At 33.9% G+C, this 57,671-nt stretch carries 52 protein-coding genes and 2 tRNA genes (2 of these 54 running past the window's edge); 38 read left to right on the forward strand and 16 right to left on the reverse strand.

The window, feature by feature from the left end; genetic code table 11:
* On the forward strand, positions 1–1,462 hold the 3' portion of the coding sequence (glyS, locus tag H5T45_00330; GenBank protein ID MBC7128167.1) for a glycine--tRNA ligase. 131 nt of this gene lie to the left of the window's left edge; only the last 1,462 of its 1,593 coding nucleotides appear in the window; the start codon falls outside the window, past its left edge; the stop codon is at positions 1,460–1,462.
* On the opposite strand, the gene H5T45_00335 is transcribed toward glyS, so the two are convergent.
* On the reverse strand, positions 1,455–3,056 hold the full coding sequence (locus tag H5T45_00335; GenBank protein ID MBC7128168.1) for an AMP-binding protein: 1,602 nt from the start codon (positions 3,054–3,056) through the stop codon (positions 1,455–1,457). The genes glyS and H5T45_00335 overlap by 8 nt on opposite strands.
* A gap of 119 nt (positions 3,057–3,175) precedes the next feature.
* On the opposite strand from H5T45_00335, the gene H5T45_00340 reads away from it, so the two are divergent.
* From H5T45_00340 to H5T45_00380, 9 genes are read left to right on the forward strand one after another with little or no spacing between them, the layout of a single operon-like run.
* On the forward strand, positions 3,176–4,198 hold the full coding sequence (locus tag H5T45_00340) for a hydroxymethylglutaryl-CoA synthase (protein ID MBC7128169.1): 1,023 nt from the start codon (positions 3,176–3,178) through the stop codon (positions 4,196–4,198).
* A complete protein-coding gene (locus tag H5T45_00345) occupies positions 4,195–5,361 on the forward strand; it encodes a thiolase domain-containing protein (protein ID MBC7128170.1) in 1,167 nt (388 codons plus the stop codon). The genes H5T45_00340 and H5T45_00345 overlap by 4 nt, the downstream gene beginning before the upstream one ends.
* The gene (locus H5T45_00350) at positions 5,361–5,762 is read left to right on the forward strand and encodes a Zn-ribbon domain-containing OB-fold protein (protein MBC7128171.1); all 402 of its coding nucleotides are present in this window, start codon (positions 5,361–5,363) and stop codon (positions 5,760–5,762) included. Before H5T45_00345 ends, H5T45_00350 begins: the two co-directional genes overlap by 1 nt.
* On the forward strand, positions 5,734–6,486 hold the full coding sequence (locus H5T45_00355) for a DUF432 domain-containing protein (protein ID MBC7128172.1): 753 nt from the start codon (positions 5,734–5,736) through the stop codon (positions 6,484–6,486). The genes H5T45_00350 and H5T45_00355 overlap by 29 nt, the downstream gene beginning before the upstream one ends.
* Positions 6,483–7,283, forward strand: a complete 801-nt coding sequence (locus H5T45_00360) for a mechanosensitive ion channel family protein (GenBank protein MBC7128173.1) — start codon at positions 6,483–6,485, stop codon at positions 7,281–7,283. The genes H5T45_00355 and H5T45_00360 overlap by 4 nt, the downstream gene beginning before the upstream one ends.
* Complete coding sequence (locus H5T45_00365) at positions 7,268–7,657, forward strand: DUF488 domain-containing protein (protein ID MBC7128174.1); 390 nt, start codon at positions 7,268–7,270, stop codon at positions 7,655–7,657. The genes H5T45_00360 and H5T45_00365 overlap by 16 nt, the downstream gene beginning before the upstream one ends.
* The gene (locus H5T45_00370) at positions 7,591–8,250 is read left to right on the forward strand and encodes a 5-formyltetrahydrofolate cyclo-ligase (GenBank protein ID MBC7128175.1); all 660 of its coding nucleotides are present in this window, start codon (positions 7,591–7,593) and stop codon (positions 8,248–8,250) included. Before H5T45_00365 ends, H5T45_00370 begins: the two co-directional genes overlap by 67 nt.
* 48 nt (positions 8,251–8,298) lie before the next feature.
* Positions 8,299–8,520 carry a hypothetical protein gene (locus tag H5T45_00375; protein MBC7128176.1) on the forward strand — a complete coding sequence of 74 codons (222 nt, stop codon included), beginning with the start codon at positions 8,299–8,301 and terminating at the stop codon, positions 8,518–8,520.
* Positions 8,507–9,109, forward strand: coding sequence for a small multi-drug export protein (locus H5T45_00380; protein MBC7128177.1), 603 nt, complete (start codon positions 8,507–8,509; stop codon positions 9,107–9,109). Before H5T45_00375 ends, H5T45_00380 begins: the two co-directional genes overlap by 14 nt.
* Here the strand turns inward: H5T45_00380 and H5T45_00385 are convergent.
* Positions 9,089–10,027, reverse strand: coding sequence for an NAD-dependent epimerase/dehydratase family protein (locus H5T45_00385; GenBank protein ID MBC7128178.1), 939 nt, complete (start codon positions 10,025–10,027; stop codon positions 9,089–9,091). The genes H5T45_00380 and H5T45_00385 overlap by 21 nt on opposite strands.
* 93 nt (positions 10,028–10,120) lie before the next feature.
* Between H5T45_00385 and H5T45_00390 the strand changes: the two genes are divergently transcribed.
* Positions 10,121–11,197 (forward strand): DUF373 family protein, encoded by a 1,077-nt coding sequence (locus H5T45_00390; GenBank protein MBC7128179.1) that lies wholly within the window; start codon positions 10,121–10,123, stop codon positions 11,195–11,197.
* Positions 11,184–12,668 (forward strand): site-2 protease family protein, encoded by a 1,485-nt coding sequence (locus H5T45_00395; GenBank protein ID MBC7128180.1) that lies wholly within the window; start codon positions 11,184–11,186, stop codon positions 12,666–12,668. Before H5T45_00390 ends, H5T45_00395 begins: the two co-directional genes overlap by 14 nt.
* On the opposite strand, the gene H5T45_00400 is transcribed toward H5T45_00395, so the two are convergent.
* A complete protein-coding gene (locus tag H5T45_00400) occupies positions 12,649–16,494 on the reverse strand; it encodes a hypothetical protein (protein MBC7128181.1) in 3,846 nt (1,281 codons plus the stop codon). The genes H5T45_00395 and H5T45_00400 overlap by 20 nt on opposite strands.
* A gap of 131 nt (positions 16,495–16,625) precedes the next feature.
* Here H5T45_00400 and H5T45_00405 point away from each other — a divergent pair, with 131 nt between their 5' ends.
* From H5T45_00405 to H5T45_00425, 5 genes are read left to right on the forward strand one after another with little or no spacing between them, the layout of a single operon-like run.
* The gene (locus H5T45_00405) at positions 16,626–19,328 is read left to right on the forward strand and encodes a type IV pilin (protein ID MBC7128182.1); all 2,703 of its coding nucleotides are present in this window, start codon (positions 16,626–16,628) and stop codon (positions 19,326–19,328) included.
* 1 nt (position 19,329) lies between these two features.
* Positions 19,330–23,937 (forward strand): PKD domain-containing protein, encoded by a 4,608-nt coding sequence (locus H5T45_00410; protein MBC7128183.1) that lies wholly within the window; start codon positions 19,330–19,332, stop codon positions 23,935–23,937.
* On the forward strand, positions 23,934–26,408 hold the full coding sequence (locus tag H5T45_00415; protein MBC7128184.1) for a PKD domain-containing protein: 2,475 nt from the start codon (positions 23,934–23,936) through the stop codon (positions 26,406–26,408). Before H5T45_00410 ends, H5T45_00415 begins: the two co-directional genes overlap by 4 nt.
* The gene (locus H5T45_00420) at positions 26,405–29,359 is read left to right on the forward strand and encodes a tandem-95 repeat protein (protein MBC7128185.1); all 2,955 of its coding nucleotides are present in this window, start codon (positions 26,405–26,407) and stop codon (positions 29,357–29,359) included. Before H5T45_00415 ends, H5T45_00420 begins: the two co-directional genes overlap by 4 nt.
* A 20-nt stretch (positions 29,360–29,379) precedes the next feature.
* The gene (locus H5T45_00425; protein MBC7128186.1) at positions 29,380–30,567 is read left to right on the forward strand and encodes a hypothetical protein; all 1,188 of its coding nucleotides are present in this window, start codon (positions 29,380–29,382) and stop codon (positions 30,565–30,567) included.
* Here the strand turns inward: H5T45_00425 and lonB are convergent, their stop codons facing one another.
* Positions 30,568–32,454, reverse strand: coding sequence for an ATP-dependent protease LonB (gene lonB, locus H5T45_00430; protein ID MBC7128187.1), 1,887 nt, complete (start codon positions 32,452–32,454; stop codon positions 30,568–30,570).
* 33 nt (positions 32,455–32,487) lie between these two features.
* Positions 32,488–32,673, reverse strand: a complete 186-nt coding sequence (locus tag H5T45_00435; protein ID MBC7128188.1) for a cold shock domain-containing protein — start codon at positions 32,671–32,673, stop codon at positions 32,488–32,490.
* Positions 32,674–32,873: 200 nt separating this feature from the next.
* Here H5T45_00435 and H5T45_00440 point away from each other — a divergent pair, with 200 nt between their 5' ends.
* Complete coding sequence (locus H5T45_00440; protein ID MBC7128189.1) at positions 32,874–34,130, forward strand: hypothetical protein; 1,257 nt, start codon at positions 32,874–32,876, stop codon at positions 34,128–34,130.
* Here the strand turns inward: H5T45_00440 and H5T45_00445 are convergent.
* Positions 34,081–35,301 carry a tRNA (N(6)-L-threonylcarbamoyladenosine(37)-C(2))-methylthiotransferase gene (locus H5T45_00445; protein ID MBC7128190.1) on the reverse strand — a complete coding sequence of 407 codons (1,221 nt, stop codon included), beginning with the start codon at positions 35,299–35,301 and terminating at the stop codon, positions 34,081–34,083. The two genes, H5T45_00440 and H5T45_00445, sit on opposite strands and share 50 nt — an antisense overlap.
* 78 nt (positions 35,302–35,379) lie before the next feature.
* Between H5T45_00445 and H5T45_00450 the strand changes: the two genes are divergently transcribed.
* The 8 genes from H5T45_00450 to H5T45_00485 are packed head-to-tail and all read left to right on the forward strand — an operon-like array spanning position 35,380 to position 41,249.
* Positions 35,380–36,579, forward strand: a complete 1,200-nt coding sequence (locus H5T45_00450; protein ID MBC7128191.1) for an exodeoxyribonuclease VII large subunit — start codon at positions 35,380–35,382, stop codon at positions 36,577–36,579.
* On the forward strand, positions 36,534–36,740 hold the full coding sequence (gene xseB / locus H5T45_00455; GenBank protein MBC7128192.1) for an exodeoxyribonuclease VII small subunit: 207 nt from the start codon (positions 36,534–36,536) through the stop codon (positions 36,738–36,740). The genes H5T45_00450 and xseB overlap by 46 nt, the downstream gene beginning before the upstream one ends.
* Positions 36,677–37,618 carry an archaeosortase A gene (gene artA, locus H5T45_00460; GenBank protein ID MBC7128193.1) on the forward strand — a complete coding sequence of 314 codons (942 nt, stop codon included), beginning with the start codon at positions 36,677–36,679 and terminating at the stop codon, positions 37,616–37,618. The genes xseB and artA overlap by 64 nt, the downstream gene beginning before the upstream one ends.
* A complete protein-coding gene (locus H5T45_00465; GenBank protein ID MBC7128194.1) occupies positions 37,615–38,214 on the forward strand; it encodes a phosphatidylserine decarboxylase in 600 nt (199 codons plus the stop codon). The genes artA and H5T45_00465 overlap by 4 nt, the downstream gene beginning before the upstream one ends.
* 9 nt (positions 38,215–38,223) lie before the next feature.
* Entirely contained in the window at positions 38,224–39,288 is a 1,065-nt protein-coding gene (locus tag H5T45_00470) for an ADP-forming succinate--CoA ligase subunit beta (protein MBC7128195.1), read from the forward strand.
* Positions 39,289–40,161, forward strand: coding sequence for a succinate--CoA ligase subunit alpha (sucD, locus tag H5T45_00475; GenBank protein ID MBC7128196.1), 873 nt, complete (start codon positions 39,289–39,291; stop codon positions 40,159–40,161).
* Entirely contained in the window at positions 40,142–40,636 is a 495-nt protein-coding gene (locus H5T45_00480) for a gamma carbonic anhydrase family protein (GenBank protein ID MBC7128197.1), read from the forward strand. Before sucD ends, H5T45_00480 begins: the two co-directional genes overlap by 20 nt.
* Entirely contained in the window at positions 40,629–41,249 is a 621-nt protein-coding gene (locus tag H5T45_00485) for a hypothetical protein (protein MBC7128198.1), read from the forward strand. The genes H5T45_00480 and H5T45_00485 overlap by 8 nt, the downstream gene beginning before the upstream one ends.
* A gap of 20 nt (positions 41,250–41,269) precedes the next feature.
* Here the strand turns inward: H5T45_00485 and H5T45_00490 are convergent.
* The 3 genes from H5T45_00490 to H5T45_00500 all read right to left on the reverse strand — a co-directional run bounded on the left by H5T45_00490 (position 41,270) and on the right by H5T45_00500 (position 43,127).
* A tRNA-Gly gene (locus tag H5T45_00490) sits at positions 41,270–41,341 on the reverse strand.
* Between the two features lie 39 nt (positions 41,342–41,380).
* Positions 41,381–41,453: transfer RNA gene (locus H5T45_00495), tRNA-Pro, on the reverse strand.
* A 33-nt stretch (positions 41,454–41,486) separates the two neighbouring features.
* On the reverse strand, positions 41,487–43,127 hold the full coding sequence (locus H5T45_00500; GenBank protein ID MBC7128199.1) for a phosphoadenosine phosphosulfate reductase family protein: 1,641 nt from the start codon (positions 43,125–43,127) through the stop codon (positions 41,487–41,489).
* Between the two features lie 201 nt (positions 43,128–43,328).
* On the opposite strand from H5T45_00500, the gene mvk reads away from it, so the two are divergent.
* The 6 genes from mvk to H5T45_00530 all read left to right on the forward strand — a co-directional run bounded on the left by mvk (position 43,329) and on the right by H5T45_00530 (position 47,143).
* Entirely contained in the window at positions 43,329–44,258 is a 930-nt protein-coding gene (gene mvk, locus H5T45_00505) for a mevalonate kinase (protein ID MBC7128200.1), read from the forward strand.
* Positions 44,259–44,300: 42 nt separating this feature from the next.
* The gene (locus tag H5T45_00510; GenBank protein ID MBC7128201.1) at positions 44,301–45,572 is read left to right on the forward strand and encodes a glutamine synthetase; all 1,272 of its coding nucleotides are present in this window, start codon (positions 44,301–44,303) and stop codon (positions 45,570–45,572) included.
* 70 nt (positions 45,573–45,642) lie between these two features.
* Positions 45,643–45,948, forward strand: coding sequence for a hypothetical protein (locus tag H5T45_00515; protein ID MBC7128202.1), 306 nt, complete (start codon positions 45,643–45,645; stop codon positions 45,946–45,948).
* The gene (locus H5T45_00520; protein ID MBC7128203.1) at positions 45,875–46,249 is read left to right on the forward strand and encodes a transposase; all 375 of its coding nucleotides are present in this window, start codon (positions 45,875–45,877) and stop codon (positions 46,247–46,249) included. Before H5T45_00515 ends, H5T45_00520 begins: the two co-directional genes overlap by 74 nt.
* Before the next feature lie 3 nt (positions 46,250–46,252).
* Positions 46,253–46,402, forward strand: coding sequence for a hypothetical protein (locus H5T45_00525; GenBank protein MBC7128204.1), 150 nt, complete (start codon positions 46,253–46,255; stop codon positions 46,400–46,402).
* 294 nt (positions 46,403–46,696) lie between these two features.
* Positions 46,697–47,143 (forward strand): hypothetical protein, encoded by a 447-nt coding sequence (locus tag H5T45_00530; GenBank protein MBC7128205.1) that lies wholly within the window; start codon positions 46,697–46,699, stop codon positions 47,141–47,143.
* Here H5T45_00530 and H5T45_00535 read toward each other — a convergent pair.
* On the reverse strand, positions 47,031–49,070 hold the full coding sequence (locus tag H5T45_00535) for a PKD domain-containing protein (protein MBC7128206.1): 2,040 nt from the start codon (positions 49,068–49,070) through the stop codon (positions 47,031–47,033). The two genes, H5T45_00530 and H5T45_00535, sit on opposite strands and share 113 nt — an antisense overlap.
* 137 nt (positions 49,071–49,207) lie before the next feature.
* On the opposite strand from H5T45_00535, the gene H5T45_00540 reads away from it, so the two are divergent.
* On the forward strand, positions 49,208–49,441 hold the full coding sequence (locus tag H5T45_00540; protein MBC7128207.1) for a hypothetical protein: 234 nt from the start codon (positions 49,208–49,210) through the stop codon (positions 49,439–49,441).
* Between the two features lie 352 nt (positions 49,442–49,793).
* Here H5T45_00540 and H5T45_00545 read toward each other — a convergent pair whose 3' ends face one another.
* Positions 49,794–50,336, reverse strand: coding sequence for a hypothetical protein (locus H5T45_00545; GenBank protein ID MBC7128208.1), 543 nt, complete (start codon positions 50,334–50,336; stop codon positions 49,794–49,796).
* 186 nt (positions 50,337–50,522) lie between these two features.
* Here H5T45_00545 and H5T45_00550 point away from each other — a divergent pair, with 186 nt between their 5' ends.
* Positions 50,523–51,290: a glycosyl hydrolase gene (locus H5T45_00550; protein MBC7128209.1), complete on the forward strand. Its 768-nt coding sequence runs from the start codon at positions 50,523–50,525 to the stop codon at positions 51,288–51,290.
* Here H5T45_00550 and H5T45_00555 read toward each other — a convergent pair whose 3' ends face one another.
* Entirely contained in the window at positions 51,291–52,160 is an 870-nt protein-coding gene (locus H5T45_00555) for a site-specific DNA-methyltransferase (protein MBC7128210.1), read from the reverse strand.
* Positions 52,153–52,335, reverse strand: a complete 183-nt coding sequence (locus tag H5T45_00560) for an AbrB/MazE/SpoVT family DNA-binding domain-containing protein (GenBank protein ID MBC7128211.1) — start codon at positions 52,333–52,335, stop codon at positions 52,153–52,155. The genes H5T45_00555 and H5T45_00560 overlap by 8 nt, the downstream gene beginning before the upstream one ends.
* Positions 52,336–52,563: 228 nt before the next feature.
* Between H5T45_00560 and H5T45_00565 the strand changes: the two genes are divergently transcribed.
* Together H5T45_00565 and H5T45_00570 are read left to right on the forward strand one after the other, a co-directional pair.
* Positions 52,564–52,872, forward strand: a complete 309-nt coding sequence (locus H5T45_00565; GenBank protein ID MBC7128212.1) for a winged helix-turn-helix transcriptional regulator — start codon at positions 52,564–52,566, stop codon at positions 52,870–52,872.
* Positions 52,873–52,891: 19 nt separating this feature from the next.
* Positions 52,892–53,836, forward strand: a complete 945-nt coding sequence (locus tag H5T45_00570; GenBank protein ID MBC7128213.1) for a hypothetical protein — start codon at positions 52,892–52,894, stop codon at positions 53,834–53,836.
* Here the strand turns inward: H5T45_00570 and tcmP are convergent.
* Positions 53,831–54,745, reverse strand: a complete 915-nt coding sequence (tcmP, locus tag H5T45_00575) for a three-Cys-motif partner protein TcmP (GenBank protein MBC7128214.1) — start codon at positions 54,743–54,745, stop codon at positions 53,831–53,833. The genes H5T45_00570 and tcmP overlap by 6 nt on opposite strands.
* Before the next feature lie 9 nt (positions 54,746–54,754).
* Positions 54,755–54,949 (reverse strand): hypothetical protein, encoded by a 195-nt coding sequence (locus H5T45_00580; protein ID MBC7128215.1) that lies wholly within the window; start codon positions 54,947–54,949, stop codon positions 54,755–54,757.
* Between the two features lie 158 nt (positions 54,950–55,107).
* On the opposite strand from H5T45_00580, the gene H5T45_00585 reads away from it, so the two are divergent.
* Together H5T45_00585 and H5T45_00590 are read left to right on the forward strand one after the other, a co-directional pair.
* The gene (locus H5T45_00585; protein MBC7128216.1) at positions 55,108–56,691 is read left to right on the forward strand and encodes a transposase; all 1,584 of its coding nucleotides are present in this window, start codon (positions 55,108–55,110) and stop codon (positions 56,689–56,691) included.
* A gap of 245 nt (positions 56,692–56,936) precedes the next feature.
* Complete coding sequence (locus tag H5T45_00590; protein MBC7128217.1) at positions 56,937–57,311, forward strand: response regulator; 375 nt, start codon at positions 56,937–56,939, stop codon at positions 57,309–57,311.
* 2 nt (positions 57,312–57,313) lie between these two features.
* Here H5T45_00590 and H5T45_00595 read toward each other — a convergent pair whose 3' ends face one another.
* Positions 57,314–57,671 carry the 3' portion of a hypothetical protein gene (locus H5T45_00595; protein MBC7128218.1) on the reverse strand. Its footprint extends 26 nt past the window's final position, so the window shows 358 of its 384 coding nt (coding positions 27–384); the start codon falls outside the window, past its right edge; its stop codon occupies positions 57,314–57,316.

The raw sequence follows: 57,671 nt of genomic DNA on the forward strand, positions 1-57,671 counted from the left end.
CATAGAGAATGAATGGAGAAATTTTTATGTTATTAATGAAGGATTTTATGAGATATCCACACCAGTTATAACTCCTTTTGCAGTTCTGAAGGCATCTGGTCATGTTGATGAATTCATAGATGAAATAGGATATTGCAAAAAATGTGAATTAAGTTTTAAGGTTGAAGAGTTAAAAAATGGAGCATGCCCTGTTTGTGGGGGAGATGTTACAAGAAGCGAGGTAAATCTGATGTTTGAGACTGGTATAGGAAGAAAAAAAGAAAAAGCATTTTTGAGGCCAGAGACTGCACAGGGAATATTTGTTGATTTTCCTTTCCTTTATGAATTTTCAAGAAAGAAAATACCATTTGGAATTGTTCAAATCGGGAAAGGATTCAGAAATGAAGTTTCTCCAAGGCAGGGAATGATAAGGTTAAGAGAGTTTTCGATGGCTGAAGCTGAAATATTTTTTGATGGAGAAAATAAAAAACATGAGAGATTTAAAGAAATTGAGAACGAAGAACTGAATGTATTCTATGAAGGAAAGGAAGAGAGAATAAAACTCATAGATGCAATTGGAAAAATATTTGGAAATGAGGCAATTGCATATTATCTTGCATTAACAAAAAGATTTTTGATAAAAGTTGGGATAGATGAAAAAAAAATTCGTTTCAGAAAACATGCAAAAGATGAACTTGCCCATTATGCAAACGAATGCTGGGATGCGGAGATTTATTCCAGCAGGTTTGGATGGGTTGAATGCGTAGGTATTGCAGACCGTTGCACTTATGATTTAGAAGCCCACATGAAGGCAACAGGTGTGGATATGAACGCAATAGAAACATTTGATAAGCCAATAAAAATAAGGAAAAAGATAGTAAAGCTAAAAATGGATAAACTGGGGAAAAAATTTAAAGATAAAGCAAAAATTATTAAGGAAAAATTGGATGGGACTGAATTAAAAGAAAATTTATTTATTGAGATAGATGGAGAAAAATATGAAATAGGCGAGGAATTTTATGAGATAGTTGAAAAAGAGGAAAATGTATATTTAAGAAAATTTCTGCCACATGTAATAGAACCATCATATGGAATAGATAGAATTTTTTATTTTATAATGGAGCATAACTACATAGAAAAGGAAAAAGGGGGAGAAAAATATGTGATTCTATCACTTCCACATAATATTGCTCCTATAAAAGCGGGTGTTTTTCCTCTTGTTGCCAAGGATAATCTGCCGGAAATTGCAAGAGAAATTGAAAAAGAGCTGAGAAGAAATAAAATAATGTCTTTTTATGATGAAAGTGGAAGTATAGGAAGAAGATATGCAAGAATGGATGAAATTGGAACACCTTTCTGTATTACTGTTGATTATCAAACAAAAGATGATGATACAGTAACCATAAGATTTAGAGATACTTCAGAGCAAATAAGAATAAAAAAAGATGAAATAGTTAAATGGATAGAAGGAAGAATTAGATAAATCCTTTTCTTTTCTTTTCAAGCTCTCTTAATTCCGCTCTCTTTATCTTACCGCTTATTGTTTTTGGCAGATTTTCAACAAACTCTATTTCTCGGGGATATTTATATGGAGCAGTATTCTGTTTGACAAATTCCTGCAGTTCATTAACAAGTTTTTCGCTTGGCTCATATCCCTTTGCAAGAACAACAAATGCCTTAACAATATTCCCTCTTATTTTGTCTGGAGATGCAACAACAGCCGCTTCCAGAACCGCTGGATGCTTTACAAGAGCATCTTCTACTTCAAAAGGTCCTATCCTATAGCCAGATGATTTTATTACATCATCAGCCCTTCCCTCAAACCATATATAGCCATCTTCATCTTTTCTTGCAAGGTCACCTGTAAGATAGAAGCCATTTACAGCAATCTCTTCAATTCTCTTGCCATTCCAGTATCCAACCATAAGCCCGGGATGATTTATTGGCACAGCAATCTGGCCTGTCTGCCCCGCCGGCAAAATATTTCCGTTTTCATCAACTATTTCAATTCCGGCGCCAGGCATTGGCTTGCCCATTGAGCCAGGCTTCACCTTTATGCCATCGTAGTTGCATACAAGCCCTGTTGTTTCTGTTTGCCCGTAGCCATCATAGATAAGAAGGCCATATGCTTTTTTGAATCTATCAATTACTTCTCTATTCAATGCTTCTCCTGCGCTTAAAAACTTTTTCATATCCTTTAAATCATAGCTTTCTAAATCTTCCTGTGCGAAAAGCCTGTATTCTGTTGGTGTTGAACAAAATCTATTGATGCGATACTTTTCCATCAATTCAAGATATTTTTTTGCATTAAATCTGCCATTGTATATCAGCTGTGATGCTCCTATTGCAAGAGCAACTCCTATCGGAGACCAGAACCATTTTGCCCATCCAGGGCTTGTAGTTGCCCATAACAGCTCATTTGGTTTTGCGTTCCACCAGTAAACAGCATTTGTTTTTGCCATGCAGTAAATCCATGCATGATTATGCATTACTCCTTTTGGCTCACCTGTAGTGCCCGAAGTATAGTTTATTGTCATTATATCGCTTGATTTTATCCTTCCATATTCAAAGTTCCTCGATTCTTTCCTTATTTCTTTATAGCTTATCCATCCATCTTTTTCTCCATCAACTATGATATAATTCTCCACATTTATTTGATTTCTTACTTCATCAACAAAATTTGTTGAATTGCGATGAGCAATTATTGTTTTTGCCTCGCTATTGCTTGCTCTATATTCAATATCTTTTGCACGAAGCATATCAGGACATGGAATTACTATTGCCCCCGCTTTAAAGCTTCCTATTTGAGCGACAAAAACCTCAGGCAGGCGGGGCATTATTATGAGTATTCTATCCCCTTTTTTCATACCCAAACCCTTTAAAAAGTTTGCAAATCTGTTTGATTCATCTCTTAATTCCCAATAAGTCATTTTTTCTCTGTTCCCGCTCTCATCTTCATAATATATTGCTACTTTGCCCCTTTCCTTAGCTGTTTTATCAACGACCTCACATATTGAATAATATTCTGGCAGATCCCAATTAAAATTTTTTATCCATTCTTCGTATTTATCCTTCATGTTTTCTGAAATGTTTTTGATGTTATTAATAATTTCGCTAAAGCAAATTGATAAAAAATTCTATTTTCTTACTATTTCAAATCCGACATTTTTATATATGCAAAAATTATGTTGCAGTAATGAGCTATATAGTGAGTTATGGGGCTTATGTTCCAAAATATAGAATAAAGGTTGAAGAAATAGCTCGCGTATGGGGAAGAGATGCAAAAGCGATTTCATCTGGCTTATATATTTTTGAAAAATCTGTTCCTGCAATAGATGAAGATACTGCAACAATATCTGTTGAGGCAGCGAGAAAAGCGGTTAAAGCTGGCAGGATAAATCCAAAAGAGATAGGGGCAATTTATGTGGGCTCTGAAAGTCATCCGTATGCAGTGAAGCCAACAGCAACAATAGTGGCTGAGGCAATAGAAGCAACCCCATGCCTGACAGCAGCTGACTATGAATTCGCCTGCAAGGCGGGCACCGCCGGCATGCAGAATTGCATCGCTCTGGTAAAATCAGGAATGATAAAATATGGCATGGCGATAGGGGCGGATGTGGCGCAGGCCGCGCCTGGCGATGCTCTTGAATATACTGCTGCTGCTGGGGGGGCTGCATTTATTATAGGGAATGATGGAATAGCGAAAATAAATTGCACTCTTTCCTTCACCACCGATACACCTGATTTCTGGAGAAGGGAAGGGGAGGCTTATCCAGGGCATGGAGAGCGATTTACGGGTGAGCCAGCTTATTTCCGCCATGTTACAAATGCGGCTAAAATGCTGATGGAAAAAATGGGAACAAAGGCTAGTGATTACACTTATGCGGTTTTTCATCAGCCAAACGGAAAATTTCCAACGAGGGTTGCAAAAATTCTTGGTTTTGAAAAGAAGCAGATAGAGCAGGGATTGCTATGCCCTCATATCGGCAATACATATTCCGGCTCGACAATGCTTGGACTTGCTTCAATTTTAGATGTCGCGAAAAGTGGAGATAGAATATTTGCGGTTTCATATGGCTCAGGGGCTGGCTCGGATGCATTCGATATAACTGTTACTGATAAAATTGAGGGTTATGAGAGATGCAATTTAAGGAAAATGATAGAAAATAAGAAATATGTTGATTATTCAACCTATATGAAATTTAGAGGTGAAATATGAGAGATGTGGCAGTTATAGGAGTTGGCATGACTGAATTTGGTGAGCTATGGGAAAAATCCTTCCGTGAGCTTGTTGGTGAGGCAGGAATAAAGGCAATTGAAGATGCTGGAATAGAAGGAGAAAAGATAAATGCCCTATATTTGGGAGGAATGTCAGCGGGTCGCTTTGTGGGACAGGAACATATAGCAAGTATTGCAATAGAAGTGGCTGGCTTACAGGATTTGCATATTCCCTCAACAAGGGTTGAAGCCGCATGCGCATCTGGAGGGGTTGCAATGCATCAGGCATATATGGCGGTGGCAAGCGGGATGTATGATATAGTCGTGGTAGGTGGAGCGGAAAAAATGACAGATGTGGTTGGGGGAGAAGCGACGGATATACTTGCATCTGCAGCAGATAGGGAATGGGAGGCATTTCTTGGTCTGACATTTCCTGGTTTATATGCTCTTATGGCAAGATATCACATGCACAAATATGGCACAACTCAGGAACAGCTTGCGATGGTAGCAGTGAAGAATCATTATAATGGAAGTTTGAATCCAAAAGCCCAGTTCAGGAACAGAATAACGGTTGAGGATGTTCTCAATTCACAGATTGTTGCGGACCCTCTTCACCTTCTTGATTGCAGTCCAATAAGCGATGGCTCAGCTGCGGTAGTGCTTGCTCCTCTTGAATTTGCCAAAAAGCACTGCGAAAAGCCAGTTAAAATTTCTGCGAGCGTGCAGGCAAATGATGCAATTTCATTGCATCGCAGGAAGGTTTTTGATGGCATACCAGCAGCCCAATATGCGGCAAGAAAAGCTTATAAGATGGCAGGAATTGAGCCAAAGGATATTGATATTGCAGAAGTTCATGATTGTTTTACAATCGCTGAAATTATGGCAATTGAAGATTTGGGATTTTTTGAAAAGGGTAAAGGAGGAAAAGCAACTGAAGAGGGCTTAACATCTCTTGATGGAGAAATTCCAGTAAATACCTCGGGAGGGCTCAAAGCGAAAGGTCATCCTGTTGGAGCAACTGGGGTTGCCCAAATAATTGAAATTGTTCAACAGCTAAGAGGTGAGGCGGGGCAAAGGCAGGTAAAGGATGCAAAAATAGGGCTAACACATAATATAGGAGGTTCAGGTGGAACAGCGGTTGTGCATATTCTGGAGGTGATATGATGGGAGTTGCTCGCTACTGGCGTGAGATACCTGCGAGATACAATCTTGTAGGGAGCAAATGCAATGTATGCGGAGAAATATTTTTCCCTCCAATTAAAATTTGCCCGAATTGTAGGAGGAAATCGATTGGAAAAATTGAAGATTATAAGTTGAAAGGCACTGGAATCGTTGAAAGTTTTACAATCATAAAAAATGCTCCCCCAGAATTTGAAAAGAATGTTCCTTACGCAATTGCCATTATAAAAATGGAGGAGGATTGCTATGTAACCGGTGAAATAGTTGATTGTGAGCTCGATGAAATCCAAATAGGAATGAAAGTTGAGGTTTGCTTCAGGCGCATCCAGCAGGATGGCAGTGCAGGAGCAATATATTATGGCTACAAGTTCAGGAAAGCAGATTAATATGTTCGGAGTATATGGATTAAATTTGAAAATTGAGGAAGGGGATATAAAAATAGAGTTAGCTGGTGATGGAAAAGAGAAAAATTATTTCAGAAAAGTTGGAGATGAATCTGTTGAGAAAAAAATTTATGCAGATAGAGGGGAAATTATTGTTTCTCCAGTTCCTCCTGTAAATCTGCCAGTTAATGTTTCAAATCATCTAATGATAGAGTTTGATAAAAGCATTTTTATTGAGCCTGGAGTGGAGCAAAAAATATTTATTAAATTTCCTCTTGAGATAGGTGTTTTTCTATCAGATGAAAAGGATGTTGAGCCATTTGATATTTTTACAAAGACAAAATTAAAATATACACTCTATGGGCGCCCTGAAGATGGGTTTGTATGCAGGTGGTGGAAAAGTGAGGTATATGAAAAAATTCCTAGCATTGAGAAATTATATGAAGGGGTTATTGAGCTGAAAATTAAGAACAATTATAATGAATGGACTGAAATAAATAAAATTGTTTTTAACACAATTAACATGAAAATTTTCTATAAGGATTATGCATATTGTTCTGCAAATCTTGAAATAGTTAAGAAGAGTATTGGAAAAACATATTTTAATGAAAAAATTGAAGGAATGAAGGGGGCAGTAGATTTATATCTTGCAAAGAGTAGAAAACTTGGAATTTCTCTTGTAAAAGAAATTGAAAAAGAATTTTTCATGGAGCGTGGTTTTAAATGACAATATGGGATATCCTTAAATATAAAATAGCAGGAATTGAGATTGAAGCGATATTGAAATTTATAGGAGCAATTCTTATTATAGTAATAGTAGCAAAAGTTGTCAGAATAAATATAAGGAGAGGACTAAAGGATAAACTACCCGATGCAACTGTTAAAAATTTTGAAAAATTTGCATATTATATCATAATAATAATTGGTTTTGTTGCATCTCTTTCAATTATAGGTATTTCTTTATCTGGCCTGCTTGTGGCTGGAGGAATTCTTGGTATAGTAATTGGTTTTGCCAGCCAGACAGTTGTTTCAAATCTTTTAAGCGGTATATTTCTTGTAATTGAAAGACCAATTGGGATAGGAGATGCAGTAAGAATAGAAGATGTTGATGGAATTGTTGAGGAGATAAAGATTCTATCAACAACAATAAGGACATGGGATGGGATATATGCCCGCTTTCCAAATGAAAAAGTTTTTACATCAAAGATATACAACTATTATAGTAGCCCTGTAAGGAGATTTGAGTATAAAATAGGGATAAGATATAGTGATGACGCAAACAAGGCAATAGATATAATAAAAAGAGTGCTTGAAGAGCATCCTTTTGTTCTTAAACAACCAGAGCCAATTGTTTTTGTTGATGAACTTGGTGAGAGTAGCGTAAATTTATCAGTTAGAATATGGGCTCCTTCCGCTGTGTGGTTTTCTGTAAAAACTGAAATGCTATGGAAAATAAAAGTTGCTCTTGAGAAAGAAGGAATTCAGATACCATTCCCACAGCGTGTGATATGGATGGCAAAATAATTTTTTCAATAGGTTATTCAAACAGAAGCAAGGAAGAATTCCTTGACTTACTGAAAGAATACAAAATTGAAGCAATTGCTGATGTAAGACGCTTCCCTACTTCAAAAATTGAAATTTATAAGAAGGAAAATTTAAAAAGAATTCTTGATAAAATTGAATACTTCCATTTTGAAAATCTCGGAGGCTTGAGATATGACTATGCTAACTGGATGGAAAGTGAGGAATGGAAAAAGGATTATGAAAAACTAAAAGAAATAGCGGAAGCAAAAAGAACCGCAATTCTTTGCGCCGAAAAGAAGCCAGCTGCGTGTCACAGAAGGCATATATTGAAAAAGATGGAGGAGGAAGGATGGGAAGTTATAAATATAATATAGAAAAGCAAAAAATCAGGGAAGAAATATGGAAGAAAATGGAAGAAATGAAAATAGCAATATTTCCGTATGCATATGGAAGAATACCAAATTTTACTGGAAGTGATATAGCTGGAAATAAAGTAACAATACTTGAAGAATGGAAAAAAGCTAAAATTGTATTTTCAAATCCAGATTTTGCACAGCAAAAAGTTAGAGAAAATGCTTTAAGAGCGGATAAAATTTTGATAATGGCTTCTCCAAAATTAAAGCATGGTTTTATAAGAGTTGATCCATCTATAGTTAAGGATAAGGAAAGGTTTGCAAGCACAATTTCTGGAGCATTTATTTATGGAAAAATAATTGACGAGCTTATAAAACCTGATTTAATAATCACTGGATGTGTGGCGGTTGATGAAGAAAATTTTATTCGCCTTGGAAAAGGAGGAGGATATGGAGATAGAGAAATAAAAATGATTGAAGAAAAATTTGGTAAAGTTCCAGTGATAACAACAGTTCATGATATTCAGGTTGTTAAAAATATTCCTTTCGATGAAAATGATGCAAGAGTTGATATAGTAGTTACTCCAACAAGAATAATAAGAAGGAAAATATGAAATAAAAATTTATCAAAATATTTTTATCCTCCGATATATAAAGGTATGATGAACTATTTGCTATTGCTTCTTACCGCCCTGCTTGCATTTACATGGGGTATGCTGTTTGCATTCTGGCTTATATTTGCAAGAACAGCAAGCAAGCTATCTTATTTAATAGAGGAGATAAGCAAGGGAGAATTAAAACTTGAAGAGGTTTATCAATTGATAAAAAATGTTATAGATAAAGCATATGAAGAAATAAAGAAAGGTAAAAATGAAAATCTTTGATGCAATAAATGAGATTTATAAACAAATTCAGAAGACAAGACATAGCTTGAGTCATCTTTATAAAGTTCTTATATTCATAACTCCTTTTCTTACAATAGCATTTTATTTTGTATTCGTTTTTGATTATCTGCCAAGCGAAATTGATGCAAAATATGCAGGGCTTGTTGTTGCTTATCTTTTTCCTCCTCTTGGAAAAGAATCAATTATTCCTTTAATGCTTTTTAGTGATATTCCAGCGTGGATAACAGGCAGCACAATAATAATAATGGATATAATTTCATCTGCAATAATTGCATATAACTGGTGGTTTGCAGAACTTATAATTTATCATATTCCCTATCTGGATAAGGGTTATGACAAACTGAAAAAGAAATCAGAAAACTTTAGCAAAAGAAAACTTGTTACAGTTGCCATGATAATTTTTATGGCTGTTCCTTTTCAGGGAACTGGAGGAATAAGCACAACAATACTATCCCGCCTTCTTGGCTTCAAAGCAAAAAAAACAGTTGCAATTGTTGCTCTTGGCTCATCAATAACAACATCTCTCATGATAATGGCTTATCTCGGGCTATTTAATTTCATTTATTAGCCACTTTGCCGCAAGTTGCACCGCCTCCTTGCTCGAGTATTTTGGCTTCCAACCAGTTCGCATTATTTTTGAGATATCAAGTGTCATGAATTTTACATCTCCTTTCCAACCTCTCCCGTCAATTCCTCCTGTGAAATAATATTCTGGCTTTACATTCATTTCCTCACTTATTATATCAGCTATTTCCTTTACTTCTATGCTATCAAGAGAGCCGATATTATATATTTCTACTTTACCCTTCCATCTTTCAATTGTATGAAAAATTGCATCTATGCAATCATCTATATAAAGATATGATTTTCTCTGTTTTCCATCTCCAAGTATTTCAAGTTTTTCTCTGTTGGCTTGCAATTTTTTTATAAAATCATATATAACTCCATGTGTTGATCTACCTCCAACAACATTTGCAAATCTGTAAATTATTGTTTGCATGTCAAAAGTATGGCAATATGAGCAAATCATTGCTTCACAAGCAAGCTTTGTTGCTCCATAGATAGAAATTGGAATAAGGGGAGAATAATCCTCTGGAGTTGGTATTTTTTCAGCATCTCCATATACAGCTGAGGAGGATGTAAATATTATTTTTTTAACTCCTTCCTTCCTCATTCCTTCGAGCAAATTATATGTTGCAATAACATTATTTTCAAATATCGATTTTGTATTTTTTTCTCCCGCCCTTACATCTGGATTTGCTGCAAGATGAAAAACAATTTCACAATCTTTAACTGCATTAATTGCAACTCTTTTACTTAGTAGATCTCCCTTTATAAGCTCTATTTCTTTAATGTTTTTCTCAATAAATTCAATTTTTCCGGATGAAAAGTTATCAACGCATCTTACTTCATATCCTCTCTCAAGCAAATGCTCAACAAGGTGACTTCCTATAAATCCTGCTCCACCTGTAACCAGAACTTTCATAAGAGAAAATAAAATCATTTAAAAATATTTTTCTTTAACAAAATTGCAAACAATATGGAAAAAGTTATTTATTAGTAAATCAATTTTACTCAGATGAAAACACTGGTTCTTTGCATAGACAGGGACAACGACTTCGGTGAGAAGGCGGGCATAGCATCGCCAATAATAGGCAGGAAAGCAAATCTGGAAGCAGCCCAGAAATTAGCTCTTAAAGACCCTGAGGATACAGATTCAAACTGCCTTTTTTCTGCCATCTCAACCTGTGAAAGCATAGAGAATGCAGAAATTGCAACAATATGCGGTGATAAAAGGGTGGGTGTTGTATCAGATTCAATTCTTGCAAAGCAGCTGGACGAAGTTCTGGAAAAAATAAAGCCTGATAAGGTAATTCTTGTTACAGATGGTGCAGAAGATGAATATATAATTCCTATAATAAGCTCCAGAGTAAAAATAGATTCCTTAAAGAGGGTTGTTGTTAAACAGAGCCAAACTATAGAAGGGACATATTATTTAATCACAAAACTAATGAAGGAGGAGAAATTGCAGAAGAAAATTATGCTACCTATTGCCATAATCCTGCTTATCTGGGGATTTGCAATAATATTTGGCTCATTCTCTCTCGGCTTATCCTCTATTTTTATTGTTCTTGGGGCATACCTGCTTGTGAGGGTTTTACATATTGAAGAACCTATTGTAAGAGCTTTTAAGGAATTTGTTTTGGGCTTAAAAATAGGGAGAATGACTGTTTTTTCTACAATACTCTCTTTTTTTATAATAATTCTTGCTTTTGTATCAGAAGTAGAGTTGCTTAAAAATGCTAATTTAAAAACTTTAGAATATGTTATAAAATTTTTAAATGATACAATATGGTGGATCATAATAGCAATTCTAAATATTGCTTTGGGAAGGTTCATAGATGTTTATTTTAAAGAGAGGAGAGTTTTATGGAGCTATTCAATAGTCCCCTTCTCACTTGTAGCATTTGGTTTAATTTTTTCTGCCTCACTTACAATTCTTCTTGAAATAATAAGAGAGAAATCAATACACTCAATATTCAGTGAATATGTTCTATCAGTTCCATTTCTTGCAAAAATTACAGGTGGAATACTCGTTGCTTTTATCGGAAGCGTATTATATCACATACTTGAGGATATCTATGGAAAAGAATGAAATATTTTTCTATATTTTTATCATATTTGCACTATGGTTTATTCTCATTTATTCGTTAAAAAAAATTGGTAAAAAATACGGGCTTGAGGCATCCTTCCCACTGCTGATATGGAAAACTGAAAAGGGTAAAAATTTAATTGACAGAATATCAAAAAAAGTTGACTGGAAATATTATGGAAATTTATCAATTTTAATCTGTTTTTTAGCGATGATAGCAACAACCTATCTTATTTTAAGGAATGCAATTCTTTCTTTTATCATCCCGCCAGCCATGGCGCCCTCCCCGAGGCTCATGCTTGGGATACCGGGGGTAAATCCAATTATACCTGTTGGATATGGAGTGACGGCTCTTGCAATTGCAATAATAATACATGAATTTTCTCATGGGATACTTGCAAGATATGGGGGGCTGAAAATAAAGTCACTTGGGCTCATTTTCCTTATTTTCCCCATAGGAGCATTTGTTGAGCCGGATGAAGAGAGGTTGAAAAGAGTTAAAAAAATAAAGAGAAGCAGAGTTTTTGCTTCAGGACCAGCCTCAAATATAATTGTTGCAATAATATGTATATTATTGCTTTCATTTTTATCAATGAATATTATTGCTAAGGAGGAGGGAGTAATTATAAATTATTCTGCATTTGGAATGGAAAGGGGCAATATAATAAGCAATATAGACGGAAGAAAAATAAGTAGCTTGAAAGATTTTTATGAGATAGAAAGGGAAATGATACCTGGAAATGAATATTTAATTTCTGATAAAAAAGTAGTTTTTGGAGCATATGTAACAAATGTTGAAAAAAATTATCCAGCTGAAAGATATGGAATTGCTGAAGGAAGTATTTTATATGAAATTAACGGGACTAAAATAAGGAACTGGAGTGATTTTCAAATGGTAATGAATGATACAAAAGCATACCAGCAAATAGAAATAAAATATTTTTTAAATGGCTTCAGAAATGTAACTTTACCTCTTGAAAATAAATATAATTACACCAGAAAAAATGAAGACAATGGAAAAGGATTTTTAGGAATTTCAGTTGCAGGACTTGATGATATAGTTATTGAGCCCGAGTATTATAAAAATCTTTTAAATCCTCTTTCCAAAAACAACTTTAATTCTTACATGGATAAATTTCTTGCCTTTTTGACATTTCCATTTGCTGGTTTATCTCCTTTTCCAAAAGATTTGGCAAATGCATTTTCCTGCTCTTCAATTTTCTGGGTATCATATAATTTAATTTACTGGATTTTCTGGCTAAATTTTGCTCTTGGAACATTTAATTCTCTTCCTTTGCTACCCCTGGATGGTGGCTATATATTTAAAGATGGTATCTCCTTTTTATTTTCAAAAAGCAGAAAGGGGGAAAAAATTTCTTCCATAGCATCAAAATCTGTATCAATAATAATATTGTTCATGATATTATCCATTATTTTTATCCCTTATCTCCGTCTTATTTTTTCCTCTTTATAAAGATAAATAGTGTGCAAACCACTATGAATAGCAATAATGGAGGAATAAACCATACAGTATCTGTTTTAACTTTCTCTTCCTTTGCCTCTTTATAAGGAATAAGTAAATTAGTTACTTTATTGTAGCAGTAATCTATCTCCCCGTCTCCGTCTCTATCAAAAACATAATCAGGCATTCCATCCCCATCCACATCTATCTCTTTTGTCTGATATGTTTCATTCTTATCCTTATTCCAGTAGATGTATGTTCCTTCGCTTTCTATCCATATTAGATAGCCATTTAAATTTTCATCACTAACATTTACTGTCTGGCTTGCATTCTTTGGATTTCCTCCAATTGCAATTTCTATTTCATCTGGAATATCATCAAAATCATAGTCATAGGGAATTTCGAAATAATATGTTTCAGAGTTTGCAGTGTTTGAATTTGCAGACTTATCAACTGCTTTTATAAAGAATGAATATCTACTGCTTTTATTAAATGAATTTTCATAGTAATATATTTTACCCGTACCCTTTATCATCGCGTATTCTTTCCCATCTATAACAACAAAAACATCCTTAACTCCACTTTCATCATCAACATAAGCGGAGATATTTATTTTCTCCCCCACTACCTGCCTTGCGCCAGGCGGGCTTATGGTAACGCCAGTTATGTTTGGCGGGTTTGTTTCTATTCCTTCATAAATTATCCTGAACCCGCTTTTATTGCTTTCCACATAATTTTGCTCAATTGAAGTGTCAAAGGCCATTATGAAGAATTCGTAAAATCCAATTTCATTGAACATGAGGTTTGCATAATATATATCTGTGCAACCAAACCTTTTCATTATATATTCATTTTCCCCAAGAACAACATATGCTTTATCAATTGATGTTTCATTGTCGTATATTCTTGCGGATATATTCACATATTTTCCGATTCCCTGCATATCTGGTTCATTTCTTATTCCTTCTATTAATGGAGGTGTAAAATCATCTATCTCACCAATTTTTATATCCTTTATAACATAATTGTTTTCAAGATTTACTTCCCCCTCACATATTACTTCTATCAGTATGTTATATTTTCCTTTCTCCATCTTGCAAGGTATAACAACTCTTTCCCATTTTTTCTTTTCTATGAATTTTTCTACTGTTGAATTTTGAATTAAAACGAATTTATCATCTACTGTCTTTTTTGAATATAAAGATATTTTTGCTGTTGCATTTTTATATCCAACATTATGAACAATTATTGAAATATTGAATGTTGAATTTTCTTCAGGATTTGACGGCTCAAAAAGAACATCATCCATATTTATCCCTAAATCAGGCATTGGTTCAACAATTAGATAGGTATGCCACCAGTTATTGCTCATATCCTTTTCAACAATTTCTCCTTTCTCATTTATCCTTGCAATTACTTCCCATCTCCCATTGTATTCTTCCATCCCATAACTTGCAGTCCATTCAAAATTTATTTCTTTTATTTCATTTATCTTTAATCCATTTATTGATTTAACAAACTTATAGGAGGTATTTCCCTGATATATAAGTAAAGAAACATTTATTGGAGCACTTTCATTTATATCTTTTATACCGTTATTTTTTGCATAGACAGCAAAATCTAATTTTTCTCCTTCCTTACAATTCTGCTGGCAATCAATTTTTGTTATAGTTAAATCAGGAGCGGTATCAACATCAATAAAAACAGTATTTTCTATTCTGTAATCCGAGCCATCTACCATTATTATATCCGCCCTCCATTTCCCTGGATTATCAACAAACCTGTAAAAATTTTCTATATTCCATATTTTCCTGTCTATAGATGGCATGAATGAATAGCCAAGGTCATCAATATACACCGTATTTTCCGCCTCCTCAGCTTTTGCAACAATTTTTATTTCTATCGCGCTCACGGAGCCGCCGCTCTGACGCCATTCATTTATTTTTTCCTTCGGTATATCATATCTATGCCATCTCTTGTCAGCTGTTAGTGTAGTCATTGGAATTTCAATTGATTTTGGAGAAGAGCCTGATATATAAAGAGTATAGATAAGGGAGCTTTTTGAGTTATATTTATCAATCCTATACCAGAAATAAAGAGAGGGAATGTTTGAAAGCGGTATTTCATAGGTAATGTTTTGCTTCAAACCACATGAATCATTTGAATTAACTTTTCTATTCTGAAATTCCCATTTTCCTATATAGTTATTCAATTTTAGTTCAATTGCTCTTGCTCCAGAATTTGCAATGTTGCTTAATTTTGAACTTGCAGTCCATTCGTTATTTGAAAATAAAGCGGTTGAGTCATCTTTTTCAAAACTCGGGTCACTTATTGGCATTGAATATGATACAATTTTTCCTTCCGGAGAATAAAGAATTGCAACAACTTCATTTAATTCAGCATTGCTTTCTATTTCTATTTTGTTTATTGTGTCATTTCCCGCTACACCTATAATATAATTTTCTTTCATCTCTTTTAGTTTTCCACTCCAGCCATGAGAGTTATTTGAAAATAAATTATATTCCAGATTTTGAGTTTCTATCCAGCAGGCATCTATATAACACAGAATTTCATGCTCTTTTGTATCAAATATTGTTGATGGAACATCTATTATAAAGGAGATGGTTGCATAATTTTTCCCCTTTAAATAAGCCGTAATATTTTTTGTTATTTCCTTCCATCCCCCAGTTGAATAGCCACTTTCAATGCTCTGTCCATCTATTGTTATTTTCCACATTGCATCTATATCTGATGAAAAATAAATTTTTGAATGAAGGGTATAATAGCCCAAGCCTTCATCTGGAATTTTAAAATCCTGATATAGTTTTGCATAACTTGCTGTCCATAAATAGCCCGCTCCATAAATTCCTTTTGCATATATCCTATAGCAGTTATCCTTTTCAACAGGGTCAGTATAGTAGCTCATATTCCATTTAATTGTCCCCTCGCTTGTATTTTTCCATGAGGTTTGCCCTTCAAATTCACAATTTTTTATTCCAGAATATATTTTTCCAAAATCTCCTTCCTTAACTCCATTTTCAACAGTGTCCCAGTATATATAATAGAATCTTCTTTCATGTGGCCTTGCCTCTCCTTCCATAACCCATATTATTGTTAGATTTGCATTTTTATACGCATCATAGTCATTTCCAAGAACAATTTCACTTCCAACAACATTTTTGACAACCCATGTATTATTTTTCAATTCATATTCAACAACTCTAACAGAATCAGGATAAAAATTTCTTTTGGCAAAGCTCCCCGCCTGCAGTTCATATATTTTATCCATAAGTGATGTAAAGTTGATATTGCAGAAAACCACCTTATTTTCAAAAGGATAGTTTTCTCTTTCCCCAATCATTGAAACAATAAGCGGAACTCTATAATGCCACCCGCCGTCCCACCATTCCGCCTGCTCTGGCATGGGCGGGAATTGTGGATAGGATGGCTGGGCAACCTCAACTTGGAGGGTTAGGATGTTGTTATCTTCGCTGAGTTCATCTATTGTCCCTGTATAGTCAACAAATATGTATAGAGTATGCTCCCCTCTTTCTGCAAACCAGTATAATGTTTTTTCTTTTTCCTCGCTTGCGTTAATCAAAGGTATTGTTACTTCATCTACTTTGTTTGTTGAATTATCCACAAAAAGAGCAAGGGCAATATTTTCCGCTTTCTCATTGCCTTTATTTCCAACTGTAACATTTATTCTAAGCTGGTCACCTTCATATATTTTATCTGGAGAGTAGCGATATCTTACTATATAAAGGTCTGGTTTTCCTTGTGCATTTATAATCGGCAACGCTAACAGCATAACAACAATAAAGGCTTTTATTTTCATTTTCACATTCCCTTATTAAAAAATGAATTATATAATTTATGGTTCTTGGGAAGGAAAAAGTTAAATAACAAAATATTTATATATTTGAAGACATTATATTGTTAGCAAAAAGTTAGCAAAATGGTGGAAAAATGAAAAAAGCAAAAATATTTGGGTTTGGGAATAGTGGGGTATCGGAAGTAGTTGGAACTATATTGCTTCTTGCAATCGCAATAAGCACATTCTCAGTTGTTGCAGTATATGTATTTTCAATAAATCAGCCAGAAAATACTCCAAATGTAACTCTCGTTGGATATGTAAATGAAATAGAGCATGTGGTAATAGAGCATAAGGGAGGAAAAAGCCTTGAATTGCAAAATTTGAGAATAGTTGTATGGAAAGGAGAAAAAAATAGCTCATCATTTTCTTTTGATGAGAACGAAGAAATGGGAGAAAATGCAAAATTTTTCAAGATTAATTCAAACCATAGATGGGAAATAGGGGAATATGTTGATATAAATGCTACCGCAGTGTTTGGAAATATAACATACTGGCAGATAAGTGCAGTTATAGTTGATAAGGAAAGCAATTCAATAATTTTTTCTGGAGTACTTCAACCAGGAGTAACAGATTATATAGTAAAGTCGGATGATGATCTGGAAAATGCCGCGGACTTTTCCTGGACGCCAAATCCAGCTTGCATCTATACTTATGTAAGATTTATTGATCAATCAAAATATTCACAATACATAATTTCATGGAATTGGGACTTAGGAGATGGGAATACAAGTAATGAACAAAATCCAACACATACTTATTCGAATCCATCAACATATAGAGTTACTCTGAATATAACATATCCTTCTTCAATAGTAGCTCCTGGAGTAAAAAATTGGGATACTTGTAGCAAAGATGTTTATGTATCGGATGTTCCTATAATAAATTATAGTCCAGGAATAGCAACAACTGGCGACCCATATACTTTTTCAGTAGAGGTAATTGATTCAGATGGTGTTTCAGCAGTATATGTTGAATACTGGTTTAACGGTGGCGCGCATACAAATGGAAGTATGGAGAAAAATGGAGATGTGTGGGAATATACAATAGATGTCCCGCTAAATAGTTTAGCTCCACTTTATTATATTATTTCCGCGGAGGATACTTATCATTTCTGGAACAATACTGGAACTTTAACAACTGAAGTAAAAGATAATGACCCACCAGAAATAGTTGATTATTCTCCTTCAAGCGGAACAACAGGCGATCCATATACATTTTTAGTAAATGTTACGGACAATATAGATAGCGGAGGCAGTATAGCAGTTTGGATAAACTGGGTTCATGGTTCAAAGGAGGGAAACAACTCCGCTAATTACATAGGCAATAACAATTACACCTTGACAATAAACTTAGACAATAACTCAATAAATAACATGCTCTACATCATTTGTGCTATAGATTCTTCTGGAAATGCAAATTCCACAAACCAGAAGAGTGTAACAGTTTCAGATAATGACCCCCCTATAATCACAGATTACAGCTCTCAATGGGCATTCTGGAATGATGATTATATTTTTAATGCTTCGGTAGTTGATAATATAGCGGTTGCTAATGTATATGTAACTTACTGGATAGATAATGGCTCACAAACAAATAACTCAATGAGTTTAACAGGAAACTATTACACATATACCTATCATATCACTGCAAGCGGAACTACTTTATACTACAAATTTTCTGCAAAAGATACATCTAATAATTGGGCAGAAACAGCAATTTTCAGCAGAACATTATATTGGGGACATGTATATAATGTAGATCAAGGCGAATGGTATAATGAAATATATGATGCAACAAAAGAGGCGAATCCAGGAGATACTATTTATGTATATCCAGGCACATATTATACACACGGAGGTGGTAATCAGGATATTGTTATAAATAAAAATGGTGTGGAACTAATAGGAGGAAGCTCACCTGATACCATAATATTGGTTAGCCAGCAGGACGGAATAACTGTTACTGCATCAAATGTTCTTATAAAAAATATTACCATGATTAAAAATTCAAATTCTCCACAAGGGAAAGAATTCAAAAAAGGAATTTATCTTAATGGAGCAAGTAATGTAACAATCGAAAATTGTAATATATCAGAAGCTGCCCAATCTGCTATTTATGTTACCGCAAGCCACGATATCCTTATAAATAACTGCACCCTATATAAGAACTTACAGCATGGGGTTTACATAGGCGGTGGCTCATATAATGTAAATGTTTCATCTACCCACATATATCAAAATTCAGAAAATGGAATTTTAATAGAGCAATCGAACAGCAATATTGTATATAACAACCAAATACATAATAACAGTAAAGGGGTGTATCTCTACAGAGCGCTTTATAATAACATAACTCAAAACAATATTTACTGGAATGATATAGGAATATCCCTACAGGGAACAAATCAGGAAAAAACCAAACTAAACATTATATATTCAAATACAATTCATCACAACCAGGATGGCATCTATTTTGTAGAATACTCAACAAATAATAATATTACTTATAATACAATTCATAATAACACTCGCCTCTCTTCCATAGGATATGGAATTCGAATAGTGTTTGCAACCAACAAAGAAAATAACCAAAATTATATTTATAAAAATAATCTAATAAACAATCAAGTAAATGGTTATGATGAATGTAACAATTACTGGGATAATGGAAGCTTTGGAAATTACTGGAGTGATTATACAGGAAGCGATGGAAATGGTGACGGAATAGGCGATACTCCTTATTCAATTCCTGGAGGAAACAATAAAGATAATTATCCTCTCATGAATCCGATATAATATGAGAAAGATAATAAAAAATAAATTTCTTTCATATGTTGTTACTGCGTTGTTACTGATTGTATCATTCCCAATAATTGGGACTATATATGGAAAAGCAGGTATAATCTATGTTGGAAACGGTGGTTTCACTAGTATTCAGCAAGCAATAAATTATGCTGGGAATGGAGACACAATATTTGTTTATTCTGGAATATATTACGAAAATATTTTCATAAATAAAAATATAAAACTGCTTGGAGAAAACAAGGATGATGTAATAATATATGGAAATGGGTTTGGGGATGTAATACATATTGAAGATTGTTCTGTGGAAATAAAAAATTTTACAATAATTAATAGTGGCGTGAATGAAGGAGATGCTGGAATAGAAATAAAATCAGCAAATAATTGTTACATTGGCGAAGTAGAGATAAAAAATAGCTATTACGGTGTTTATATAATTTCATCTGGGAATGTATTTATTCAAAAATCCTCGATAACAAACAACTATTACGGGATATATAGTATGTTTTCTTATAATATTACTATTTCCGAAAATGAAATATTTTACAACTACAGGGATGGAATTTACGCACAGGTTGTTGAAAATGGACAAATAATCCTTAATAAAATATCCGGCAATCTAAAAAATGGTTTATATCTAAGAGCCTCTAACAGCATCAATATAAAAGGTAATAATATATCTTCTTCTGAAAATGGTATTTGGCTTATTTTATCAGACGAAAATAGCTTGGAGAATAATGTTATTGCAGGAAATGATATTGGATTGAAAATTGATGGTAGCAGTAACAACACTATATTCCTAAACAACTTTTTTTCAAATTCTATTTTCAATGCCAGAGATGATTCATCAAATTTCTATGATAATGGAAGTGCAGGAAATTACTGGAGTGATTATACGGGAAGCGATGGAAATGGTGATGGAATAGGCGATACTCCTTATGCTATCCCGCCGGGAAATAATAGAGATTACCACCCTCTTATGAACCCCACCATTACGGATACAATTCCTCCAAGAATTGAAAGTATTAATATCCACCCTGTGGTGCAGGAATTAAATGGATACACCAATATAACTTCCATTGTTACAGATAATTTGGGGGTTGGGGATGTAAAGATAAATATAACTTTTCCAGATAGTACATCATTAGTTGCTGACATGAACCAAATCTTTGGTAGTGTTTATTTTTATGTGGTTAATTGCCCTATATATGGAAATTATAGCTTTTTCATCATTGCAAATGATTTATTTAATAATACAAACTCTTCTTTACTTTATAATTTTTCTGTTTCTCTTCCACAGGAGTTACCTAAAATATCAAATGTAAATGCCTTACCAAGCATACAGGAGTATCCAAAAACAGTAAATATATCTTGTTATGTGAATGATAATGTAGGCGTTGGAGATGTAAAAACAATAATAAAAAGAGATGATTTTTTAGTAGGAAATTATACAATGGAAAAAATAAGCACAGATGAGAATGGAAATGGTTTATACTGCTATTATTTTACTCCTCCATACATTTCTAACTATTCCTACTACATATGGGTTGAAGACATAAATTCAAACAAAAATAATTCATCCTATTACACTTTTTCAGTAGTTGATACAACCCCTCCTCAGATAAAAAATATTTCAATTTCTCCCGAAATAAAATTTGTAGGAGGGTATGTAAATATTTCATGCGAAATATACGATAATTATGCTGTAAATAATTCATTTGTTGAACTACATTTTCCTACTGGAGTAGTATCCAATATATCTATGAGTAAAATAAACAACACATTTTTTATAAATCAATCTTTAGTTATAAATGGAACATATGAATTTAAAATTTTAACAAGCGATTTTTGTAATAATTTTAACAATTCTTCAATTTATGAATTTTTTGTAACATTTCCCCCTATTGCAAACTTCACCTATGAGCCATTAAATCCAACAGATTTGGATATAATAACATTTAATGCTTCTTCAAGCTATGATTTGGATGGCTCCATTGTTAATTATACATGGCAATTTGGAGACGGAAGCATTGCTTATGGTGAGATTGCGGAGCATATCTATAGCAATGATGGAAATTACATAGTTAAGCTTACAGTATATGACAACGATGGAGCATACTCAAGCATTGAAAAAAATATTACTGTTTCAAATATAATTCCCTTTGCAAATTTCACATTTCAGCCAGAAAATCCGATAGTTGGCGAGGAAGTCAGTTTTTATGATTTATCAAGCGATGCGGATGGGAGCATAAAAATATGGGAATGGGATTTTGGGGATGGAACAAATTTATCTGGTGGAAAGGAAGAGCATAAAAATCCAAAGCATGTATATAGGAGAAATGGTATTTTCAATATAACTCTCACTGTTTATGATGATGACTACGCAAAAAATACAACAAGCAAGCAGATAGAAGTCATAGATATATACCCTCCTTCAATAGAAAATTTATCTGTCCATCCAAATCCTCAGGAAATAGGAAATGAAGTAAATATTTCATGTGACATTTTTGACGATGTTGAGGTCAGCGAAGCAAGAATAATCATAACCATGCCAAATGGAAGCCAAATAAATGAAAGCATGCTACTCGCGGAAAAATATTACTACAAAATTCAGTGCAATCAGGAGGGAAATCACACCTTCTTCATTTTTGCAAAGGACACGAGCAACAACTCCAACATCTCGCAAGCCCTTAACTTCACCATAATTGTGCCGCCTGAGCCGCCCCGCATAGAGAATGTGAGGTTGCAAAGTGTGCAGCAGTATGGCCTGCCGTTGAATATCTCATGCTATGTTTATGATAATATTGCGGTAAAGGAAACGAGGATAGTTTTTTCAGATGGCAATTTTTCAATGAGTGGAATTGTTGATGAGAAAGGAAACGGCATCTATTATTACAATTCAACATTTGATATGGGTTTGCATGCATTTTATATATATGCAGAAGATATAAATGGCTTCTTTAATATATCTACAAATTATTCATTTGAGATTATCGATACTCTGCTTCCGGAAATAAAAAATCTGATTTTTGAGGAAATCTGCCAGCCAGAAGAAGTTAATATATCATGCAATGTTTTTGATAATAGAGGAATAAAGGAAGTAAAGATAAATATAAGTGGAATTGAAAAAATTATGAATGGATACGGAAATCTATTTTATATAAATGAAAATCTATCAAGCGGAAACTATAGTTTTTACATAATTGCTGAAGATTTATCAAATAATAAAAATTCAACTTCCTATTACTCTTTCATTGTTACATATTTTCCAGTTGCAAATGATGATCATGCAATAACTGATGAAGACACTTCGATTTATATAGATATAACATCAAATGACTATGATATAGATGGAAGCATAAATGAAAGCAGTGTAACAATAACCCAGAATCCGTTTCATGGAAGCGTAAATGTTTATTCAAATGGAACAATTAAATATACTCCAGATGAAGATTATTACGGCATAGATTCATTCAAATATAAGGTAAAGGATAATAGCAATGCTTGGAGCAATGAAGCATGGGTAAATATTACAATAAACAGCATAAATGATGTTCCTGTTGCAGATTTTGAATGGGAACCACTGAATCCAAAAATTAATGATACAGTCTATTTCTTTGATTTAAGTTATGATTTGGATGGCTTCATTGTTAATTATACATGGGAATTTGGAGACGGAAACATAAGTTATGAAAAAAATTCAACTCATAGATATAATAGCGGAGGAAATTACATTGTGGTTTTAACTATAAAGGATAATGAAGGGAAGAATTCAACAATTTCGAAAGAAATTTACATAAGTGAAGAAATTTTGATTGCAAACTTTACAATATTGAATGAAAATCCTTGTTCAAAAGAAGAAATAAGTTTTTTTGATTTATCATATGGTGCAACTTCATGGCTATGGGATTTTGGAGATGGAAGCATAAGTTATGAAAAGAATCCAAAGCATGTTTATCAGATAGGAAGTTATTATAATGTAACCCTTACTATTTTTAATGGAAGCAGAAACGCAAGCATATCAAAAATCATACAGGTAGGAACAAAAATAGAAATAGTAAAAAACGAGAAAAATGTTGTTAATTATCTACCATGGTTTGGGAATGAAAAAAAAGCATCTGAAATTGCTGAAATTATAGGAGGTGAGATAATGCCAAATGGAAGTGTTATAAGCAAATGGAATGTAAGCAAGGGAGCATTTGATAGCTATATAGTTGGTATATCCCCTCCTTCTTATGATTTTATGGTTTATCCCTATGATGTAATTGTGCTGAGAGTTGCAGAAAGTGGATATTTTATAGAGGATGCATTTCCTGTAACAAGCAGAATTGTCAATGTTACAAAAAATGAAAATAATGTGGTAAATCATTTTTCATGGAGTGCTTTTTATTCTGTAAATGCTTCTCAAATTGCTGAAATTATAGGAAGTGAGATAATGCCAGATGGAAGCGTGATAAGCAAATGGAATGTAAGCAAGGGAGCATTTGATAGCTATATAGTTGGTATATCTCCTCCTTCTTATGATTTTATGGTTTATCCTGGAGATACAATTGTTTTAAGAGTCGCAATAAGTGGTGAATTTTTGATTGAGGTGATAAAATGAAGAAAATAGGAAGTATAATTGTGTGTGTGTTGCTGGCGATGGCGAGCATAAGCAGCGTTGGACTGGACCAGCCATTTCCAGTGTATGGGTATATAAAGGATTCTAAGGGAAATGCTGTTTCCTGGGCACAGGTAATTGTCAGAGATATAACGAGGGGTACACAGATAATTGTGAGCACAAATGAATATGGTTTTTATCAGGCGGAGCTCAGCAGCCTGGCGGAATGCCAGAATGGAGATGTTATAGAGATATACTGCTCTTATAACAATGAGGATAACAATAGAAGCTTTGTGCTTGATTTATCTCTTGCTTCAAAAAATGTTAGTTTCTCTCTTGTTGGCATACCATATGCAAAAACATTGAATGCAGAAAATATAACAAGTGGCTCCGCAAAATTAAATGGAGAGTTAATTTATCTAAATGATACTTCATGCCAAGTGTGGTTTGAATATGGGGAAACATTATCTTATGGATATTCGACATCAAAGATTACATATTATGGGCAAGCAAATTTTTCAGCAACAGTAAGCGGGCTTAAAGCTGATACAACCTATCATTTTAGGGTTGTTGCCAAAAACAGCAGAAAAACATTTTATGGAAACGATGTTACATTTAGGACATCTCCATCCCTGCCAGAAGTAACAACAAATGATGCAACAGATATTTCGTATAATTCAGCGACTTTAAATGGTTATTTGAACAAGGTAGGGGCGAGCAGTTGCGAAGTATGGTTTGTTTATGATAATGCTTCACATGATAAAATAGAGGATTACAGATATAATACTTCGCATATAATAAAGACATCTCCTTCCTCATTTTCTTCAACAATATCAAATCTTGAAGTAAATAAAACATATTATTTCAGGGCGATTGCCAAAAATAGCGAAGGAACTGTATTTGGAGAGGAAAAAAATTTTACAACAAGGGTTATTTTGCCATCTGTTTCAACAATTTCTGCTGAAAATATAACAAGCAACTCAGCATATCTTAAAGGGGAGTTAGAGGATAGAGGGGGAGATGAATATTGCCAAATATGGTTTGAATATGGAGAAAGCACTTCCTATGGATTTGCTACAAGCATTTTATCTATAAATAAAGATGAAGAATTTTTGATTAAGGTTGAAAATTTAACTCCAGGAAAAACATATCATTTCAGGGCTGTTGCAAGAAATAGCAAAGGAACTTCTTATGGAAGTGATAAAACATTCAAGACAAATTCTACAAAAGCAAGCATTGAAACTTCAATTTCAAATTATGCCATAATACTTACTGCAAATCTGGTTGATACAGGGGGCGAAATATGCTATGTTTGCTTTGAATATTGGAAGGAAGGAAATGAAACAATTTATAGAACAGAAGAAAAGGCACTCAACTCACCAGGAATTTTTAATGAAACCATCTCTGGCCTGGAAAGCAACACAAGATATTATTATAGGGCTGTTGTGAGGAATAGCCAGGGCACATCCTACGGCACAAACTTGTCTTTCACAACGAGCTCGGCGCCGCCAGCGCCCTCATTGGCGGGAGAAGATGCGCTTCCTTCTTTCAATAATGCAACGTTTCAATGCAATGTTTCTCTTGGAGCAAATGATTTCTGTTATCTATGGTTTGAGGTTTGGGACGGTGAAAAAATCTCATCTGAAGTTATGATTGTTGAGGAAAATTGCTCCTTAAATTATACGATTGAAGGGCTTGAAAGTGGAAGGGAATATAATTATAGGGCTGTTGCTGTTGGTTCAAACGGTGGAATAGCATATGGAGAAATTAAAAATTTTTTAACGCTTGAAAAAGAAAATCATCAGCCATATGTGAGTATTCTTTATCCAGAAAATAATTCGCTTGTAGATACCAACATTTCTTTAATGGCGGAAGTATATGATGAAGACAATGATTTGCTTATCGTAAAATTCCATATAAATGATGAAATTTTTATTTTAAATTCAAGAAATGGAGTTGTGAGCATCAACTTGTCTCTTGATTACGGAAAAAATTATTCATGGTTTGTAGAAGTTAGCGATGGGAAAATAAACGCTTCCTCGCCAATCCTTGTCTTTAGAACAAAAAGCGATATTTATGCGGATTTTATAACCTCTTTCATTTTAGAAAAAGAGTTGGCTTATTTCTACGATAATTCATCTGGTGAAATAGTTTCATGGCTATGGGATTTTGGAGATGGAAATGTGAGTTATGAAAGAAATGCAACACATGTATATGAAAAAGCAGGAGTTTATACTGTAAATCTAACAGTAAATGATTTATATGGAAAAAGCTCATCTAAGGAAAGGGAAATAAATGTTTTTTCAAGAGGAGATGCAAACATGGATGGAAAAATAAATGCTCTTGATATAACAAAAATAGAAAGAATAATTGCAGGAATTGATGAGGAAACAATTACGGCGGATTTGGACGGCAATGGAAAAATAAATGCGGAAGATTTAAATGAATTGATAAATAAGATACTGGGAATATGAAAAAATTAGTTATTCTTGCACTGCTTTTTATTCCAATTATTGCAAGAGGAGATGTCTTTATAGATGCTCCATCAGTTGTTTTAGTTGAAAATAACTTTTACTTATATGTAAATGTTGAAAATGTTGAAATGTTTAATTCAGCAGATTATTCAATTTTTTACAATTCGTCAATTTTTGCAGTTGAAGCAGTAGAGAACGGAAATATAAATGGGAGTGAGATAAACTGCAATTATTCAATAAAGGATGGGGAATGCAAAATTGTAAGCGACGCTTCTCTTAATCCTTTAAATGGCTCTGGTTACCTATCAAAAATTAAGTTTAGATGCATTGCAAGTGGCTTATCATATATATCAATTGAAGGAAACATGAGCGATTTCTATGGAAATGAAATAAATGTTTCATGGAATGGAAAAAATATAGTTGCTACACCTACTTGCCTTAAAATAGACGCACCAGATATTGCAAGTGGATATTTTTATGCTTTTATAAATATTTCAAATGTAAGTTTTTTAAATGCAACGAATTTTGAATTGATATTCGACAAATATTTTATAGAATTCATCGAGATTGAGAACGGCTCTATAGGAGGAGATGAAGTTTGTATCTATTTCAATGAATTTGCGGACGGAATAAAGATTGTTGCTCTTACAAATGCAAGCGGTAGCGGATGCATAGCAAAAATAAAATTTAGAGTAAAAAATTTAGGTAGCACAAATATCAATATATCAAATGCTACATTAAGCGGATTTTATGAAGAAATATCTCCATATATAATGAATAAAACAATTTTAATCTCCTCCCGCCCGCCAGTCGCAAATGATGATTATTATACAACAAATGAAGATATTATGCTTGTTGCAATTGCTCCTGGAGTTCTTGAAAATGATTATGATGCAGATGGAGATACCTTATCTGCAATTCTTGTTAGTGAGCCAAGCCATGGAAGCTTATCATTTAATTCAAATGGCTCATTTATCTATGCTCCTCAACCAAATTATTATGGGCAAGATAGCTTTACTTATAAAGCATATGATGGACAAGCGGATAGCAACATTGCAACAGTTTATATAAATATAACAGCGGTAAATGATGCCCCTTTTGCAGTTGATGATACAGCAAGCACAAGTGAAGATACACCTGTTTTGATAAATTTAACATCAAATGATTATGATATAGATGGAAGCATAGATTTAACAAGCATATCAATAACTCAAAATCCATCTCATGGAAGTTTAAATGTTTATTCAAATGGAACAATTAAATATACTCCAGATGAAGATTATTATGGCTCAGATTCATTCAAATATAAAGTAAAGGATAATGATGGAGCAGAAAGCAATGAAGCATGGGTAAATATTACAATAAATCTAGTAAACCATCCGCCAAATAAACCATCTTTAGTAAGCCCAGCAAATAATTCAGCTGATGTAAGCATAAATCAAACATTAACTGTTCATGTTGTTGATGTGGATGGAAATTCAATGAGTGTTAAATTCTATGGTCGCAAATTAGGAAACTCAACATGGCAACTGCTTGGCATAAATACAGGTGTAGGGAATAACACAGATACCTCCATAACATGGTATAATCTTGAATATGGCACAACATATGAATGGTATGCAGGTGCAAATGATAGCATCACTGAAAATTCATCAGATATATGGAGATTTACAACTCAATCATTTCCAACCGTAAATCATGCACCAGTTGCAAATGATGATTATTATTCAACAAATGAAGATATTATGCTTGTTGTAAATGCCCCTGGAGTTCTTGGAAACGATACCGATGCAGATGAAGATACCTTATCTGCAATTCTTGTTAGTGAACCAAGCCATGGAAGCTTAATCTTTAATTCAAATGGCTCATTTACCTATATTCCTAAATCAAATTACTATGGCTCGGATAGCTTTACTTATAAAGCATATGATGGACAAGCATATAGCAACATAGCAAAAGTTTATATTACAATAAATCCAGCAAATGACCCTCCTCAAAAGCCAGCATCGCCAAATCCAGCAAATGGGGCAACAAATGTTGGCATAAATGCAGTTTTATCATGGCAATGCATCGATGTTGATGGAGATGCTTTTTATGATGTTTATTTTGGAACTTCATCAAATCCACCAAAAGTGGCAACTGTTACAACAAAAAGCTATAATCCAGAATTAAGTTATGAAACAACTTATTACTGGCGAGTGGTTGCAAAAGATGGGCAATATGAGAATTCATCAGATACATGGAGTTTTACAACTATGTCATATATTCCTCCACCTCCTCCACCAGCCAATCAGCCGCCAACATGCTCATTGAATGCAAATATTAGCCAGGGATATGCTCCTCTTCATGTTAATTTTATAATGAATGCAAGCGACGATGGAAGCATAGCAAGCTGGGAGCTTGATGTAGATAATGATGGAATTGCTGAATATAATGGCTCTGGTCCTCCTCCTTCAACAAAGCAGCATGTCTATACAACGCCTGGAAATTATACAGCAAGGCTAATAGTTAGAGATGATAAGGGGGCAAGCGATGATACAGAAATAACAATAAGGGTTTTGCAAAATCATAAGCCAGTTGTAACAATTGTTAATCCATTTAGTGGCATTAAAATATCTGAAAATATACTGATTGAGGGATTTGCAAGCGATGAAGATGGAAATGATACAATACAAAGAGTAGAGATAAAAATTGATGGCGGGCAATGGCAGCCTGCGGAAGGCAAAAATTCATGGAGATATTTGCTTAATATAAGTGGAATAGGCGAAGGAGAGCATATAATTTATGCAAGAAGTTATGATGGAATAGATTATAGCGAGGAAAAATATATAGGAATAACTGTGGAAAAAATCAGGGAAGAGAAGAAATCCATATATCCCTACATTTTTATTTTGGTGGCAATCGTTATTGCAATAATATTTGTAATCAGAAAATATCGTAAAGTTATTTAATTGAGGTGATATATCAAATGATGCGTGATAAGGGACAGGTTGGAATTGTTGTTGCAATATTGCTTGTTGTTTTATTAGTTTCAGTTCTTGCAGTTATACAGCTCTACTATGTGCCAAGATGGATGGAGGAAAGAGAAGCCGAGCATATGGATGTTGTTGCAAATCAATTTGCAAATTTAAAATATGCTGTTGATTTAATAGCGATGGAAAAAATTTCCTCTCCTTTAACAACTTCGATAACGCTTGGAAGCAAGGAATTACCATATTTTCTTTCCTCCCGCTCTTTTGGCTCTATCCAGATTTTATCAAGCAGTATGAGCAATTTCGATTTTTCTTTAGAGATAGATGGATATGAATATGAAGAAAAAGAAAATGTATCATGCAGCAATACAAGCATATCAAATATAATTTCAATAAGTTCTCTTGAATTGAATATAAATAAGCTAAATATCGGTGACTATTACAATATCTCCTTTTCAGATAACTCATCAATATCTGTAAAGGTGGATGATTTCAACGATTATTGCAGAATTAATCTTACAGTAAAAAAAGAAAATACAACAATTTTAAATCAGACAATATTTTCAGGAATTGACAAGGGAAGCACATTTTTTATAAACTTAATGGATGAAGAATATGCATTTTCAACAAAGGTTTTACCCTATATAGCCAAGCCATTTAACGCAACATTTTCAGTTTCAAATGGTATTTTCAGTATAAGTTATGAGAGGTATAAAGAAGCTGAAAATTGCTCTTTTTCTCTTGGAACTTTAATATATCAGGCAGACAATGCCTACTTTGTTGACCAGAATTATATATATGAAGGAGGAGCCGTTTTTTTAAGCCAGCATGATGGAAACACAACCTTATTCTCCCCATCTATTGAGGTAGCAAATTCAAGTATTAATCTCACGCTCATTAATATTACACCAGTGCCGGGCAAGGCGGGGGCGGCGGGCTATGGCACATATCTGGTGAGGGTAAATTATTCGAGTTTTGAATCCTATAGATATTTTGGAAATATAACATTAAAAATTGTGAGCAATTATAATTATTCATGGAACAGATTTTTGAATAAGACATTTAACGAAAGCGGAATTAATTATGATTACGATTGGAACTCTGGAAAGTTTGAATTGAATGAAATAGAATTTGTATTAAATGTAGTAAAAATTTACGCTCAAGTTGGGCCGGGATGGGTTGAATAACTACTCAAAGGAAGCAAGTTTCTTTATCAATTCTTTCTTCTTTTTTCCAACAAGTGCATGCTCCAGAACTTCTTTAAGGGTTGAAACAGGTATAATTTCAATCATATCCCTATATTTATCTTCAATTAGCACATCCTGCAGATTTGCTTTTGGTATTATAACTTTTTTAATTCCAGCCTTTGCAGCCGCTTCAATTTTTGCAGTTACCCCTCCTACAGGCAATACTGTTCCATGAATGCTTAAGGAACCAGTCATTGCAACCTGCTGGCTTACAGGAACTCTTTCCATTGCAGAAATAACAGCCGTAGCAACTGATATTGAAGCGGAATCTCCTTCCACACCTTCATATGTTCCTATAAATTGGATATGAATATCTTTTTTCGATATATCCTCACCAATATATTTCTTTATTATTGCAGAAACATTCTGGACTGCTTCTCTTGCTATTATCCCAAGTTTGCCGGTAGCAACTACTTTTCCTTCAGCCTGCGAGCCAGCTGGGGTAACTTCTGCAGCTATAGGAAGAATCAAGCCAGAGTATTCACTCATCGACGGATCAGCAGACATTACAGCCAGCCCATTGACTATGCCAATTTTTGCTCCATCTGTCTCAAAATATTTGTATGCTTTCTTCTTCTCTATATATCTGTCCGCAACCTGTTGCTCAAGACTTCTTGCAATTTCCTTTGCCTTGATTACATGCTCCTGAGTAACAATATTTTTTCCTTCTTTTATTGCAATGTCGCCCGCAACTCTTATAAGCCCTCCTAGCTCACGAAGCCTTAATGAGAGCTTTCCCTTTTGCCCAGCCCTTCTTTGTGCCTCTCTTATTATCTCTGCAACCGCCTTCTTGTCAAAATGAGGAATTTTACCATCCTTTGCTACTTCCTGCGCAACAAATCTTATAAGTTTTTCTCTATTCTCTTCATTATCATCCATCACATTATTCATATAAACTTCGTATCCATATCCCCTTATCCTGCTCCTTAAAGCGGGATGCATACCCGCAACTGCATCAAGATTTCCAGCACAAACCAGAATGAAATCACAGGGAACCGGCTCAGTTTTAACCATTGCTCCAGCACTCCTTTCAGACTGGCCAGTTATAGAAAACTTCTTCTCCTGGATTGCGGTAAGCAAATGCTGCTGTGATTGCAAGCTCAATGTATTTATCTCATCAATATAAAGCACTCCTTTATGTGCCCTGTGAATTGCTCCCGCCTCTACCCTCAAGTGAGGAGGTGTTTCAAGCCCCCCTGCCTGAAAAGGGTCGTGGCGCACATCACCGAGCAGGGCGCCGGAATGGGCGGCGGTTGCATCAATGAATGGGGGGGTGTCATCTTTTGTATGAGAGACGAGTATTTTTGGTATGTTTGCCTCCTCTCTTCGCTGAATAATGCTTCCTCTGCCAGCTATTAGATAAATCATTGCAGCTGCTATCAGCCCGAAAAAGGCAAGGGTTATGTCATAATATATCGCCCCGAATATTGAGAGAATGATTATGAATGATACAATAAGGTTAACAAACTGGCTCTGCTGTTGCTCTCTCCTCCTCGCCTCAATCTTCATTTTTTCTACAATTTCCTTCCCTTTTTCAGCAGGGACAACTCTTATAAGAGGAGTGTTTGCATCGTCTTTATTTGGATATACCAGTATATCCTCAAGCTCTTCTTTTGGCAAAAATTCGGTCATTGCCCTCGCCAGCATTGATTTGCCAGTGCCAGGCTCGCCTATGAGCATCACATGCCTTTTCTGTCTTGCTGCCTGTCTTACAACTTCTACTACATGATCCTGCCCTATTACCTGGTCTATAAGCAATTTCGGAATACTTATTTCTGCTGTTGTGTTAAAATTTTTTGTTTCTATCCATTCATCTATTTGCAACATTTCTTGCTATAAAAAAATGTTCTATATAAAATTTTATATCAGCTCAACATTTACAGCTCTTTCTCCTTTATCCCCTTTCTTTATATCGAATTTTACTTTCTGTCCAACCTTTAATGGCTGGTTTCCTTTTACATCCGACTGATGCACAAAAACATCCTTTCTTCCTTCAACCTCTATAAATCCGTAAGAGGTTACCCATCTTTTAATTATTCCTTCCAATTTATCACCTTGCCTATAACACCTTCATGTATATAATGCTATTGGAAAAAAAATGGGCATGTAAAGTGCTTAAATTATTTCGTTCTTCTATTTTACCAAAGAGCATGGAGAAATTATCAATTATGAATATACTCTTTACAGAAAATTTTCTAATTCCAAAAATATTTAAACTTTTATTCATTATGTTTTTGGTAATTAAAATGAAGAGGAGAAATGTATTCGTTATTTGTGCAATTATTCTATTTTCCTCTTTTAATTCATCATTTGGAAATAGCAAAACTAATGATGTGCCAGCATGGAGTAAAGGAGATAGATGGATATTTGATGGAGAATTTTCATATGAAATAGAAGAATCTCCTTTATTTTTAAACATTACTGGAAAGTTAAGTGAATTAAATTTTAATGTGGCTTCAGAAGATGAAGATATTTATTATTTAGATTTTAACGGGAGTATTGAATTAAAATTGGTTGCAAATGTTGAAGGCGGGATAAATATAACCGCATCTTTAAAAAATGCTCGTGTTTCAGGTTATGCCCACTTTGAAAAATCCAATCTTGGTTTAAATAAATTCCACATTAATATTACAGGTTTTTTAATTATATCTGTTGCCCCTGTCCCCCTGCCATTCAGCGCCAGTATGATAATAACCTTTACACCACCATATTCTTTCATCTCATTTCCTATTTCTGAAGGCTCAATTTGGTATACTCTTCCTTCAATAATGAAAATAGAATTGGGAGAGGATCTGATTGATTTCATTGAAACAATGGCAGAGCTTATGAAAAAAGTTTTGCCAAGCGATATGGATGAAGTTGTTGATGAAATATTAAATGCAATTGATGAATTTTTCCCTCTTGAATTGCCGGTTGGCTTGCAGGCAGTGGAGTGCAAATCTCATGAATATCTAACTGTTAAGGCTGGCACCTATGAGAGCTATCATTTATTTTCAATAGGCGGTTTTTATGCTTTTTACTATATAGCAAATGTTTATTTCTCCCCCACAGCAAAGAATATTATTAAGATGCTTCTTACTGATGAAGAACATCTAAATTTTTCTGTGGAATTGGTTTCTTCCACATATCACCAGCCAGGAGTTCCTGAGAAACCCGAAAGGCCTTCTGGCAAAGAAAGAGTAAGAATAAGGAAAAGTTATGAATATGAAACCTATTCAATTGATCCAGATAATGATAAATTGCAATATGGATGGGATTGGAACAGCGATGCCATAGTGGATGAATGGACGGGTTTTTATAATTCAGGAGAAAAAGCCATTATTTCACATAAATGGGATAAAAGAGGCAGTTATGAAATAAGGGTGAGAGCAAGAGATGAAAATGGCTTTGAAAGTGAATGGTCAGACCCTCTTGCAATTAGCGCGCCATATATCAGAGCAGTATATTTTAATCCTATATTGGCTCTCCTTCTAAATGAGTTATTTTTGCATCAAAAATTTTAACATCCAAGAACTTCCCTATTTCAGCTTTTTTCAAAAAAACAGATTTATAGAAATCATTTTTCCCAACCCTCCAGCCTTTATATTCATTAAGCACGAGCACACGAGTTTTTCTCCCTATCCATCTTTTATTCCTTTTGAGAGAAATTTCATTTACAATCTTTGATGCAATCCTTGAGCGCTCCTTCGCAATTTCAGTAGGAATGCGCTTCATGCCCCAGCAGGGCGTGTGCGGGCGGGGGGAGAAGCGGGTTACATTTGTTACATCCGGCTCGATTTTTTTTATTGCTTCAATTGTTTCGTTGAAATCCTCATCGCTTTCGCCAGGGAATGCTACTATTATGTCAGTTGCAAGTGTAATGTCAAATTCTTTTCTAAATGCTTCGACAATTTCTGAGAAAATATCAATATCATATCCTCTTTTCATTCTTTCAAGAATTTTTTCGCTGGCTGATTGCAATGGTAAATGGAGAAATTTATAAACCTTCTCATTTTTAAATGCTTCAATTATTTCATCTAAAATTTTATAAGCAGAAAGAGGATGCATCATTCCAATCCTTATTCTGAAATCTTCTTCTATGCTCGCAACTTTTTCTATCAATTTAGGAAGATTTGGATAGGAGGCAGTATCCTGGGATGTTAATCTTATTTCCCTGCAACCTTTTGAAATTGCCTTTTTTATATCCTCATAAAGCAAATCCATAGGATATGAAATCAAATTTCCTCTTGCCTTTTTTGTTATGCAGTATGAGCATCCATAAATGCAACCATCAGAAATCGGGATATTCATGCTGATATCAATTTTTCTTTCAATTCCTGCTTTTATTCCAGCATATGTTTTCCTTCCTTCAATAGCATCCACAATTGAAATTACTTCAAGAGGAGAAAGCAGGATTGCATCATCCGCAACTTTTTTAACCAAACCCGGCTGCGCGGACGCCATGCAACCCGCAACTACAATTTTTTTGCCATTATATTTTTCTTTGAATTTTCTTATTCTACTGAGCATTCTTTGCTGGGTTGTATCTATCACCGTGCATGTAACAATTATTATAGCGTCTGCAATGCTTGCATCATTAACAATTTCATGCCCTCTTCCCTCAATTATCCCTTGCATTATTGAAGCATCTCCCTGATTTAATGCGCATCCATATGTTTCAATATAAACTTTCACATTTCTAAAGATGCGTTAATATTTTATTTTTTCTCCCGCTTTGAAAATGCTTAAATATCCAAAATGAAATTGTTTTGAATGCTTCGCAAGATATTGAGAGTAAGGGAAGTTGTATCATTTATAAGAGATGCAATTGAAAACGCAAATTTAAATGATATATGGGTTGAAGGAGAGATATCAAATTTTAAGGAGGTTGTTGGCATCTCATATTTTGATTTAAAGGATGAAGAAGCATTGCTCAGATGTGTTTATTTCAGCCCCAATAAAGAAAATTTGAAGAATGGAATGAAGGTTATTGTAAAGGGAGATATAGGGATATATGAAAAAAAGGGGTATTATCAGTTATATGTTAAGGAAATAAAAACTCATGGTATAGGTGAGTTATTCATAAAATTCATTGAACTGAAGGAAAAGTTAAAGAAAGAGGGCTTATTTGATGAAAAATTTAAAAAAGAAATTCCAAAAATTCCCTCAAAGATTGCAATAGTAACATCCCCAGATGGAGCAGTTTTACATGACATGCTAAATATAATTTCAAGGAGATTCCCAACAAATATTTTAATTGCGCCCGTGAGGGTGCAGGGCGAGGGATGCGAGGATGAAATAGTCAATGCAATAAATGAGCTTAATAAAAGAAAGGATGTGGATTTGATAATTCTCGCAAGGGGCGGCGGCAGCTGGGAGGATTTGCAGGCGTTTAATGAAGAAAAGGTCGCGAGGGCGATTTTTAACTCACAAATTCCAGTAATATCTGCGGTAGGCCATGAAACAGATTTCACAATAGCGGACTTTGTTGCTGATAAGCGGGCTAGCACCCCTTCTGCTGCTGCTGAAATGGCTGTGCCGAATAGGGAAGAAATTATTTCCTTGCTTCATATGTTTGAAAAAAGGCTTGTAAAGATTGTTGAAGAAAAAATAAATTTATATAGGAGAATTATTGAAGGGGTTATGAAAAGGAAGACATTTCTCCATGCAGATGAGCTTATTCTTGGAAAAATTGAAGATTTGAAATATAAAATTGAAAGGATGGAGGAACTTTCAAAAAGATATATTGAAAATATGAAAAATATGATAAATATCAGATTTGAAATATTAAATGCAATGAGCCCGTATAATATTTTAAATAGAGGATATAGTATATGCTTTAAGAAAGATAATAAAGTTGTAAGCAGTGTAGATAATATTGATATAGGAGAGGAATTAAGAATAGTCGTTAAGGATGGTGATGCAAAATGCATTGCGAAGGAGAAAAAGAAATTGGATTTGAAGAAGCATTGAAAAAGCTTGATGAGATAATAGAAGAACTTGAAAAAGGAGAGCTACCTCTTGAAGAAACAATATCAAAATTTGAAGAAGGGATAAAGCTCTGCAAGTTATGCAGGGAAAAAATTCAGATGGCGGAAATGAAAATAGAAAAACTTATGGAAGACATAAAATGAGACAATCTCTATTTTTTATTCCTCCAACAATTGCAATAATTTTAGGCCATTTTCTGGTAATTAATGAAAGCATTGAAAAAATAAACATAGCTACTACTCCTTTCCTTTTCCTTTCATTGTTTATAATAGGAGCTGGATATTTTATTAAAGAGAAAACAAAACATGTGATGCTATGCTATGGATGGATGCTTTTCGCAATTTACTGGGCAACACAGCCAGAAATTTTATACTATAAAGGGGAAGGAGATATAGTAAATGCTCTTTTCTGCATCGCCGGTGTATATTTTCTTTCCTATATCTCTTACCATGAATGGCTTTCCTACAAAAAGGAGGAAAATTTAGCAAGCTTAAACTTTCTCGCGGGCGCCACCTTTGTTGCTGGCTTGCTATATTTTATTTTTGAAAAAGTGGATTTTTTGGCTGGCTTACTTATAAAGATTGTTGCGGAGCAAACTGCTTCGATAATGAATTTTTTTGGATATAATGTTACTACTGGAAATGTAATATATGGGATAAATACTGTTGTTCCAATATATTTCAACGGGCATGAAAGCGTGCAACTTATTCTTGCATGCACTGGGTTGCAATCAATGGCTGTTTTTGTTGGTGTTTTTGGAGCGGTTAATTCCGATTATATAAAAAGGATTAAGGGTCTTTTAATAACTGTTATAACAATATATATTCTAAACCTGATCAGAAATGCTGGCGTGATATATGGAATGGAAATTCTTGGTATTGACTTTTACATAATGCACAATGTAATCGGAAAAATTGGCTCATTAATTGCTCTTATAGTGCTTGCATTCATAACTTTTGAAATGGTTCCAGAAATATATAATAATATATCTGCTTTATTTGATTTGACAAAGAGAAAATGATAGCAAAAAAATGCTTGCATATAGCTTTTCTTCCTCTTCCTTTCCTGATAGCATTTCTCATACTCTCAAAATTTTATCCCTACCTTAAATTTATTTTCCTCGTCTTTCTCATTTTGCAGATTTTTTTCATTTTTTTCTTCAGAGATTTAAAAAGAGAAATTCAGGATGAAATAGTTTCTCCAGCGGATGGGAGAATAGTTGAAAGAAACGGAAAAATATCAATTTTTATGAACCTTTTTGATATGCATGTAAATTTAATGCCATATGATGGAAAAATATTGAAAATTATACGCTACAGAGGAGATTATAAACCAGCTTTTGGAAAAATAGAAAAAAATTATAGAGTAGAGATTGAGATAGATAGCGATATTGGAAAAATAAAAATTATTCAGATCGCTGGATTTTTTGCAAGGAGAATTTTAACATATGTAAAGGAAGGGGATTATTTGAAGAAAGGAGAAAAAATAGGAATAATAAGATTTGGCTCAAGAGTTGAATTAATTCTTCCAGAAAATTGCAAAATAGTCGTAGAAAAAGGAAAAAGAATAAAAGCAGGGCAAACAGTAGCAATAACAAAATATAAAAATTGGGCATGATTTCCTTCTATGAAATTGCTCGAATACCAGGGAAAAGAACTTTTTAAAAGCTATGGAATTCCAGTGCCAAAAGGAGAAGTTATTGAAAAAAAGGATGATTTTAAAAAAATAAGCAATCCTCTCCCATGGGTTTTGAAGGCACAAGTGCTTGTCGGCGGGCGCGGGAAGGCGGGCGGAATAAAAATTGCTGAAAGCGTTGAAGAGGCGGAGAGAATTTTTGATGAAATGGTTGTTAAGGGTGTGAAAGGGGAGAAAGTAAGGAAAATTCTTGTCGAGGAGAAAATAGGCATAGATAAGGAGTATTATCTGAGTTTTTTTATTGATAGAAGCAGTAAGCAATATCTTATGATGTTCTGCAGTGAGGGAGGGGTTGAAATTGAGAGCATTGCTGAGAAGGTTAAAAAAATGTATGTAAATCCACTTGTTGGCTTGCAAAACTATCATCTCAGAAAAATTCCTCAGGAAGCGAGGGGAATTGCCAAAAACCTATTCAGGCTTTTTATTGAAAAGGACTGTGAGCTTGCTGAAATAAATCCTCTGATAATTTCTAATGGCAGGGCAATAGCGGGAGATGCAAAAATAATTGTTGATAACAATGCAATTTACCGCCATGAAGAACTTCCAAATGAATTTGTTGAACTCTCCTCTCTTGAAAAAGAGGCGAGGGAAAAGAATATTGCATTTGTTCAGCTTGATGGAAACATAGGGGTGATTGCAAATGGGGCTGGCTTGACGATGGCAACTCTTGATGCACTTAATGAATTCAATGGAAAGGGAGGTGTATTCCTTGATTTGGGAGGAACCGATGATGTAGAAAAGGTAAAGCAAGCATTTGAATTGATGGCAAAGGCAAATCAAAAAGTAATATTGATAAATTTATTTGGAGGGATAACGAAATGTGATACTGTTGCAAAAGGAATTGTCGAGTTCATGAAAGAGAGGAATATCAGCCAGCCGGTTGTGGCGAGAATTAAGGGAATTAATGAAGAGGAAGCAAAGAAAATGCTTAAAGATTATGTTATAACCGCAAACTCTCTTGAAGAAGCTGCAAAAAAAGCGGTTGAGGTGATTTAAATGGCAATATGGGCTGATGAAAAAATTAGATTGCTTGTTCAGGGAATAACAGGACATCAGGGAAAGTTTCATACAAAAGCAATGAGGGAATTTGGAACAAAAATAGTTGCAGGCGTGACACCTGGGAAGGGAGGGACAAATATTGAAGGAGTACAAGTTTATGAGAGTGTTGAAGATGCAATGGAAATGAGGCCAAACGCAAGCATTATTTTTGTTCCCGCTCCATATGCATGTGATGCGGTTATTGAAGCCCTTGATAATGATATAAAGCTTGTTGTTGTAATAACTGAAAACATACCATTTCATGATGCAATAAAATTTGTGAATTATGCAAAATATAAGGAAGCTACTTTAATTGGTCCAAATTGCCCCGGAATAGTTTCTCCAGGAAAAACAAAAATTGGAATATTTCCAAATCATATTTTCAAGGGGGGAAATGTTGGGGTTGCTTCCCGCTCGGGCACACTCACATATGAAATAGTAAATGAGCTTAGCATGGCTGGAATAGGACAATCAACATGTGTTGGATTAGGGGGAGATCCAGTAACCGGAACAAATTTTATTGATGCTCTTGACGCCTTCGAAAGAGATGAAGAGACAGAAGCTATTGTGCTTGTTGGCGAAATAGGAGGAACTGCGGAAGAAGAAGCTGCGGAATTCATAGAAAAGAAGATTAGCAAGCCAGTTTATGCCTATATAGCAGGAAGAACAGCTCCGGAAGGCAAAAGGATGGGGCATGCGGGAGCAATAATATCCGCGGGTAAAGGAACGGCAAACTCAAAAATAGAGGCATTTAAAAAAGCGGGAGTTAAGGTTGCTCGTTTCCCGAGCGAGATAGCGGAAATGATAAAAAATGATAAGAAAATTTGGTGAAAAATATCCAAAAATAAGCAATTCAGCAATCGTTGATGATACCGCATTGATAATTGGAGATGTTTTTATTGATGATTTTGCAAATATATGGCCTCATGCCCTGCTGCGTGCAACTGACGAAAAAATATTTGTTGGAAAGAAATCTGCGATTTTGGATAAATCATTTATTGAATCACCAGAGGAAGTTTATATAGGGGAAGGAAGCATAATTTCTCATGGTTCAATTGTTCATGGCAGCAGAATAGGAAAAAATGTTCTGGTTGGGATTGGAGCAATTTTGCTTGAAGTGGAAATTGGGGATAATTGTATAATTGCATCTGGGAGTGTTGTCAAAGAGGGTGTAGAGGAAAACTCTTTTGTTGCAGGCATTCCAGGAAAAGTGATTAGAGAAGTAAGAAAAGAAGAAATTGAAAAAAATAAAAAGATATGCGAGGAAATGTATAATAAAGCAAAATTGTTAAAGGAAAATGATTGAAATTAATGGAAAAAAAGTTTATCTATTGCCAGTTATCCGAGGGCTTGCGGGGGAAGGAGAAAAAGTAAGCAGGTTATTTTATGAAATAAAACCCGATTGCATTGCAATAACTGTTGCTGATGAAGATTTAAAGCTTATTGGAGAAAAGATAGAAAATGCGAGCATGCCGCCTGAATACCAGTATTACCTTCTTCATCTTTCAAAATATGGAGAGCTTGCAATTCCTTCGCAGGATATAATCTTTGCTGATGAAATTTCAAAAAAGGAAAAAGTTCCATTATATGCAGTTGATATGAATGATGATGAATACATGGAAAAATTTGTTGAGTATATTTCGCTTTTTTCATTGATAAGATATTCAAGAAAGATTAAAAGATTGGCAAAAAAGAAATTTAATGCAAAAAATGCAGAAGAATTCGTTGTTATGTGGGATAAAGAGGTGAATTCAATTAAATCATTTAAAAGGCTTGAGGAGGAAAGAGAAAATACGATTGTCAAAAAAATTATTAATTTATGCAATAAATATGAAAAATTGCTTGTTATAATTCCTTTTGAAAAAAATGAGTCAATATCCCAAAAGCTGAGGTTTTTCATCAAAGATAGAAAAATTTGAAAATAATCTTGTTAAAAGTATGCGGGCGCCGGGATTTGAACCCGGGCAACGAGCTTGGGAAGCTCGAGTCATAACCCCTAGACCACGCCCGCTAAATGATAATTATAAAGAAATATTTTAGGGTTTTGAAATGGGCCCGCCGAGATTTGAACTCGGGTCACCAGCACCCCAAGCTGGTAGGATACCAAGCTACCCCACAGGCCCTGTTTTTAATATTATTCTTACTAAAAAACTTTTTTATCTGAAAACAATTACCGGGCATTCTTCCATGCAATCCAGGCAATGAATACATTTGTCATTTATCCACGCCTTCCCATCTTTCAAATAGATTGCTCCTTGCTTGCATTTTGAAATGCAAACGCCGCAGCCAACGCAATTTATTGCTCTATAAATCAAATCTTTTACTATTTCCTCATTTCTTTCTTCCCCCAGCATTCTCATAAAATTATTTACCCTTTCTTCATTTCCTTCTACTTTATATTCTCTTTCTATTTTTATTTCATATGATTTACCAGCCCATTTTGGTGTTTTTCTCCATCTCCATAAGCCAAGACTAAGCCATTCTTCTGGCAAATTATTCTTTTTTGAAAAATTTATTAGAAATTCGTTGAAATCATTCCATTTTTCATGCTTTTTAATCTCAAACTCCGCCAAATCACATGCGGGGCAAAGCCAGCAACCAATTCTGCTAAATCCCTCTTCGTATAACCTATTCCATTTCGCTTTTTTGTTGAATAAATATAGCCAAACATGCATTGCACTCCACTGCTGGATTGGAGAAGCCCCTATCTGTCCTTCAACCCATGGATTTTTCCAAATACTACCATGCTTTTCCCTTCCAAAAGATTCATATCTCCTCTGTCCTATAAAAGAAAGAACACCTGAACCAAAATTTTTTCTTATAGTTTTTGCAGCAACACCTAACTTGCATGTCTTACAGCACCATCTATAATCCCTTGCTGGGGGACCAAAAAAATCTAGGCATTCCCAGAATATATCGCTCGCACTTTCCTCTATTAAATTAATTCCATAGTTATCTGCAACTTCATATACATGCCTCTTTGTTTCCTCAAATTCCAGGCCTGTATCTATAAATAGCATTGGAAATTCATGCCCGCTTTCCATAACTAAAAGGAGAGTTGCCAAGCTATCCTTCCCTCCACTGAATGATACGCTTTTTGGCATATTGTAGGCCTTAACAACTTTTTCAATAAATGAAAATGCTTTTCTTTCCATTTCTTCTATAACATTTGCATTTTCTTCAATTACTCCCTTCCACCCTCTATCCTTCTTTCTCTCAGCCTTTTCAATTCCTCTCCATCTTACCTTAACCGCCATTCCTCTTTCCATTTCATCTGCATTCATTCTTGCTTTTCCAGTTGCAATAACCTCTCCTTCTTTATTAAAAATAATTACTTCATCTCCTTTCCTTATTTCTCCGTCAATTTCAACTATGCCTGGAGACATCAAATTTGATGTTTTCAGTATTGCATCTTCTGCTCCTTTATCCACAATAACATACCCTTTATTTACTTCAAGTAGGGATGCATACCATGGGCGTGGCTGGAAAAAAAATTTTCTGCAGAAAATATCATAATAAAAAATTCCAGCAACCCTGCCATCTATTATCACTTCGTCGCTTCTATCTATTGAAGGAATGCTATTTAAAATTGTATTTTCTGGAAGATAAAAGTCGCCAAATTCCTCAGTAATTTTTTTCTTTATCATCTTTCTATCAAAATCAAACGAAGGGCGCACATCGCCCGGAGGCGTGAGTCTAACTTCCTTTGCAATATTTCCACAGGAGCATTTATCCTTTAAAATAGGGATATTGCATTCATCACAGTATTTAAGTGATATTTTTCCGAGATAAATCACAAGAATAAAGGAAGCATATATAATAAGGATTTCTAAACCAGCAATAAAATAGGAAATTCTGCGGTTCTTTTTCCAATAAAAGTTTATTTTGAAGCTGGAGGAAAAGAAGGAATAGTTATTTTTGGCTTTGTTATATTTTTAACAAATGAAGAAAAATTGCAAATTTCGAAATATTTTAAATAAAGAAAAATAATTAAATTAATGGTGGTTGCGATCTCTCCAGGAAAAATTATTCTTTTTGGGGAACATGGAGTTGTATATGGCAAACCATGCTTATCTGCTGCAATCTCCCTTAAAGTTGCAGTTAGTATTGAAGAAAGTGAATCAATGAAAGTAAATAATGAGCCGTTAAATGAAAAAAAGCATTCCTACATATCAAAAGCCATAGAAAAAATATGGAAAGGAGGAAATATATCAATTTCAACTTTTTCTCAAATTCCATCAGCAAGCGGGCTCGGCTCATCATCGGCATTAACAACCGCTTGTGTTGCATCACTGCTCTCAATGAATGAAAATTTCAGCATTTCTGAAACTGCAAGAAAAAGTTTTGAAGTAGAATATGAAGTTCAGAAAATAGCAAGCCCGAACGATACTTCGGTATGCGCAAATGGAGGCGCAATTTTTGTTTCATGTAAAAAAGAAGAAAATTTTTTATGGGATATAGAGAAAGAGGGTAAAAAATGGTATGTTCATTCTGTAAACGCCCCTCAGATGAATTTTGTTATTGCAAGCACTGGTATAAAATCAAAAACACCTCTGCTTATTAGGAAAGTAGAGAAGTTTGTAAGGCAATCATCCTTTGCAAAAGAATTGATGGAGGACTTGGAAGATATAGTTATAGAGGGTAAAAAATCTCTCGAAAAAAATGATTATGTCAAGCTCGGCGAACTGATGAACAAAAATCAGAAAATCCTACATACCATGGGGGCAAGCTCAAAAGAAATCGAAAAATTAACAACCATTGCAAAGAAAGCGGGCGCGTATGGCGCAAAACTCACAGGCGCAGGCGGGGGCGGGAGCGTAATAGCAATTGGGGACGAGCCAGAAAAGATTGTTAGGAATATAAATAAAATGGGCGGTAACGCATTTGTTGTATCTATTGCAAAGGAAGGGGTAAAAGTGTGGAATTAAATTTTTCATAAAGGATTTATATTTGGAGCAATATATCTGGGGATGGAAAGCGTATTGGATAAAATAAAGAGTGGTAAAATAAAATGGGTGCAGTTGCATTTTGTTGATTTAATGGGAAAACTAAGAGTGTTACATATTCCTTCGAGTAAATTTATCAAGGAAAAAATATTTGAAAACGGTATAAATTTTGATGGTTCATCTGTTGGTATCAGCAAAGTAGAGAAATCGGATATGATATTAATTCCAGATAAGGAAACATTTTCTATCCTTCCACATGAGAATGGTGAGGCAAGAATTATGGCAGATATATATGATACAGATCTTAAACCATCTCCTTTTGATTCGAGAGGAATTCTCAAAAAAGCATTGAAAGAGCTTAAGGAATATGAAATAAAAATATCTCCCGAAATGGAATTTTATGTTATTAAGGAGAGACAGGACACACCAAAAAAGGGAGGATATTTTGCTCCTCCTCCTTTTGATGAAATGAAAAATTTCAGGAAAGATTTATCTGATGTTTTAATTCAGAGTGGCTACAATGTTAAATATCACCACCATGAAACAGGTTCAAATCAGCATGAAATTGAGGTAAGTGAGATGAATGCAGTTTCTTCAGCAGATTTCTGTATATATTTTAAATACATTTCTAGGGAAATTGCAAAAAAATATGGAATAAAAATCACTTTTATGCCAAAGCCATTTTCTGATGATGCGGGGAGCGGAATGCATATTCATATTTCATTTTATAAAAACGGAAAAAATGTTTTTTATGATAAGAATGATGAATATGGATTGAGTAAAATTGCGAGATTTTTTATAGGAGGAATACTGCATCATGCAAGAGGTATCTCTCTCTTATCCAATCCAACAGTAAATTCCTATAAAAGACTTGTTCCAAATTTTGAGGCGCCTGTTTATGTGGCGTGGGCTAGATACAATAGAAGCAGTTTGATAAGGATACCTGCAAAAAAGGAGGTTGATATAGAGATAAGGAATGGTGACCCATCTGCAAATCCCTATCTATTTTTTTCAGCGGTCTTATATGCTGGAATAGATGGGATAAGAAATAAAATTGAATATGAACCAGTTGAGGAAAATATATATAAAATGGATGATAGAGAAATCAAGAGGAAGAGAATAAAAAAACTACCATCAACACTTCTTGAAGCAATAGAAGAATTTGAGAAAGATGATATTATAAGGAAAGCGATTGGAGAGGCATCTGATGCTATAATTGAGAGAAAAAGGAGAGAATGGAATGAATACATGACGGAAATAACATCAGTGGATTATAATTTTTATATGGACTGCTGAATTTGATGGGGTCCGTAGAACAAAAGAAAAAGATTAAATTTCTTTATTTATTTTAAAAGGAGGGAATGGGATGAACTGGAAAGAAACAGATAAAAGATTAATTGAATTTGGAAAAGAAATGGTAGAGGGAGCATGCAATGCTCTAAAAATAGATGAGGAAAAATGGAAAAAAGAATTGGAAGAGATGAATAAAGGGAAAAGAGGAGCACAATATAAAATACCTGCTTCTTTAATTTCAATGGCCTCAGCTTTCTACACATTTTTACCCTATCGCGAATTAGCAGGCTTGATTAACTCCTTGTTTGGAAAAAATTTTCATAGATTCAACAGGTTTTTCAATAATAAGAAAAGGAAATTGGAAGACAATAAAATTTAAGGAAAAAAACACTAGAAAATGGTATAAGCTCCATAAATTATGCAATAGCAAAGGAGAAATAGTAGCTTTTGCCATAACTGAAGGAGATGTAAATGATTCCTCTCTTTTTGAAGATTTTATAGAGCATATACCCGCTGGCTCTACAATTTATGGAGATAAAGCATATTTTTCAAGAAAGAATTATAATATTGCTGAAAAGAAGGGAATAATATTTCATTCCCCTCCTAAGAAAAATGCTTTAGCTAAATGTAGGGGAAGTAAAGAATTTGCAGAAGAAGTTAAATTGTATAATAGGATATGAAAAATGGGCAGAAATTATAGAGAAAGATTTAACAAAGAATATGTTTTTTCAAGATTGAAAACAATATTTGGAGAAAACATAAGAGCAATTACTCTTACTGGAATTGCTGTTACTCTCATGAACATGATTACTTTGTGCAATAAAGTAATTTAAAAAATTAACTTTAAGAAATAAGCAAAAATGATTAAAGGCAAAAATAGCAGGAATTTATCTTTATTTATTCTACATGCCCAATTTACAGTTGTTCCGAATGTCATTTTTCGCCAAGGAATGACCATCTCAACAGATATAAATTGGGTTGAGAATTTTTAAACGAGGGATGTTTTAGCAAACAAAAACGCCAAGGAAAAAACGGTAATAATTTAATACCTCGACAAGATTCATGATGGCTCCCCGGAGGGGGCTTACTATATGAGGGTTTAAAACCCCAAACGCATTTACTTGGTGATGAGTAGGAGAGTTAAAAAGGAGAAAGTGCATAACCCAAAGAGAAGGTATGAATATGCACTTAAACATCTTAACGCCTCTTCTATCCTGGATGGAAACAAAAAACACATAGAAAAATTTGCCAAGTCATGCATGGCTGAAGGGATAGGAAAGTTAAGAATAACAAAATACATCTATACTCTTACAAAAATCTCTGGGATGTTAAAAAAGGATTTTTATGAGGCAAACAAAGAAGATATTGAGCGAATTATTTATGAAATCGAGGAGAGCGATTTATCAGAGTGGAGCAAACATGATTATAAGGCAACTCTGAAAAATTTTACTGGCAGACAAGTTAACTGCAAAAATCATAATTTTGATCTGTTACATGCGAAATCTGTGTTAGGATTCGGAAGTATTGTGATTGCTGCAATAGATAATAATACTCCAGAACAGCAGGTAAATTGAGGTTGAAATACTCAGTAAATAACTTAACTATAAAATAGACTGACCCCCCCCAATAATAGTAGGGTACAGTCATCTCTAAATAGCCCAGTACAGTCTCTCCTCTACTATCCTTTACTGCAACGCAAATTTCCCGAATGCCAGGTGTTTCATAGGAAACTTTAATAGTGTTGTTTTCTAACCAATCTGTATCCCATCCGTCTGGATTAAGAAGGTGGTTAAAGTTCCATCTATAAATATATGGTGGTTTACCCCCATATGCAACTGCCTTTAAAGTTACTGTTTGACCGACTTTTATTTTTTCAGGACCCTCTATATGAACACCCATAGGAGGATAATCTATTGAAACAGTGGTTGAATCTATATCATAATCTCCTTCATTATCATACACGCGCAATTTAACAGTATACCTGCCTATCTGAGTATATTTATATGTGGGTTTATCACCTATGTCATTATGCCAATTATCACCATCATAGAACATCCAATCATACCGATCAATGCAGCACCCGTTTTCATCATTATCATGGCTTTTTGCCCCGTTAAAATGAACATATTGATTGATATATCCATAGTAAGGTCCCCCGGCATCAGCTGTTGGCGGATTCCTTTTTTCAATCACTGTAACGTTTAATCCAGAGGACCAGTCACTTTCGCCATACGCATCTTTTGCTTTAACCTTGATAGTGTAAGTTCCTATATTGGTCCATTGATGAGTAAGAGTTTTTGGCACTCCTTGATCACATTTTTCTGTCCAACCACTATCGGTTCCATCTCCCCAGTCAAACAAATATTTAACAGTATCTCCTTCATAATCATAGGCTGTAGCTGAATACTCATATTCCTGATTTGTATGTACTTCTGTTGGCCCAGTAGGTGGAAGGGGTATGCCCGGAGGAGAATTGATAATGTTGATTCGGATTTTACCTGTTTTGTTACCGTAACTAGAGTTTATATAGATATTCCCTTCATGTAATCCATATCCTAACCTCGATGTATTCACTACAACAGCCCCAGGCCAAACAAAAGAGCGTGGCGCTGGTGCATATGGAGGGAATACACTCATCCAATCACTGTCATCGCTAGTTTTAAAATAAAGTACACCTATTCCCCCATTCCAAACACTAAAGTTGAAAACATAATATTGGTCTTTTAGGCAATCCCCAAAATCATGATCTGGCGGATTTGGAGATACTCGAAGAAGAGGAGATTTGGAGTTATCTGGTTGTATTGAAACATAATTCAATTTTCCCACGGTGTCGGCAACACAAGACTGAAAGCTTGCCAGATAACCTGCAACAAGCGGATAGCATATTATGCCAGCTTGAATTTTAATGTTTTTTCCTTCTTCAACATAAACTGGTGATGAACTTATATGTACGTTTCCATCATAGTTTGTATTAAAATAGTTAAATGGCATAGCATTAATAGCCTCAACAATTTGTTCATATGCAAACAAAACTTCATTAGCTTCGGTATCTATTATATTAAAAAATACCTTTATCGTAAAAACTCCTACAGTCTCCGTTCCCCCTCCAGCTAAGTTTACCCAGCCAGAGTAATCATAATCGAATGTAAACGTAACATAATCATTATCAGTCGGATACCAATTCACTACATTCCAACATGCCTGATAACCACTCAGCACACCAACAACAGCTGATGCACAGTTGGTAACAATTCTTACATCGTTTAGTGTGCCTTCTTCCCATCCTAGATCCCACCCTACCGCACCTCCAATATTCCTGTCCGAGTTCCAACCATCCCAGGGAGGATACAAAGTATCTTCTGATAAGTCACTACTATTACTTGCATTAGATATACCTATAAAAAATCTTCCATGATTATTCTCTGTATTTACGTTTATGGTGCTGTTGTAAATAATCATCAGCAGTAAACATATCAATACTCCCCATATTTTACTTTTCACATTATCTCCCCCTCATCTATCCACCCATTAATTATTAATACATAAAATTATTTATAAAGTTTTCGGTGCAGTTGGTCTTGTAGAATAAAAGAAAAAATTACAAACTAATTTTCTTTCTGTTCTATGAGGGGATGGGAATGAACTGGAAAGATAATATTAGATTGCTTATTGAAAATCTATTTGCATTTTTGGAGAAGTTGGGTGTCAAAAAAGCAAAATATAGAGGAATTGATAGAGTAGCAGTTCAACTTTATATAACAGCGATTACCTCGAATTTAGTTAAAGGGGTGAAATTAATGATTAAGCAAGTAGAAGAAAAAATTAGAGAATTAAATAAAAAAAATCAAAAATTGTTTACTGAATTGTGTTAAATATTTTTCTTCTTTTTTATTTTTCAATTATAATTTTTAGCTACTTTTTCAAAGCATTCTCATATGCATCTTTCCACATATCAACTGTTTTTTGAATTTAAATTTTGCTTATTCTCTCGCCTCTCCTTCCGTAACAATATTATAAATCACTTTCTCCACTCTTTCTATGGCATGAAGAACTTTTTCCAAGGGGCGTGCTTAGAGTTCAGGCGAGGAAAATATTATTTGCATTAGCGGAGTACCATAATTTTGCGAATAAAAGAAGAGGGGGATTATCCCAATAAAATAACTATAAATTCTCCTTCTTCATGGTTTTCTGCTGCTTATTGGTCGCAGTTTCTACTCCTATAGTTCACTTTACATCAAACAACTTCCTTATTTTCGCCAAATCATGATAACTCCACACTTTCTTATTTATCCTTTCCAATAATGCTTCCATTGCTTCCTCCTTCTTTTCAGGAATAAAAGCAATTCCTTTTCCCTTTACCCTCACCCATTGTATCTTTGGAAAGTGCTTTCTTAAAATGTAAACCTTTGTAGATGGATTTTTTGCATTGGTAAAAACATATCCTTTCTCCATTATTTCCTTCAACATTTCCCATGTTCTCTCGCCCAAGGTTTTGTTCCTCACTTTTATGTCTGAAGTATATTTTATCACGATACAATAAGGAATGCCAAGTCTTCTTGCTACCTCTGCCTTGCAGCCCAATTCACGAACCATTTTCCTTATTTGCTCCACTTTTTCCTTTGTGTAAATATACCTTCTTGGAATATCTTTTGTAAAATGCTTCACAAGTCTGTAACTTATTTTCAATTCACGAGAAACTTGTGTTTTTGGCTTTCCAGATAAAACTTCATCCCTAATGCGGTTTATCAAATCTAAGGTTATTTGCATTAATTAAAAATAAGCGATGCGGTTGTATATAAGGATTGTGGACTAAAATTTATAAAATAATTAATAACTCATAATTTATGAAACATATTTCATGCAATTAATGCACATATATTAAGTAAGAAAGTCTTGGAATGTTGTAAGTTATCCAAAATGGTAGGATTTATAAATAACAAGATAATTTTTTTTATGCAAGGATTTGACGAAATAGTGGAAAAATTAAAGAAGATTAAAGAAAAGGGATTTGTTAAAACACATAGAGCAGGCGATACTGGTGTTGGAAAAACTTTAGAAGATTTGTTAGGCATAAAAGAAAATAATGTGCCAGGTCCGAATGCCGAATTTATTGAACTAAAATCAGCGAGAAAAAATACATCAAGCATGCTTACATTATTCACTAAACCACCTTTGCCTAAAAGCACAAATTCTAAACTTCTTCAAGAATTTGGATATGTTACAAAAGATAGCAAAGGTAGAAAACGGTTAGAAACAACTGTAAATGCTGTAAGATATAACACCCTTCGAGGAGGAGTAGGTTTTAAAATAGACATTAAGAGAGATAGAATAGAGCTTGTGACAAAAGGGAGAGGAAAACCAGGATTACAAAATTTTTTTAACAATATCGCTAAAAGAGAAAGCGAAGAGGAAAGAGTTCTTGGATATTGGAAATATGATATACTAAAAAATAGTTTTGAAAGAAAATTACCACAAGTAATGTACGTTAAAGCAGAAGCAAGAGGTAAAGGTAGTGAAGAGGAATTTTGGTATAATGAAGCATGGCTGTTAAGTGGGTTTGATTTCAAAGGTTTCAAAGAATTGCTCAAGGAAGGAGTTATTTTAGTTGATATAAGAATAGGACAATATCCTGATGGACGACCACACGACCATGGAACGGCTTTTAGAGTTTTCAAAAATAATTTGGACAGATGTTTTAAAAACAGAATAAGGATAATATAATTAATAGGGCGGTTTCCAGAAATCCAAAATATATTCAAAGGTTGTTCCAAGAGTGATATAGTTACTCGGGTAGCCAAATATACCAACCTGATTTACTAAGTTTCTTCTATCCCATATAATAGTGTTTCTAAACTCATAACCTACTTTTTCTAACTCTTTTATCACATAAATATGAATAGGTATTCTTTTGTTTTCCCACCATAAATCATTTACATTTATAATGTTATGGGCTTTTGTTTTAAGAAGAGGTAAAATGCCTTTATAAATTTCCCCCAATACTTTTGCGTATTTTTTTGGTTTCATGATTCCTAAATCTCTTGGGTCATTAGAATATTGCTGAACTTCAAGATAATATTCATTTTCTCTTAAATCTCCTCTTAAACTTTTATTTAGTCTCGGTCTGTTTAGCATATTAGCATATGGAGGGGATGTAACCGAAAGAGCAACAGTTTCTTCTTCTAAATATTGAGGGATATTATGAGCATCATCACATATTGCGATTTGTTGGCTGTTTCCTACTAATCTTTGTTGTGATAATCTCTTTTTAGCAAAATCAATGTAATCTTTCTTTAAATCAAAGCCAACCGCATTTCTATCTAAATCTCTCGCAGCAATTAGTGTTGTTCCTATTCCTACAAAAGGGTCTAAAACAAGCTCTCCTCTATGAGTAAGAAGCTCAATACATTTCTTTGGTAATCCAATCGGAAAGACTGCTGGATGGATTTTTTTATCTCTTATATCTCTCCTTTCGTAATAGAACTCCCAAATTGCTACTTGACCTTTGACCCAATCTTTTGGCTTAATACAGCTTATATAGTTGGGTGGGCAGTTGCATGTTCTTTGGTAGTTTATTTTTAGTTTTTCAATCATCCTCAATCCTCCTAGGATTTACCTCAATAATCATTTTATTACTTTTAACTTTTAATATCCATTCCAACTCATCTCCTTCTTTTAAACCAAATTGCTTTACAATGCTAATTGGGATAGTAGTTCTTAATGAATTTCCTGTTGTAGATGCTTTTGAAATAATTGTTTTAAATCCCATTTTAATCAAATATAAAATACAATTCAAAATATAAATTTTTTGGAAAAAAAATTTGTAATAAAAGTTACCTAAAAATTTATACGCCTGATTGCATAAATTCCTTTGAGTAAAATATTTGATAAGGGCGCCAGTAGATGAGCAAAATTTTAAGGATTTCTAAGTGGAAATGAAGAAATAAAAGAATTTAATATAGTAAATTTTATAAATTAAATTCTTTTTATAAAATATATGATTAAAAATATTTCAAAAGAAATTTTAATCAGAAAATCTTTACAGTATATGCAAAATATTCACAAGCTATTAGGACAAAAATATGTTCGACTAATTTTGGAGGAATTAGAGAAAGATGATAAAAGTTTTAGTGAAATTGCTTATAACGTTGTAAAAAATACCGCTATGGCAAACAACACTCTGAAAAAACTCCTTGCAGAGAATTTCGTAAAGAAAAACAATAAAGGTAGAAAAACAATATATTCTATTACGGAAAAAGGTAAAGAATTGCTAAATTATATTAGGGTTGGTGATAAATTTGAATGATTATATTTTATTAAAAAAAGTGAAAATAAAATTTCAGGAAAGAAAGTTAATTAATGGAGAAACAAAAATTCTTCCTATACAAGTAGGAGATGGCTCAATAATAAAATTGTTTGATAAAACTCCATATCCTAAAAAAGAGAATGATGTTGTGTGTCCTCATTTTATTGAATTGAAATGGGCTAATGGATGCAATTTCAACTGTGCATGGTGCTATTTAAATGGAACTTTTAGATTTAGACCAAATGGAAAAAAGCCATATGCAAAAAATATCGAAAAAGTTAAATCACATCTTTTATCCTTTTTCGAGCAGGTAAAAAAACCTTATGTTTTAAACAGCGGAGAAATATCAGACAGCTTGGTTTTTGAAGGAACTGAATATGCAATTACAAAAACTATAATCCCTCTTTTCTTACAGCAAGATAAACATAAGTTGTTAATACTTACAAAATCAGTAGATATAAATGACTTACTCAAAGTTCCATCCGACAAAATAATAGTAAGTTATAGCATAAATGCGGAAGAAGTAGCAAGACGGTGGGAAAAAGCTCCATCAATAGAAAAAAGATTAAAGGCAATAAGCATTCTTCAATCTGCTGGTTTTGAAATAAGATTAAGAATAGACCCATTAGTTTCTATTGAAAATTGGAAGGATTGTTATGGTAGATTAATTGAGGAAATGATTAATAAATATGAAATAAATCCATCAAGAATAACTATTGGCTCTTTGCGTGGGCTCCAAACAACTATTCAACACTCTTTGGATAAATCATGGGTTGTTTATCTAAAAGAAAGCACAAATTGGGGTAAAAGAATTGATTTTGATAGCAGGTTTAAGATGTATTCATTCATTATTGAAAAGCTGGAAGGAGAGGGGATTAGAAGCATAGCATTCTGCAAGGAAACAATAAAAATGTGGAATAGTTTAGGAAAGGATTATAAAAAGATTGAATGCAATTGTTTATGATGAAAATTCATCCAATAGTTTTATTCCTTTTTCTTTTGCTATAGCCTTTTTATAAAATTTAAAATTTTCTTTCACCCATTCATCCTCTTTTATCTTCTTTATATAGGGTTCGAATTTCTTAGAAATTATTTTATAGGCATCTGGAACAGAAGTCGCAAAAATAAGATAATATATCACATTATCAGCGGTTGTTTGATTAATATTGAAATAAACTGTATCATATCCTAATCTGCTTAGTTGAGAGATAAAAATATCACAAATTGCTTGATGAAATTTTTTCCCATTTCTATCTATCAACCATTTTCTCCACTCTTGTGTTCCTATTGCCTTGTCTACACTACATAAATACTCATTTTTCTTTGCTTCTAAAAGATTTTTTCTTTTAGATTGTTTAATATATTGTTGCATAGTGTAGGTCATAAGAGTTATTATCAATTCTGGTTTTCTAATATAATCGGGGGAAGAAAAAGAATGACTGCTTATTTCCTTAATTGTTGAGAAATAGAGATGATTATGATTTGAAGGGTCGAGAAAGAATATACTCCATTCGTTGGAAGGAATTAATTTTAGAACTTTTTTATATACAACATTTGTGTCTTCATTAAAAATCTTTAGAACATATTCGTTATACGGCTCTAAAGCTATTTTTAAATTGTTAATTTTTGAGGCATCTATATCATTAAATATACATTTCAAATATAGGTTTTCTTTTTTTGCGTATTCAAGAAGACTAAAGTAAGGAGGGGCCCATTTCTGCAAGGGTGCTCTATTACATTTACATATTCCATCCCCGGCATACAAATCCACATAAAATAATTTTTTATTTTTGCCTTTCATAACATTTCTACATATCCTAAAGTAACACCCAAGAATCCTATGTTTTAAAGATGTATGGGGTTTCACTTCCATACATATCCCTTATTTCTTTTTTCTGGTTTTCCATGCTTTTTTTGCTGCCTCGCTCCTCTTTTTTCTGTTAGTTTCTATCCATAGTATTATGGCGTCTTCTAAAGCTTTCTTAAGATTTCCTTTTTTCATGCCTTTTTGTCTATATACTTCTTCTCTGAACTCCTTTTCCAACTCATCAGATAATATTACATCTATTCTACCCATAACACCAATATTTAATTTTAGAATATAAACTTTTCTGTATATCCACTTAACCACAAAATTTATAAACTCTAAAAATATTAACTTATGTGGATATACACAATTAAAAGATATACCGCCACAGGCTCCTCCTAATCCCCAGCCTGTGACGGGAGGAACTCATGTCCTCAAAAAATAATAAAAGCAGGATTAATAAGCATAACGCCGTATTCATAGATACAAGAGTAAAGAAAAGGATAGATAACAGCATCTACTCTATTTTTAAATACTCAACAGAAAATGAAATAAAAGTTGTAAATTTAATTTTACAACTTGATTTGGGTTTACTCAAGAAAAAGAAGTATAGAGAGATAAAGTATTCTTATGAAGGATTATTGAAAGCCGTTCTTTTGATGAAATTAAAGAATATAAAATTTATAACGGAATTGGTTGAATATCTCCAAAACCATAAAAGGGAGGCAAAGAAACTAGGACTAAAACAAGTTCCAGATAGGAGAACATTCAGCTACTTCATTAATCATGTTTTGGATGATAAAACAAAAGCCATGATTGATTATATAGCAAGAAAGATTATGGAGATTGCCGACAAATTTTCCATAGATTTGAATATTGAGCCAGCAATAGAAAAGCCAAAGAAGAAAGTGGCTAAAAGCACGATTTATCATAAAAAGAATAAAAAATCAAAGGAGTTAGCAAGGTTGCTTAAAAAGAAAATATCACCATTTTTAGAGTTAAATATAGGAAAAAATGCAGTCTATAAGAAAAATGATTTTGTTGACTTGTTAATCCATTTAGCATTAACCCAAGATTTTGCAGAAAATGGTTCAAAAACTCTGAGAGAAATTAGAAAATGTGTTCCAGATGCAGACACCTTGCTTTATCATTTAAAGAAATACAGTAATTTGAAGGATTTGCAGAGAATATTCACAATCATTTTTGAAAAGATATGGGAAATGGCAAGAAAAGAGAATTTATTCAACCCCTATAGGAAATATGATGTTGCAATCGATTTTACAGATTGGTTATTTTATGGAGATAAAACAGCCCCTATGATTGTGGGAACAAAACCAAAGGATGGAACTGATAAGTGTTATAGATTTGCTACAATTAATATTGTTGAAGCAGATAGGAGATTTACTCTCCTTGCTTTACCAGTTGGTCACTTTGATAAAAAAGAAGATATTTTGGCAAAATTGATAGAATATGCAAAACAGAGGATAAGAATCAGGAAAGTTTATTTGGACAGAGGATTCTTTTCCACCAAATGCATTCAAACCCTCAATAAACACCACCTAAATTTCTTGATGCCATGCACTTCATATTCTACCGTCATTCATTTATTGAAAATATCGCCAGCTCCTTCTGTTGTAAAAGATTTTAGAATAGGAGATGTGCTAATAAATGTGGTAATTGTTGAGAGTGATGGAAAGAAATACGCTTTTGCAAGCAATGAAGACTGGGATGAAAATGATGTTGACTTGGCAGATAAAATTTTTAGGCAATACGGAAAAAGATGGGGAATTGAAACAAGTTATAGAGTCAAGAAACATTCATTTCGCCCAAAAACCACCTCAAAGAACTATCTCATAAGATTTTTTTATTTCATGTTCTCTGTTCTGATGTATAATCTCTGGATTTTATTGGATATTATTCTTTGCATTCTCGTTTTTGGAATGAAAAAAGCAAGGCATATTATAACTTCAAAGTTATTTGCAACAATATTTTACAAGTCAGGAGATGGATAACATGATGCTTGCAGTTTGTGTTTTTTACAAAATATGTGTCTATTGTGAAGTAACATAATTTTGGTGGGATTTGCTGTTTTTAACGCAAATTGTTTTCTATAATGTGGTTTTAATTCACTATTTTCCTTTTAATTTATGGTTAGATAATAGTATTATCTGCAAACCTTCATGGCGTTTTTATTGCACCTTCGGAACTACTGAATTTAATGGATAATTTTAAATATAAAATTTAATTCTGATAAAAGATGATTAGAATGCTTGTTATAGAAGATGAGGAACCAATCCAGGAATTAATAAAGGAATATCTCGCCCCTTTAAAATTAGAAATACATCAGGCATTTAGTGGGGAGGAAGGAGTGGAAAAATATAGAGAACTTTTTGAAAATAAAAAAAGACCCGACATAGTTATAATGGATCTAAAGTTGCCTGGTATAGATGGGGTTGAAACAACAAAGAGAATACTAAAAATTGATTCTGAAGCAAATGTCTATGGTTTCACTGCCTACTTTGGCACTGAATGGGCAAAAGAGCTGGAAAAGGCGGGCGCAAAGGGAATTATAGCAAGACCTGTTGGTTTTGATGGTTTTAGGGAAATAATAAAAGAATTGTTGAAAATATAATTTTATCTGCTAAACCATAGCTCTTCCGGTATTTCTGAATAAATGTCTTCGTAATCTTCTTCTTCCACTTTTTCCTCTTTTCTTCTTTTTCCTTTTTCCTTGTATTTTAATATCGCCTCTTTGTTAATACACCAGTAATGGGTGCGCCAGCTCCTGCCGTCATAAATTGTTGTTTCTTCTCTTTCAGTTAGGAGCATCCCCTCTTCTTCAAGAATATAAAATAACTGCCTGTCCTCAGGCTCAAGTATATTGTCAATTATTCTGTCTTCAAAGCCAAATAAATCCATAACAAAATTTGCATCCTTTAAAGCAGATTCATAATCTATATCAACACGAGATGCTATTGCCATAGCAAGATCT

This window comes from Thermoplasmatales archaeon (genome assembly GCA_014361245.1).
GTDB lineage: Archaea > Thermoplasmatota > E2 > UBA202 > JdFR-43 > JACIWB01.

What these genes read in the sequence shown, in the direction of transcription:
- H5T45_00335 (MBC7128168.1), bottom strand. Translation starts at nt 3,056, where the DNA reads ATGAAGGATAAATACGAAGAATGGATAAAAAATTTTAATTGGGATCTG.
- H5T45_00340 (MBC7128169.1), top strand. Translation starts at nt 3,176, where the DNA reads ATGAGCTATATAGTGAGTTATGGGGCTTATGTTCCAAAATATAGAATA.
- H5T45_00345 (MBC7128170.1), top strand. Translation starts at nt 4,195, where the DNA reads ATGAGAGATGTGGCAGTTATAGGAGTTGGCATGACTGAATTTGGTGAG.
- H5T45_00350 (MBC7128171.1), top strand. Translation starts at nt 5,361, where the DNA reads ATGGGAGTTGCTCGCTACTGGCGTGAGATACCTGCGAGATACAATCTT.
- H5T45_00355 (MBC7128172.1), top strand. Translation starts at nt 5,734, where the DNA reads ATGGCTACAAGTTCAGGAAAGCAGATTAATATGTTCGGAGTATATGGA.
- H5T45_00360 (MBC7128173.1), top strand. Translation starts at nt 6,483, where the DNA reads ATGACAATATGGGATATCCTTAAATATAAAATAGCAGGAATTGAGATT.
- H5T45_00365 (MBC7128174.1), top strand. Translation starts at nt 7,268, where the DNA reads ATGGATGGCAAAATAATTTTTTCAATAGGTTATTCAAACAGAAGCAAG.
- H5T45_00375 (MBC7128176.1), top strand. Translation starts at nt 8,299, where the DNA reads ATGAACTATTTGCTATTGCTTCTTACCGCCCTGCTTGCATTTACATGG.
- H5T45_00380 (MBC7128177.1), top strand. Translation starts at nt 8,507, where the DNA reads ATGAAAATCTTTGATGCAATAAATGAGATTTATAAACAAATTCAGAAG.
- H5T45_00385 (MBC7128178.1), bottom strand. Translation starts at nt 10,027, where the DNA reads ATGAAAGTTCTGGTTACAGGTGGAGCAGGATTTATAGGAAGTCACCTT.
- H5T45_00390 (MBC7128179.1), top strand. Translation starts at nt 10,121, where the DNA reads ATGAAAACACTGGTTCTTTGCATAGACAGGGACAACGACTTCGGTGAG.
- H5T45_00395 (MBC7128180.1), top strand. Translation starts at nt 11,184, where the DNA reads ATGGAAAAGAATGAAATATTTTTCTATATTTTTATCATATTTGCACTA.
- H5T45_00400 (MBC7128181.1), bottom strand. Translation starts at nt 16,494, where the DNA reads ATGAAAATAAAAGCCTTTATTGTTGTTATGCTGTTAGCGTTGCCGATT.
- H5T45_00405 (MBC7128182.1), top strand. Translation starts at nt 16,626, where the DNA reads ATGAAAAAAGCAAAAATATTTGGGTTTGGGAATAGTGGGGTATCGGAA.
- H5T45_00410 (MBC7128183.1), top strand. Translation starts at nt 19,330, where the DNA reads ATGAGAAAGATAATAAAAAATAAATTTCTTTCATATGTTGTTACTGCG.
- H5T45_00415 (MBC7128184.1), top strand. Translation starts at nt 23,934, where the DNA reads ATGAAGAAAATAGGAAGTATAATTGTGTGTGTGTTGCTGGCGATGGCG.
- H5T45_00420 (MBC7128185.1), top strand. Translation starts at nt 26,405, where the DNA reads ATGAAAAAATTAGTTATTCTTGCACTGCTTTTTATTCCAATTATTGCA.
- H5T45_00425 (MBC7128186.1), top strand. Translation starts at nt 29,380, where the DNA reads ATGCGTGATAAGGGACAGGTTGGAATTGTTGTTGCAATATTGCTTGTT.
- lonB (MBC7128187.1), bottom strand. Translation starts at nt 32,454, where the DNA reads ATGTTGCAAATAGATGAATGGATAGAAACAAAAAATTTTAACACAACA.
- H5T45_00440 (MBC7128189.1), top strand. Translation starts at nt 32,874, where the DNA reads ATGAAGAGGAGAAATGTATTCGTTATTTGTGCAATTATTCTATTTTCC.
- H5T45_00450 (MBC7128191.1), top strand. Translation starts at nt 35,380, where the DNA reads ATGCTTCGCAAGATATTGAGAGTAAGGGAAGTTGTATCATTTATAAGA.
- xseB (MBC7128192.1), top strand. Translation starts at nt 36,534, where the DNA reads ATGCATTGCGAAGGAGAAAAAGAAATTGGATTTGAAGAAGCATTGAAA.
- artA (MBC7128193.1), top strand. Translation starts at nt 36,677, where the DNA reads ATGCAGGGAAAAAATTCAGATGGCGGAAATGAAAATAGAAAAACTTAT.
- H5T45_00465 (MBC7128194.1), top strand. Translation starts at nt 37,615, where the DNA reads ATGATAGCAAAAAAATGCTTGCATATAGCTTTTCTTCCTCTTCCTTTC.
- H5T45_00470 (MBC7128195.1), top strand. Translation starts at nt 38,224, where the DNA reads ATGAAATTGCTCGAATACCAGGGAAAAGAACTTTTTAAAAGCTATGGA.
- sucD (MBC7128196.1), top strand. Translation starts at nt 39,289, where the DNA reads ATGGCAATATGGGCTGATGAAAAAATTAGATTGCTTGTTCAGGGAATA.
- H5T45_00480 (MBC7128197.1), top strand. Translation starts at nt 40,142, where the DNA reads ATGATAAGAAAATTTGGTGAAAAATATCCAAAAATAAGCAATTCAGCA.
- H5T45_00485 (MBC7128198.1), top strand. Translation starts at nt 40,629, where the DNA reads ATGATTGAAATTAATGGAAAAAAAGTTTATCTATTGCCAGTTATCCGA.
- mvk (MBC7128200.1), top strand. Translation starts at nt 43,329, where the DNA reads ATGGTGGTTGCGATCTCTCCAGGAAAAATTATTCTTTTTGGGGAACAT.
- H5T45_00510 (MBC7128201.1), top strand. Translation starts at nt 44,301, where the DNA reads ATGGAAAGCGTATTGGATAAAATAAAGAGTGGTAAAATAAAATGGGTG.
- H5T45_00515 (MBC7128202.1), top strand. Translation starts at nt 45,643, where the DNA reads ATGAACTGGAAAGAAACAGATAAAAGATTAATTGAATTTGGAAAAGAA.
- H5T45_00525 (MBC7128204.1), top strand. Translation starts at nt 46,253, where the DNA reads ATGGGCAGAAATTATAGAGAAAGATTTAACAAAGAATATGTTTTTTCA.
- H5T45_00530 (MBC7128205.1), top strand. Translation starts at nt 46,697, where the DNA reads ATGAGTAGGAGAGTTAAAAAGGAGAAAGTGCATAACCCAAAGAGAAGG.
- H5T45_00540 (MBC7128207.1), top strand. Translation starts at nt 49,208, where the DNA reads ATGAACTGGAAAGATAATATTAGATTGCTTATTGAAAATCTATTTGCA.
- H5T45_00545 (MBC7128208.1), bottom strand. Translation starts at nt 50,336, where the DNA reads ATGCAAATAACCTTAGATTTGATAAACCGCATTAGGGATGAAGTTTTA.
- H5T45_00550 (MBC7128209.1), top strand. Translation starts at nt 50,523, where the DNA reads ATGCAAGGATTTGACGAAATAGTGGAAAAATTAAAGAAGATTAAAGAA.
- H5T45_00555 (MBC7128210.1), bottom strand. Translation starts at nt 52,160, where the DNA reads ATGATTGAAAAACTAAAAATAAACTACCAAAGAACATGCAACTGCCCA.
- H5T45_00560 (MBC7128211.1), bottom strand. Translation starts at nt 52,335, where the DNA reads ATGGGATTTAAAACAATTATTTCAAAAGCATCTACAACAGGAAATTCA.
- H5T45_00565 (MBC7128212.1), top strand. Translation starts at nt 52,564, where the DNA reads ATGATTAAAAATATTTCAAAAGAAATTTTAATCAGAAAATCTTTACAG.
- tcmP (MBC7128214.1), bottom strand. Translation starts at nt 54,745, where the DNA reads ATGGAAGTGAAACCCCATACATCTTTAAAACATAGGATTCTTGGGTGT.
- H5T45_00580 (MBC7128215.1), bottom strand. Translation starts at nt 54,949, where the DNA reads ATGGGTAGAATAGATGTAATATTATCTGATGAGTTGGAAAAGGAGTTC.
- H5T45_00585 (MBC7128216.1), top strand. Translation starts at nt 55,108, where the DNA reads ATGTCCTCAAAAAATAATAAAAGCAGGATTAATAAGCATAACGCCGTA.
- H5T45_00590 (MBC7128217.1), top strand. Translation starts at nt 56,937, where the DNA reads ATGATTAGAATGCTTGTTATAGAAGATGAGGAACCAATCCAGGAATTA.